52 protein-coding genes and 4 pseudogenes (2 of these 56 only partly in view) are annotated in these 57671 nt (G+C 51.2%); 22 read left to right on the top strand and 34 right to left on the bottom strand.

Annotation, left to right across the window (positions count from 1 at the left end; genetic code table 11):
• Nucleotides 1-17: pseudogene (locus tag C2U53_RS15170) on the bottom strand (IS3 family transposase); its annotated part reaches 323 nt to the left of the window's first position; the annotation flags it as partial.
• 427 nt (nucleotides 18-444) lie between these two features.
• On the opposite strand from C2U53_RS15170, the pseudogene C2U53_RS15160 reads away from it, so the two are divergent.
• The 5 genes and pseudogenes from C2U53_RS15160 to C2U53_RS15140 all read left to right on the top strand — a co-directional run bounded on the left by C2U53_RS15160 (nucleotide 445) and on the right by C2U53_RS15140 (nucleotide 4538).
• Nucleotides 445-1784, top strand: a pseudogene (locus tag C2U53_RS15160) (tyrosine-type recombinase/integrase).
• Nucleotides 1785-1889: 105 nt separating this feature from the next.
• The gene (locus C2U53_RS29930) at nucleotides 1890-2339 is read left to right on the top strand and encodes a hypothetical protein (RefSeq protein ID WP_032296090.1); all 450 of its coding nucleotides are present in this window, start codon (nucleotides 1890-1892) and stop codon (nucleotides 2337-2339) included.
• On the top strand, nucleotides 2336-2557 hold the full coding sequence (locus C2U53_RS15155) for a helix-turn-helix domain-containing protein (protein WP_003847740.1): 222 nt from the start codon (nucleotides 2336-2338) through the stop codon (nucleotides 2555-2557). Before C2U53_RS29930 ends, C2U53_RS15155 begins: the two co-directional genes overlap by 4 nt.
• Nucleotides 2558-2691: 134 nt before the next feature.
• Nucleotides 2692-3456: a hypothetical protein gene (locus C2U53_RS15150; RefSeq protein ID WP_003029576.1), complete on the top strand. Its 765-nt coding sequence runs from the start codon at nucleotides 2692-2694 to the stop codon at nucleotides 3454-3456.
• Between the two features lie 461 nt (nucleotides 3457-3917).
• A complete protein-coding gene (locus tag C2U53_RS15140) occupies nucleotides 3918-4538 on the top strand; it encodes an inovirus Gp2 family protein (RefSeq protein WP_003029579.1) in 621 nt (206 codons plus the stop codon).
• A gap of 55 nt (nucleotides 4539-4593) precedes the next feature.
• Here the strand turns inward: C2U53_RS15140 and C2U53_RS15135 are convergent, their stop codons facing one another.
• A complete protein-coding gene (locus C2U53_RS15135) occupies nucleotides 4594-5250 on the bottom strand; it encodes an ATP-binding protein (RefSeq protein WP_003029581.1) in 657 nt (218 codons plus the stop codon).
• Nucleotides 5251-5278: 28 nt separating this feature from the next.
• Entirely contained in the window at nucleotides 5279-5710 is a 432-nt protein-coding gene (locus tag C2U53_RS15130; RefSeq protein WP_174329993.1) for a maltose acetyltransferase domain-containing protein, read from the bottom strand.
• Nucleotides 5711-6096: 386 nt separating this feature from the next.
• Between C2U53_RS15130 and C2U53_RS30750 the strand changes: the two genes are divergently transcribed.
• From C2U53_RS30750 to C2U53_RS15100, 6 genes and pseudogenes are all read left to right on the top strand, one after another.
• Nucleotides 6097-6267, top strand: a complete 171-nt coding sequence (locus C2U53_RS30750; RefSeq protein WP_077258089.1) for a helix-turn-helix domain-containing protein — start codon at nucleotides 6097-6099, stop codon at nucleotides 6265-6267.
• A gap of 228 nt (nucleotides 6268-6495) precedes the next feature.
• Nucleotides 6496-7419: an aminoimidazole riboside kinase gene (locus tag C2U53_RS15120; RefSeq protein WP_003029584.1), complete on the top strand. Its 924-nt coding sequence runs from the start codon at nucleotides 6496-6498 to the stop codon at nucleotides 7417-7419.
• Between the two features lie 165 nt (nucleotides 7420-7584).
• A complete protein-coding gene (locus C2U53_RS15115; RefSeq protein WP_003029587.1) occupies nucleotides 7585-9102 on the top strand; it encodes a carbohydrate porin in 1518 nt (505 codons plus the stop codon).
• A 137-nt stretch (nucleotides 9103-9239) separates the two neighbouring features.
• Entirely contained in the window at nucleotides 9240-10610 is a 1371-nt protein-coding gene (locus tag C2U53_RS15110) for a sucrose-specific PTS transporter subunit IIBC (protein ID WP_000345204.1), read from the top strand.
• On the top strand, nucleotides 10610-12010 hold the full coding sequence (locus C2U53_RS15105) for a sucrose-6-phosphate hydrolase (protein ID WP_003029589.1): 1401 nt from the start codon (nucleotides 10610-10612) through the stop codon (nucleotides 12008-12010). The genes C2U53_RS15110 and C2U53_RS15105 overlap by 1 nt, the downstream gene beginning before the upstream one ends.
• A gap of 29 nt (nucleotides 12011-12039) precedes the next feature.
• A pseudogene (locus tag C2U53_RS15100) lies at nucleotides 12040-12966 on the top strand (LacI family DNA-binding transcriptional regulator); the annotation flags it as partial.
• A 123-nt stretch (nucleotides 12967-13089) separates the two neighbouring features.
• On the opposite strand, the gene C2U53_RS15095 reads toward C2U53_RS15100, so the two are convergent.
• The gene (locus C2U53_RS15095) at nucleotides 13090-13857 is read right to left on the bottom strand and encodes a DUF1883 domain-containing protein (RefSeq protein WP_001159650.1); all 768 of its coding nucleotides are present in this window, start codon (nucleotides 13855-13857) and stop codon (nucleotides 13090-13092) included.
• 168 nt (nucleotides 13858-14025) lie between these two features.
• On the opposite strand from C2U53_RS15095, the gene C2U53_RS15090 reads away from it, so the two are divergent.
• Nucleotides 14026-14640 (top strand): TIR domain-containing protein, encoded by a 615-nt coding sequence (locus tag C2U53_RS15090; protein ID WP_000160641.1) that lies wholly within the window; start codon nucleotides 14026-14028, stop codon nucleotides 14638-14640.
• A 40-nt stretch (nucleotides 14641-14680) separates the two neighbouring features.
• Here the strand turns inward: C2U53_RS15090 and C2U53_RS15085 are convergent, their stop codons facing one another.
• Together C2U53_RS15085 and C2U53_RS15080 are read right to left on the bottom strand one after the other, a co-directional pair.
• The gene (locus C2U53_RS15085; protein ID WP_001258875.1) at nucleotides 14681-15388 is read right to left on the bottom strand and encodes a hypothetical protein; all 708 of its coding nucleotides are present in this window, start codon (nucleotides 15386-15388) and stop codon (nucleotides 14681-14683) included.
• Between the two features lie 27 nt (nucleotides 15389-15415).
• The gene (locus tag C2U53_RS15080) at nucleotides 15416-15982 is read right to left on the bottom strand and encodes a recombinase family protein (RefSeq protein WP_004098835.1); all 567 of its coding nucleotides are present in this window, start codon (nucleotides 15980-15982) and stop codon (nucleotides 15416-15418) included.
• Nucleotides 15983-16145: 163 nt separating this feature from the next.
• On the opposite strand from C2U53_RS15080, the gene C2U53_RS15075 reads away from it, so the two are divergent.
• Nucleotides 16146-19154 (top strand): Tn3 family transposase, encoded by a 3009-nt coding sequence (locus tag C2U53_RS15075; RefSeq protein ID WP_004098837.1) that lies wholly within the window; start codon nucleotides 16146-16148, stop codon nucleotides 19152-19154.
• A 33-nt stretch (nucleotides 19155-19187) separates the two neighbouring features.
• Here the strand turns inward: C2U53_RS15075 and rpoS are convergent.
• The 12 genes and pseudogenes from rpoS to cysD all read right to left on the bottom strand — a co-directional run.
• Nucleotides 19188-19970: pseudogene (gene rpoS, locus C2U53_RS15070) on the bottom strand (RNA polymerase sigma factor RpoS); the annotation flags it as partial.
• A 62-nt stretch (nucleotides 19971-20032) separates the two neighbouring features.
• Nucleotides 20033-21109: a murein hydrolase activator NlpD gene (nlpD, locus tag C2U53_RS15065; RefSeq protein ID WP_309295136.1), complete on the bottom strand. Its 1077-nt coding sequence runs from the start codon at nucleotides 21107-21109 to the stop codon at nucleotides 20033-20035.
• A 189-nt stretch (nucleotides 21110-21298) separates the two neighbouring features.
• A complete protein-coding gene (pcm, locus tag C2U53_RS15060; RefSeq protein ID WP_042999543.1) occupies nucleotides 21299-21925 on the bottom strand; it encodes a protein-L-isoaspartate O-methyltransferase in 627 nt (208 codons plus the stop codon).
• Nucleotides 21919-22680: a 5'/3'-nucleotidase SurE gene (gene surE, locus C2U53_RS15055; RefSeq protein WP_042999542.1), complete on the bottom strand. Its 762-nt coding sequence runs from the start codon at nucleotides 22678-22680 to the stop codon at nucleotides 21919-21921. The genes pcm and surE overlap by 7 nt, the downstream gene beginning before the upstream one ends.
• Nucleotides 22661-23710 carry a tRNA pseudouridine(13) synthase TruD gene (gene truD / locus C2U53_RS15050; RefSeq protein WP_104446066.1) on the bottom strand — a complete coding sequence of 350 codons (1050 nt, stop codon included), beginning with the start codon at nucleotides 23708-23710 and terminating at the stop codon, nucleotides 22661-22663. The genes surE and truD overlap by 20 nt, the downstream gene beginning before the upstream one ends.
• On the bottom strand, nucleotides 23707-24186 hold the full coding sequence (ispF, locus tag C2U53_RS15045) for a 2-C-methyl-D-erythritol 2,4-cyclodiphosphate synthase (RefSeq protein WP_042999540.1): 480 nt from the start codon (nucleotides 24184-24186) through the stop codon (nucleotides 23707-23709). Before ispF ends, truD begins: the two co-directional genes overlap by 4 nt.
• Entirely contained in the window at nucleotides 24186-24896 is a 711-nt protein-coding gene (ispD, locus tag C2U53_RS15040; RefSeq protein WP_044329180.1) for a 2-C-methyl-D-erythritol 4-phosphate cytidylyltransferase, read from the bottom strand. Before ispD ends, ispF begins: the two co-directional genes overlap by 1 nt.
• An 18-nt stretch (nucleotides 24897-24914) precedes the next feature.
• Nucleotides 24915-25226, bottom strand: a complete 312-nt coding sequence (gene ftsB, locus C2U53_RS15035) for a cell division protein FtsB (RefSeq protein WP_042288707.1) — start codon at nucleotides 25224-25226, stop codon at nucleotides 24915-24917.
• A gap of 183 nt (nucleotides 25227-25409) precedes the next feature.
• Nucleotides 25410-25733, bottom strand: coding sequence for a DUF3561 family protein (locus C2U53_RS15030; protein ID WP_042999538.1), 324 nt, complete (start codon nucleotides 25731-25733; stop codon nucleotides 25410-25412).
• A 46-nt stretch (nucleotides 25734-25779) separates the two neighbouring features.
• Entirely contained in the window at nucleotides 25780-26385 is a 606-nt protein-coding gene (gene cysC, locus C2U53_RS15025; RefSeq protein ID WP_042999537.1) for an adenylyl-sulfate kinase, read from the bottom strand.
• Nucleotides 26385-27812: a sulfate adenylyltransferase subunit CysN gene (gene cysN / locus C2U53_RS15020; RefSeq protein ID WP_104446065.1), complete on the bottom strand. Its 1428-nt coding sequence runs from the start codon at nucleotides 27810-27812 to the stop codon at nucleotides 26385-26387. Before cysN ends, cysC begins: the two co-directional genes overlap by 1 nt.
• A 9-nt stretch (nucleotides 27813-27821) precedes the next feature.
• Nucleotides 27822-28730 (bottom strand): sulfate adenylyltransferase subunit CysD, encoded by a 909-nt coding sequence (cysD, locus tag C2U53_RS15015; protein WP_042322572.1) that lies wholly within the window; start codon nucleotides 28728-28730, stop codon nucleotides 27822-27824.
• 273 nt (nucleotides 28731-29003) lie between these two features.
• Between cysD and C2U53_RS15010 the strand changes: the two genes are divergently transcribed.
• Nucleotides 29004-30041 carry an aminopeptidase gene (locus C2U53_RS15010; RefSeq protein WP_042999535.1) on the top strand — a complete coding sequence of 346 codons (1038 nt, stop codon included), beginning with the start codon at nucleotides 29004-29006 and terminating at the stop codon, nucleotides 30039-30041.
• 66 nt (nucleotides 30042-30107) lie between these two features.
• Here the strand turns inward: C2U53_RS15010 and cysH are convergent, their stop codons facing one another.
• Genes cysH through cysJ form a run of 3 tightly spaced genes read right to left on the bottom strand, consistent with a single transcriptional unit; the run spans nucleotide 30108 to nucleotide 34412 of the window.
• Nucleotides 30108-30842: a phosphoadenosine phosphosulfate reductase gene (gene cysH, locus C2U53_RS15005; RefSeq protein ID WP_042999534.1), complete on the bottom strand. Its 735-nt coding sequence runs from the start codon at nucleotides 30840-30842 to the stop codon at nucleotides 30108-30110.
• Between the two features lie 58 nt (nucleotides 30843-30900).
• Nucleotides 30901-32613 carry an assimilatory sulfite reductase (NADPH) hemoprotein subunit gene (gene cysI / locus C2U53_RS15000; RefSeq protein ID WP_042999533.1) on the bottom strand — a complete coding sequence of 571 codons (1713 nt, stop codon included), beginning with the start codon at nucleotides 32611-32613 and terminating at the stop codon, nucleotides 30901-30903.
• Entirely contained in the window at nucleotides 32613-34412 is a 1800-nt protein-coding gene (cysJ, locus tag C2U53_RS14995; RefSeq protein ID WP_042999532.1) for an NADPH-dependent assimilatory sulfite reductase flavoprotein subunit, read from the bottom strand. Before cysJ ends, cysI begins: the two co-directional genes overlap by 1 nt.
• Before the next feature lie 304 nt (nucleotides 34413-34716).
• Here cysJ and queD point away from each other — a divergent pair, with 304 nt between their 5' ends.
• The 4 genes from queD to C2U53_RS14975 all read left to right on the top strand — a co-directional run bounded on the left by queD (nucleotide 34717) and on the right by C2U53_RS14975 (nucleotide 37275).
• Complete coding sequence (gene queD, locus C2U53_RS14990) at nucleotides 34717-35079, top strand: 6-carboxytetrahydropterin synthase QueD (protein ID WP_042999531.1); 363 nt, start codon at nucleotides 34717-34719, stop codon at nucleotides 35077-35079.
• Between the two features lie 81 nt (nucleotides 35080-35160).
• The gene (locus C2U53_RS14985) at nucleotides 35161-36432 is read left to right on the top strand and encodes an FAD-dependent oxidoreductase (protein WP_042999530.1); all 1272 of its coding nucleotides are present in this window, start codon (nucleotides 35161-35163) and stop codon (nucleotides 36430-36432) included.
• Entirely contained in the window at nucleotides 36423-36683 is a 261-nt protein-coding gene (locus tag C2U53_RS14980) for a ferredoxin family protein (RefSeq protein WP_071888367.1), read from the top strand. Before C2U53_RS14985 ends, C2U53_RS14980 begins: the two co-directional genes overlap by 10 nt.
• 16 nt (nucleotides 36684-36699) lie before the next feature.
• Nucleotides 36700-37275, top strand: coding sequence for a glycerol-3-phosphate responsive antiterminator (locus tag C2U53_RS14975; protein ID WP_042999529.1), 576 nt, complete (start codon nucleotides 36700-36702; stop codon nucleotides 37273-37275).
• Here the strand turns inward: C2U53_RS14975 and C2U53_RS14970 are convergent.
• The 5 genes from C2U53_RS14970 to C2U53_RS14950 form a co-directional block, all read right to left on the bottom strand.
• A complete protein-coding gene (locus tag C2U53_RS14970; RefSeq protein WP_042999528.1) occupies nucleotides 37272-38126 on the bottom strand; it encodes an electron transfer flavoprotein subunit alpha/FixB family protein in 855 nt (284 codons plus the stop codon). The two genes, C2U53_RS14975 and C2U53_RS14970, sit on opposite strands and share 4 nt — an antisense overlap.
• Nucleotides 38123-38905, bottom strand: coding sequence for an electron transfer flavoprotein subunit beta/FixA family protein (locus C2U53_RS14965; protein WP_042999527.1), 783 nt, complete (start codon nucleotides 38903-38905; stop codon nucleotides 38123-38125). Before C2U53_RS14965 ends, C2U53_RS14970 begins: the two co-directional genes overlap by 4 nt.
• On the bottom strand, nucleotides 38883-40295 hold the full coding sequence (locus C2U53_RS14960) for an MFS transporter (protein ID WP_246876164.1): 1413 nt from the start codon (nucleotides 40293-40295) through the stop codon (nucleotides 38883-38885). Before C2U53_RS14960 ends, C2U53_RS14965 begins: the two co-directional genes overlap by 23 nt.
• A complete protein-coding gene (locus tag C2U53_RS14955; RefSeq protein ID WP_042999525.1) occupies nucleotides 40292-41746 on the bottom strand; it encodes an FAD-binding oxidoreductase in 1455 nt (484 codons plus the stop codon). The genes C2U53_RS14960 and C2U53_RS14955 overlap by 4 nt, the downstream gene beginning before the upstream one ends.
• A gap of 62 nt (nucleotides 41747-41808) precedes the next feature.
• Nucleotides 41809-42594, bottom strand: coding sequence for an SDR family oxidoreductase (locus C2U53_RS14950; RefSeq protein ID WP_042999524.1), 786 nt, complete (start codon nucleotides 42592-42594; stop codon nucleotides 41809-41811).
• A gap of 319 nt (nucleotides 42595-42913) precedes the next feature.
• On the opposite strand from C2U53_RS14950, the gene C2U53_RS14945 reads away from it, so the two are divergent.
• Nucleotides 42914-44212, top strand: coding sequence for a nitrate/nitrite transporter (locus C2U53_RS14945; protein ID WP_042999523.1), 1299 nt, complete (start codon nucleotides 42914-42916; stop codon nucleotides 44210-44212).
• 26 nt (nucleotides 44213-44238) lie between these two features.
• Nucleotides 44239-45717: an FGGY-family carbohydrate kinase gene (locus C2U53_RS14940; protein ID WP_042999522.1), complete on the top strand. Its 1479-nt coding sequence runs from the start codon at nucleotides 44239-44241 to the stop codon at nucleotides 45715-45717.
• A gap of 35 nt (nucleotides 45718-45752) precedes the next feature.
• Here the strand turns inward: C2U53_RS14940 and queE are convergent, their stop codons facing one another.
• The 3 genes from queE to C2U53_RS14925 all read right to left on the bottom strand — a co-directional run bounded on the left by queE (nucleotide 45753) and on the right by C2U53_RS14925 (nucleotide 48741).
• Nucleotides 45753-46424, bottom strand: a complete 672-nt coding sequence (gene queE / locus C2U53_RS14935; RefSeq protein WP_042999521.1) for a 7-carboxy-7-deazaguanine synthase QueE — start codon at nucleotides 46422-46424, stop codon at nucleotides 45753-45755.
• 71 nt (nucleotides 46425-46495) lie between these two features.
• Complete coding sequence (locus C2U53_RS14930; RefSeq protein WP_042999520.1) at nucleotides 46496-47185, bottom strand: N-acetylmannosamine-6-phosphate 2-epimerase; 690 nt, start codon at nucleotides 47183-47185, stop codon at nucleotides 46496-46498.
• On the bottom strand, nucleotides 47182-48741 hold the full coding sequence (locus C2U53_RS14925; protein ID WP_043001832.1) for a maltose/glucose-specific PTS transporter subunit IIC: 1560 nt from the start codon (nucleotides 48739-48741) through the stop codon (nucleotides 47182-47184). Before C2U53_RS14925 ends, C2U53_RS14930 begins: the two co-directional genes overlap by 4 nt.
• Nucleotides 48742-48906: 165 nt before the next feature.
• Between C2U53_RS14925 and C2U53_RS14920 the strand changes: the two genes are divergently transcribed.
• Nucleotides 48907-49731 (top strand): MurR/RpiR family transcriptional regulator, encoded by an 825-nt coding sequence (locus C2U53_RS14920; protein WP_042999519.1) that lies wholly within the window; start codon nucleotides 48907-48909, stop codon nucleotides 49729-49731.
• A 57-nt stretch (nucleotides 49732-49788) separates the two neighbouring features.
• Here the strand turns inward: C2U53_RS14920 and eno are convergent, their stop codons facing one another.
• The 5 genes from eno to rlmD form a co-directional block, all read right to left on the bottom strand.
• Entirely contained in the window at nucleotides 49789-51084 is a 1296-nt protein-coding gene (gene eno / locus C2U53_RS14915; protein ID WP_042999518.1) for a phosphopyruvate hydratase, read from the bottom strand.
• An 89-nt stretch (nucleotides 51085-51173) separates the two neighbouring features.
• Complete coding sequence (gene pyrG / locus C2U53_RS14910; protein WP_042999517.1) at nucleotides 51174-52811, bottom strand: glutamine hydrolyzing CTP synthase; 1638 nt, start codon at nucleotides 52809-52811, stop codon at nucleotides 51174-51176.
• Nucleotides 52812-53161: 350 nt separating this feature from the next.
• A complete protein-coding gene (mazG, locus tag C2U53_RS14900; protein WP_090048500.1) occupies nucleotides 53162-53953 on the bottom strand; it encodes a nucleoside triphosphate pyrophosphohydrolase in 792 nt (263 codons plus the stop codon).
• A 60-nt stretch (nucleotides 53954-54013) separates the two neighbouring features.
• Entirely contained in the window at nucleotides 54014-56248 is a 2235-nt protein-coding gene (gene relA / locus C2U53_RS14895) for a GTP diphosphokinase (protein ID WP_104446064.1), read from the bottom strand.
• Between the two features lie 51 nt (nucleotides 56249-56299).
• Nucleotides 56300-57598, bottom strand: a complete 1299-nt coding sequence (rlmD, locus tag C2U53_RS14890; RefSeq protein ID WP_042999514.1) for a 23S rRNA (uracil(1939)-C(5))-methyltransferase RlmD — start codon at nucleotides 57596-57598, stop codon at nucleotides 56300-56302.
• A 57-nt stretch (nucleotides 57599-57655) separates the two neighbouring features.
• Here rlmD and barA point away from each other — a divergent pair, with 57 nt between their 5' ends.
• Nucleotides 57656-57671, top strand: the 5' end (the start) of a protein-coding gene (gene barA / locus C2U53_RS14885) for a two-component sensor histidine kinase BarA (RefSeq protein WP_042999513.1). It continues 2741 nt past the right edge of the window; 16 of the gene's 2757 nt are visible here — the first part of the coding sequence; the start codon lies at nucleotides 57656-57658; its stop codon lies beyond the right edge, outside the window.

Genomic DNA, 57671 nt, shown 5'->3' with positions numbered 1-57671 from the left:
CGCCATACGGCCATCAGAGGCGTATTTATCTCGGGATATAGCAGCCCTGTCGCGTATGAAGCTTGATCGGGGGCATCTTCCTGGACCGAACACAGAATGCCCCCACTGATGCCCCCGGCTGTGACTAGATTCCGGTTGAGTCCCGTTGATAACAAGAGATAAGATCGGGCTATAAACCGCAGTATATGGGCTTTAGTTGATTTCTGTAGGCCTGGGAAGCGTTTGAAATGGTGCCGATAATAGGAGTCGAACCTACGACCTTCGCATTACGAATGCGATGTTATTATATTTTCACCCCTTTAAAAACCTACTATTAAAACAAGCAATTCATTATAAAACATTGTGTTATGAAAAACACCTGTTGATAAAAATTGACACGCGTTGATGTTTATTCCCCCATTTTACTTACACTAGCCGTTACATTATGGTGATGTAACATTTCTCATCTGGAGCCCCAAAATGGCACTTCCAAGACAAAAACTCACCTTCGAGCGCATTCGAAAATTTGCTTTATCTGAAGGAAAAACCCAGGCATTTCTTTGGGATGCGGACGTAACTTCCCTGGCATGTAGGGCAACTCGCGGAACAAAAGCTTTTGTGTTCCAAAGCGTATATGCGGGAAAAACCCTTCGCATGACCATTGGCAACATTAACGATTGGAGAATTGATGATGCCAGGGCCGAAGCCAGGCGGCTGCAAACATTAATCGATACAGGGATAGATCCGCGTATAGCTAAGGCAGAAAAAATTGCTGAAGCGGAATCACAGCAGGCTGAATCTCGTAAAACGAAGGTAACCTTCACAAGCGCTTGGGAAGATTACCTTGAAGAATTGAGAGCCGGAATCAGCGCAAAAACTAAACGCCCATATTCTACTCGATACATTGCCGATCACATTAACTTGTCCAGCCGTGGAGGCGAAAGTAAAAAAAGAGGCCGGGGCCCAACCTCGGCTGGACCATTGGCTAGCTTACTCGACCTACCGTTATCGGAACTAACACCAGAGAACATTGCCGCATGGCTAAGTACAGAGAGACAAAATCGGCCTACCGTCACTGCTCATGCCTACCGTCTGTTGCGTGCATTTATCAAATGGGCTAATTACCAGAAAAAATATCAGGGAATAATCCATGGCGATATTGCACAAGATCATAACGTGAGAAAAGTGGTTCCAGTATCAGCGAGTAAAGCGGGAGATTGCTTACAAAAAGAACAGTTAAAAATCTGGTTCAGTGCCGTACGTAGCCTCAATAATCCCATTGCATCGGCCTATCTCCAGGTACTTTTGCTCACCGGTGCACGGCGTGAAGAAATTGCGTCACTTCGGTGGTCTGACGTAGATTTCAAATGGTCAAGCATGAGGATTAAAGACAAGATCGAAGGCGAACGTATCATCCCTCTCACTCCTTATGTTTCTGAGCTGTTAAGTGCGCTAGCGCAATTCCCAAATTCTGACGTAAATAAGGAGGGTTGGGTTTTCAGAAGTAACAGTAAAAGTGGCAAAATTATTGAACCGCGTTCAGCACACAACAGAGCGTTAGCTCGAGCTGAGTTACCACATATCAGCCTTCACGGCTTACGCCGTAGTTTTGGCACTCTTGCTGAATGGGTTGAAGTGCCAACAGGTATTGTTGCTCAAATTATGGGACACAAACCAAGTGCACTGGCGGAAAAACACTACCGCCGTCGTCCGTTAGATCTGTTGCGCAAATGGCATGAAAAAATTGAGAGGTGGATCTTACAGCAAGCAAATATTGTAAAAAAATAACCGTTGATATGCGTTGATTTCATTTAATATCAATAGATTACAGAACAACATCCATCGTTGACATAAGTGTATTTTAAGGTTTAAATTCCATCGTCCACTTTTAAATCAGGAGATAAAGCATTATGTCTAATTCTTTGATGAGTTCTGCGCAAACCAGCTCAAAGGCTCGAATAGTACGGGTCGTGGGTAAGATCAAAGTTGTTCGTTCTAGTAAGCAGCGACAAACCTGTGCTGAGTCCATATTTCAGGAAAGACAGGTGAACATCAGGATTCGAGCTGCTCTTGGACACCTCAGTGAAAAAAACTCTTTATACAATAAAAACAATCGACATAAAACTTTGGGCGTTTTTTTTGCACGTATCATCTCGCACAAAAATCAGGCCGAAAACTCGCAAGGTAATGCGTCTAAATCAACTAAAAGTACCTCATCCGGCTCAAGCGAAGGTAGTGATCCTGACCCTGAAGCTTATTCAAGCTTGGCTTTTTTGTTTTCTTTTTGGTCCTTTCTTTCCCTTCTAATTTCATTACTTTTTGTATATGCCTGCATCTCAATCATTGAGGTGGTAGCATGAGCATATATGAGCAATCCAGAACATCTCTATCTGAACTTGTTTCCACAAGTGAGTTAGCACATCTATTAAACCTTAAAGCCCAAACAATTCGAAAATGGCTTTGCCAAGACAAGCTGCCTAATGGTTTACCACGCCCAAAGAAAATTAACAGCCGACATTATTGGTTACGCAAAGACATTGATAGGTTCCTATTAACCTTCTCAGTATATTGTAATTAACAGCAGCATCAAAATCATAACTCCCCAGCTATTCTAAAGAATAGCTGGGTTAATTAACAGAAACAATCCGTCGATAAAAGATACTAAATCACACCGTTTATCACATTTTACATTAACGAAAGTCAAGGATACATATGAAAAAACGCATCACTTTCAGCGCAAACAAAAAATCAACTATTGATGCAATTGACGACTATAGCAATGCAAAAGGATATTCTAGGTCAGAGGTGATATCATTTTTGTTAAACGCCACAGCCCCAGCATTGAATAAAATAACATCGCAATATCATATAGCTCAAACTTTGGAGTCAACATTAGGCTGTATTTTTGAAGAGAAGGCCCCCTCAATCGCACGGGGTGAGCCAAAATTAACTTACGAAGAGTTTTTTTATTCCGTCTGGAACACTCACATTCGACACCGGAACGAGGTTGTCGATCAAGATTTTTATGCGCACAAAATACCTCATGATAAGATGGGTAAGAGCGAAAAAAAATTAATTCATGAAAAGCTCTCATACATTATAAAAAGTTTCAATGTAAAAAAAGCAATTTTTATTTACACAGATCGGCGCGTGAACCACAAACATCTCATTGCAGGAGGGTTATCTAATATCATACTGATAAAGGAAACAGTCTACGATGGTTGTTTTTTTGATTTGAGCAGCATTGTGATTATGCCAATCTTTGAACTTATTACATTTGGAGTTGAAGCAGTATTGAAAAGAAATAAAACTCCCCCTAAACAATCATGCTATTGCTGGATACCAATTTATTACACAAATGATCTAGCGGTAATGGTCCCTGTGATTGCCGAAGGCGATACACCTCAAAAGGCGATGAAAGGAGGAGATGCCATCATTATTAACCCCTTTAACGGTGAAGTAAGCCATACTTTCTGATACCAATGTTAAGCATAACCACTTAGTTGCATACATCTCGACAGTATGGAGTTAGTACCTAATAGCTTGATGAGGGTAAAAGATGCCTACTAACAAAGCAAAATCAAAGAAAATTCTAGGAAGGCCTGAAGGAAGTAAATATTCCCATTTAATTCAGAGTGAGAAGGCTAAGCATTACTCTCAATCCAAGGTGGCAAAGATCTTAGGAATAAGTATTTCCACGGTAAAAAGACACTGGGATAACGGCATCTTTGGGTGATTATAATTGCAGAGTTGCTTTTTAATTATTTTACTGCATGGGTAATGGGTTGATAACAAGTTTTATTGTTGGAAAGGTATTATATAACAGTCATTACTATTAACAGTTAATTAATATAACTAACCACAGACATTCAGCTATGTCTGATCATATTACTATATACGGCTATCCAAAGCCGTAGGGCTAACGACAGGATCGAAACATGGAATTATATCATGGTTCCCATGGTGAGCATGTGCTCGCCTATAAAAAACATATTGAACGAGTCGTCAATGATGCTATCAGTGAATTCCCCAGAACAATGGCGTTACGTGTTGATGTTCATTATCCACCCATTTTAGACAGAGGTGACACTGTTTGCTGTTTTCCTAATCTAGAGCCTGGTGCCATATCCCGTTTCCGTAATGCATTAAATGCCATGTTGGAGGCCAATGAGAGAACCAGAGCAGCTAACGGCAAAAGAATATATCCAAACCGTGTTCGTCATGTTTGGGCACGGGAGTTTTCCGAAGAAGGAAAATGTCACTTTCACCTTGGTCTTTTTTTTAATAAAGATGCTTATTACCATTTAGGTGATTATGAGGCTGAAAGAAATTTAAGGATGATGATTGTAAGAGCATGGTATAGCGCACTGGGATTGGAACTGGATGATTATCCGGGATTGGTTCACTACCCTGAAAATTGTCGTTATATTTTAGACGTCAATGATTTTAACTTTGAAGGAGAATACAATAAATTACTGAATCGCTTCGACTACCTAGCTAAACTCGATACAAAAGCATATGGAGATGGCGACCGTAGCTTCGGCTGCAGTCGCGGGTAATTTATTTTTTACAGCAATGGCCTTTCTTATGGATGGAAAGGCCAGACCTTATATATCAAGAAGATGGTGAGCGATAAAGTATTGTTTTCAAGTAATCATCTGTTGCAGTAAACTCAGGGAGTTGGCCACTCATGGCCTGTGTTAGTGGAATAATCTTTGTCCTGACTCCCATCCCCCTGAAATCAACGTAACCATAATCACGTAAGACTTCCATGATAATCGTATTACGTGGTGATCGCTGACCTGTAACCATCTTTTCAATCGACATCGAATTATTCAGCGCCCCTGGGCTAATAACTTCAAATCGATTGCTATACAAGCCAATCTCTATCTCAACAAAGCGTGTCCAGTCACGATGAGCCAGTGCATTTACAACAGTTTCGCGAATAGCTTCCAGTGGATAATACCAGGTTGTTTCCCGACGTAGATGCGTATCGGGTAGAGGGGCCTCTGAAGTGATAAAGGGCATGATAGTTGACATCAAACGCTCAATCAATCCACCATCGATCAAAGCCTTTCCGGCTTCCTCAGTATCAAAACGCCCAACCATTGGACCATCCAGAATATCATCGAGTAACGGTTGGTACTCCTTATCCTCGCTGGCAAACGCAAAGACTCGGATATCTGGTCGATGCGAGAGTTCAACCATTTTGATTTTGAACTCAACGGGATAATTAGGGCTTTTTTTACGCACTGTGGTTAATGATTTCATGGATAGTGTCCACCATATTTGGTGTCCACTATCCTCTCAGGAATTTCAGGATCTGCCAGACGGTGCTGAGACGACGCTTACGAATGTTATACCCCCTGCTGCAGTGGAAAGACGTGGTGACAGATACCCCTTCCCCACATTCAGGCAGCAACTCTTTCATCAGTAGCAGGCGGGAATCAATATGAGCAGGATCGGTGTGGTTAAAACGATGAAGGAGCGATTTTGTCCGCAAAGAATCCGCTTTTATGGCGGGTTCAGCAGGGAAAAAGTAATCCCCATCTTTAAGACGGACACGTTCCACCCTGGTATCAGCGCAGGGCGGCAATTTATCATTCATTAATTCTGTTTCCTCCGTATGCAGCGTGGAGCCTTTCCTGTTACCGGTTTTATCCGGATGTATGCTGTCCCGTGAAGTGGCGGGCAAACTCACTTCTAAAAAATTACGGCCAGATCTTGTCATGCCTATCACAAAGTATCATAACCGAGCATTGTGTAAAGATGAAAACCGTCAAATTGAGCGCAATCGAGCTGCATGATATGATCAGAACCCTACTAAATCAGAAGTATTGGGTATGAGATTACTTTTGAGGAAGCACGTAAATGAAACGAGTGGTTCTGTTTTCATGTGGGAGCGCTTGTCGCTCCCTGAATAGTCCATGTGACAATGAAGATTAAACAGCATCATAACCAGCATGATGCCGTTGCATTTCTTGCATATCGGCAGACTACATCAGAACCCGGTAACCTTGGATGCTGGGATAATGGCAGAGAAGAGGCACTTACTGTATCTACGGTAAAAAGCGGTTTTGTCGATGAAGTTTTAAAGGAAACCCTCCAGAAACGCTGATGAAATTGCGCAGTTTCGCTGGCCTGATGCGACAACAACTCGCCAGTAGAATGGGTATTTCTTACAAATACCTGCGCAGCATAGAAGCAAACCCATCCAGAGCGAGCATTACTACACTTAACCATTATGCCAAGAAGTGTGGTGTTAAAAGCCCTTTGATTTATCTGTAAATAAGATAAAACATGATAATTTCATCAAGTTGCATGGTAATTTATCCAGGATCCATTTGTGTCCAGGACGTAAGTCTTCACAGCTGTCGAATCAATTCTATTTCGTAAGGCGGCTCACGTTTTTATGCCCTGAGCAGTGCTTTTCCGGCTGGAACTTTCCCCCACTCATTCACTGTGATTTAATATGCTAAACCGGTTTAATTAAGTTTAGCCTTGGAGGGTTTTAGCATGAAAGCAAAAGTTTGGGTTCTGGGCGACGCAGTGGTGGACCTGCTACCGGAGAGTGAAGGGCGCTTGCTACAGTGCCCTGGAGGCGCGCCGGCTAACGTGGCGGTAGGGGTTGCCCGCCTTGGCGGCAACAGCGGATTTATCGGCCGCGTCGGCGGTGACCCGTTTGGCCGCTACATGCGTCATACCCTGCAACAGGAGCAGGTCGACGTCAGCCATATGTATCTTGACGATCATCACCGCACGTCCACTGTGGTGGTCGACCTTGATGACCAAGGTGAACGCACCTTTACCTTTATGGTACGCCCCAGCGCTGACCTGTTCCTGGCTGAAGAAGACCTGCCACAGTTTGCCGCCGGACAGTGGTTGCACATCTGCTCCATCGCGCTCAGCGCCGAGCCCAGCCGCAGTGCTACCTTCGCGGCTATGGAGAACATCAAACGTGCCGGTGGCCGGGTGAGCTTTGACCCTAATATCCGCCTGGATCTCTGGCAAGATCAGAACCTGTTGCACGCCTGTCTCGACCGCGCCCTGCGTCTGGCGAACGTGGTGAAACTGTCCGAAGAAGAGCTGATACTCATCAGCGGGAGTAATGATATCGCGCAGGGGATCGCCAGCATCACTGAGCGTTATCAGCCTGAATTACTGCTGGTGACTCAGGGTAAAGCGGGCGTCATCGCCGCATTCCAGCAGCAGTTTATCCATTTCAGCGCTAAACCGGTTGTCAGCGTGGATACCACCGGTGCGGGCGATGCGTTTGTCGCCGGACTGCTTGCCAGCCTTGCTGCCAACGGGATGCCGGCGGATATCAATGCCCTGGAGCCAACGCTCGCTCTGGCGCAAACCTGCGGTGCCCTGGCAACCCTGGCGAAAGGCGCGATGACTGCCCTGCCATACCAGCGCGATCTACACCGCCAGATTTGATCCTAAATACCGTCGTACGCGGTCCACTTTGTTGCATCCATCACACTTATTAAACCGGTTTAGCAAAATCAATTTCAAAATGTTAAATGTCGTGCTTAACATTGCAACTAAACCGGTTTAGCAAAAACACACAATTTTTTATTTTCCTTTTGGGATGCAATCAATATGTTCAGAAAAAGCACACTCGCGGTTCTTATCGCTTTGCTAACCGGCGCCGCCTCAGCCCATGCACAAACGGATCTCAGCAGTATCGAAGCCCGTTTAATTGCGCTGGAAAAACGCTTACAGGATGCCGAAAACAGAGCGCAAACGGCAGAAACCCGCGCAGAGTCGGCAGAGAAGAAAGTACAGCAGCTCACGACACAGCAACAAAAAACCCAGGACAGCACTCAGGAAGTGGCTCAGCGTACCGCCAAACTGGAGAAAAAAGCCGATGAGAAAAGCGGGTTTGAGTTCCACGGCTACGCCCGCTCCGGCGTGATAATGAATGACTCCGGCGCCAGCACCAAATCCGGAGCCTACATGACGCCAGCAGGGGAAACCGGTGGGGCTATTGGCCGCCTGGGAAACCAGGCCGATACCTATGTTGAAATGAATCTTGAACATAAGCAGACCCTGGATAACGGGGCAACGACCCGCTTCAAAGTCATGGTCGCCGACGGTCAAACCACTTATAACGACTGGACGGCGAGCACCAGTGATTTGAACGTGCGTCAGGCCTTTGTTGAACTGGGCAACTTGCCCACCTTCGACGGGCCGTTTAAAGGCTCCACCCTGTGGGCCGGGAAACGCTTTGACCGGGATAACTTTGACATTCACTGGATCGACTCGGATGTCGTGTTCCTCGCCGGTACCGGCGGCGGTATTTACGATGTCAGGTGGAACGACAGCGTTCGCAGCAACTTCTCTCTTTACGGGCGTAACTTCGGCGATATTGCTGATACCAGCAACAGTGTGCAGAACTACATCGTCAGCATGAACAATTTCATCGGGCCGGTGCAGATGATGGTCAGCGGGATGCGGGCAAAAGACAACGACGAACGCCAGGATACCAACGGTAATCCGGTCAAAGGCGATGCGGCAAATACCGGTGTACATGCGCTGCTCGGGTTGCACAACGACAGTTTTTACGGCCTGCGTGAAGGTGCCAGCAAAACCGCCCTGCTCTACGGTCACGGACTGGGTGCCGAAGTTAAAGGTGTCGGCTCTGACGGCGCGTTACGCTCGGGGGCTAACACCTGGCGCTTCGCCAGCTACGGCACCACGCCACTGAGCAAGAACTGGTTTATCGCCCCGGCGATACTGGCGCAAACCAGTAAAGACCGTTATGTCGATGGCGACAGCTACCAGTGGGCAACCCTCAACATGCGTCTGATCCAGGAGATCAATCAAAACTTCGCCCTCGCTTATGAAGGCAGTTACCAGTATATGGATCTCAAACCTGAAGGTTATAACGATCGCCATGCGGTAAACGGCAGCTTCTACAAGCTCACCTTCGCCCCGACCTTTAAGGTTGGCGACATCGGCGATTTCTTCAGCCGTCCTGAAATCCGTCTTTACACCTCGTGGATGGACTGGAGCAAAAAACTCAATAATTACGCCAGCGATGACGCGCTGGGCAGCAGTGGTTTTAAATCGGGCGGCGAATGGTCGTTCGGGATGCAGATGGAAACCTGGTTTTGATGGTTAACACCTGGCGACAGTAACCGCCGGGGCGACAAAATACGTTTCGTCGCCCCGGACACAATAACAACGAAGAGAATGCGCTCCGGCTACCACGGGACGACAACTCGAAAATCAATACGCATTCAGAGGGTACTATGGATTTTGAACAGATTTCCCGCTCGCTACTTCCGCTTCTGGGAGGCAAGGAAAATATCGCCAGCGCCGCGCACTGTGCCACACGCCTGCGCCTGGTGCTGGTCGATGACTCACTGGCCGATCAGCAGGCCATCGGCAAAATTGATGGGGTGAAGGGCTGTTTCCGTAACGCCGGACAGATGCAGATTATCTTCGGCACCGGGGTGGTGAACAAAGTCTACGCCGCCTTTATTCAGGCGGCAGGGATTGGCGAATCCAGCAAATCGGAAGCTGCCGACATTGCGGCGAAAAAACTGAATCCTTTCCAGCGCATTGCCCGCCTGTTGTCGAACATCTTTGTGCCGATCATCCCGGCTATCGTCGCCTCCGGCCTGTTGATGGGCCTTCTGGGGATGGTTAAAACGTACGGCTGGGTCGACCCGGGTAACGCCATCTACATCATGCTGGATATGTGCAGCTCAGCGGCGTTTATTATTCTGCCGATCCTGATTGGCTTCACCGCCGCCCGCGAGTTCGGTGGTAATCCTTATCTTGGCGCGACGCTTGGCGGCATCCTGACTCACCCGGCGCTCACCAACGCCTGGGGTGTGGCCGCCGGTTTCCACACCATGAACTTCTTCGGCCTTGAGATTGCCATGATCGGCTATCAGGGCACGGTGTTCCCGGTGCTGCTGGCGGTGTGGTTTATGAGCATCGTTGAGAAACAGCTGCGTCGCGTGATCCCCGATGCACTGGATCTGATCCTGACGCCGTTCCTGACGGTGATCATTTCCGGTTTTATCGCCCTGCTGATTATCGGCCCGGCTGGTCGCGCGCTTGGCGACGGTATTTCGTTTGTCCTTAGCACCCTGATTACCCACGCCGGTTGGCTGGCCGGACTGCTGTTTGGCGGTCTCTATTCGGTTATCGTCATTACCGGTATTCACCACAGCTTCCACGCCATCGAAGCGGGACTGCTGGGCAACCCATCCATCGGCGTCAACTTCCTGCTGCCGATTTGGGCGATGGCCAACGTCGCTCAGGGCGGTGCTTGTCTGGCGGTGTGGTTCAAAACGAAAGATGCCAAAATCAAAGCCATTACCCTGCCCTCGGCGTTTTCTGCCATGCTCGGCATCACCGAAGCGGCGATTTTTGGTATTAACTTACGCTTTGTAAAACCGTTTATCGCAGCCCTGATTGGCGGCGCGGTGGGCGGCGCGTGGGTGGTATCCATGCATGTTTACATGACCGCCGTGGGCCTGACGGCTATCCCTGGCATGGCTATCGTGCAGGCCAGCTCGCTGCTGAACTACATTATCGGGATGGTTATCGCCTTTGGCGTCGCCTTTGTCGTCTCCCTGGTACTGAAATACAAAACGGACGCTGAATAATGTCACATCCATCACGCCTGCCTGCGATTTTGCAGGCTGTTATGCAGGGCCAGCCGCGCGCGCTGGCCGACAGCCACTATCCCCGCTGGCACCATGCGCCGGTGACCGGGCTGATGAACGATCCCAACGGCTTTATTGAATTTGCCGGACGTTATCACCTGTTTTATCAGTGGAACCCGCTCGCCTGCGATCATAAGTTCAAGTGCTGGGGGCACTGGAGCTCTGCCGACCTGCTGCACTGGCAACATGAGCCGATCGCGCTCATGCCGGATGAAGAGTATGACCGCAACGGCTGCTACTCCGGAAGCGCCGTGGATAGTCAGGGCACGCTCACCCTGTGCTATACCGGCAACGTAAAATTTGACGACGGCAGCCGAACCGCGTGGCAGTGCCTGGCGACGGAAAATGCCGACGGCACGTTTACCAAACTCGGCCCGGTATTACCGCTGCCGGAGGGCTATACCGGCCACGTGCGTGACCCGAAAGTCTGGCAGCACGAAGGTCGCTGGTACATGGTGCTGGGCGCACAGGATTTGCAAAAGCGTGGCAAGGTGTTGTTATTCAGCTCAGCGGACCTTCATGAGTGGACGAGTCAGGGCGAAATCGCCGGTTATGGCATCAATGGCCTGGACGACGCGGGCTATATGTGGGAATGCCCGGACCTGTTTGCCCTCGGCGACCAGCATGTCCTGATTTGCTGCCCGCAGGGCGTGCCTCGTGAGAAAGAGCGCTATCTCAACACCTACCCGGCAGTGTGGATGAGCGGCGATTTCGACTACCACCGCGCGGCCTTCGAGCATGGCGAACTGCACGAATTGGACGCAGGGTTTGAGTTCTACGCCCCGCAAACCATGCTTACCAGTGATGGCCGCCGTCTGCTGGTCGGCTGGATGGGCGTGCCGGAGGGCGAAGAGATGCTTCAACCGACCCTCACCAACGGCTGGATCCATCAGATGACCTGCCTGCGTGAGCTGGAGTTTATCGATGGTCAGCTATACCAACGTCCTCTACGAGAGCTGAGCGCCCTGCGCGGCGAAGCGCACGGCTGGGCAGGGAACTCCCTGCCGCTGGCACCGATGGAAATCGTTCTACAAACCACTGGGGACGATATTTTGAGCCTCGATTTTGACGGCGCATTAATCCTTGAACGCGATGCCAGCGGGATCCGCCTGGCCCGACCCAGTCTGGCCAGCGACGAGAAGCATTATCGTTACTGGCGCGGAGACGTCCGCTCGCTGCATATTTTCATCGACCAGTCTAGCGTGGAGATTTTCATCAACGGCGGCGAAGGAGTGATGAGCTGCCGCTACTTCCCGGCCTGTTCAGGGCAGCTAATGTTCTCTGGCATCACACCGGACGCATTCTGCTACTGGCCGCTGCGAACTTGCATGGTAGAATAAGCGTTTTGCCTCAAGCTCATGGCGTCGTAATGAAAACTAAACGCGTAACCATTAAAGATATCGCCGAACAGGCTGGCGTCTCAAAAGCGACCGCCAGCCTAGTACTGAACGGTCGTGGTAAGGAGCTGCGTGTGGCGCAGGAAACGCGTGAGCGAGTACTGGCGATTGCCCGTGAGCAGCACTATCAGCCAAGCATTCACGCCCGCTCGCTGCGCGACAACCGCAGCCACACCATCGGACTGGTGGTGCCGGAGATCACCAACCACGGCTTTGCGGTCTTTTCACATGAGCTGGAAATGCTGTGCCGCGAAGCAGGCGTCCAGCTATTGATCTCTTGTACTGATGAAAACCCCGGTCAGGAGAGCGTGGTGGTCAATAACATGATTTCCCGCCAGGTTGACGGTCTGATCGTCGCTTCATGTATGCACAACGATGCCGACTATCTTAAGCTCAGCCAACAACTGCCAGTAGTGCTGTTTGACCGTTGTCCTAATGAAAGCCTGCTGCCGCTGGTGATGACTGATTCGATTACCCCAACGGCGGAACTGATTTCCCGCATTGCACCTAAGCATAGCGATGAGTTCTGGTTTTTAGGCGGTCAGTCGCGTCTGTCGCCTTCACGCGATCGTCTGACCGGCTTCACGCAGGGTTTGGCTCAGGCGGGTATTGCACTGCGCCCGGAATGGGTGATTAACGGTAACTACCACCCGAGCTCAGGCTATGAGATGTTCGCCGCACTCTGCGCGCGACTTGGGCGGCCGCCTAAGGCGCTGTTCACTGCCGCCTGTGGACTGCTCGAAGGGGTACTGCGCTATATGAGCCAGCACCATTTACTCGACTCAGATATCCATCTGACGAGCTTTGACGATCACTATCTTTATGATTCGCTGTCGCTGCGTATCGATACCGTACAGCAGGATAACCGCCAGTTGGCCTGGCACTGCTATGATCTGATAAGGGGGTTTGAAGGCCAATGGAACGAAAACGTACGTTAAGAATGTAATTTATTGATATTCATAAAAATAAAAAAAGGATCGCTGATTGATCCTTTTGTTTTGCTATTTGAATTTCGATAAACATTAACCACGAGAATGCAGTAGCTCGGCTATCTCATGAGCAATTTCATCGATTGTATGAGTTGCAGTACTACGAGCAACTTTGTCTGCTAATGATGGACTAAAATCGACAACTTCTTGTTTTGTAATATTATGCCATATGGGAAGCAATATTTGCTCACCAGAAATAGCACGAGTGACGATTCCATCAAGTTCATAATTTGTCCAACCTTTGCTTATAAACGCCGGAGACAAAACTACTAACCCAACACGACTGTTTGCTAAACCTTTGTCTATTTTTTGTCTCAGGCTGTCACCAATTCTTAACGTCATTTCGTCATACCATACATTAAGGCCGTGACTGATTAATGAGTTTGCCAGAGAGCGAACAAAATCATCTTTATCCTCTGAGGCATGCGAAATAAATACGTCATGTATCTCGTTGCTCTGTGCTGTTGACGGTGGTCTGTTATCTCTTACCAGACTAGGAACTTCGCTTAACGGCCTATCCTGAATTTCAGGAAGAACCCCTGGAAGAACGCGAACAGAAGCCCTGGTACTCCCCCTTAATCCCTGCATATCTACAGCAATATGCCAATGGCCTGATGAAGGGATCTGTAACCTTATGGGGGAGCGCTTTGCTAACCCACCAATGTAGGAATGTCGTCGGCCATTCTTATAACTACTGAAGTTAGAACTATCCATTAGTCTAACATTTGCACCACTGGTAAGGGTGATTTCAACAATCTCCCCTCTTTTTCTTTGACCAAGATCATTATGGATGAATTGCATGTAAGTCTGCTCTCTTCATTTGAATTGGAAGAATGTAGCCACTTCCTGATTATACTGTATCCAGTGGTTGAGAGTATCTCTTAGTGTGAAAAAATAAATTATAAGACTTTTACTCGGTATGGATGAAGATGTAAAATCCGTAAACCAGAGAATAAATGAGGAAAAAGCGTGACCAAGCACAAAGTTTTCATCAGTTACCACCATGCTAATGACCAATGGTACAAAAACGAACTTGAAAAAATGAATGATGTTTTTGATATTTTTGTGAATCGCTCGGTATCACTTGGTGACATTGATGAAGAAGAAGAACCTCAAAAGATCAGAGAAATAATAAGGGATGAATATTTACGTGATACATCCGCTCTTATTTTACTCGTTGGGACTGAGACTAAAAATAGAAAGCATGTTGATTGGGAATTATATTCATCCATGAGGGATAGTCCCAGAAACGGCAAATCAGGTATTTTTATTATAAATCTTCCTTCAACAGGGACAAACAACATTAGAGCCAGTCATGGTGAAAATGAAAAAAATGAATTTCATCCTAATATAACCGAGTGGATAACAATCAACGACAGAACAACATATAAAGAAATATATCCATATATGCCTGAAAGAGTTATCGATAACTTGATGAGTGAAAAGTCATATATATCAATAGTCAACTGGGATCAGATACACAATAACCCAGAAAACCTTAGAAAAATGATTGAGTTAACATATCAAGATAAAGATAAGTGCGAATACGTTTTTTCTACCCCAATGAGAATGCGTAATGGCTAGCAGAAACAGTAAAGGGGAGTATGATACTCCCCTTTACTTGTTACCAATCCCATTTGGTGGTGTTCACGTTAAATGTTTGTTGAACCCGTGATGTGAAAAAATCATTTACTACTTTAAAATCGTTACATATTTTACTGTAGTTATAGTATTGCTTTTGTATTTTATTTATAGGCGTCAGGTGAACTTTTAATGGTGTATTAGTTATAACATCAATAACTTCATCCTTATCTGATATATATTTATACCATCTTTTATAATTATTTTGATTTTTAGTTAAAAATTTATTTAACACCATTAACATATCATTGCTAATATTATATAACTCATTGTCTTTTTTTGGATTCAATAGTTTCATTTCATCTCTAATAAATTGATATGTCTGATAATATGATGAGATAACTTCATCGAATGCGTCCACATTTTTCTTCAACTTAAAGATAGCTCTTTTTGAATCCAGATGATTTTTTATACTTTTGCGATATAACGTACCACTTTCATTGAACAGAACATTAACGCCGCCTAAACTTAATTTCTCTACTTTAAATGAGTATTTTTTTAAAAGATATAACGCTACAATTAGCCATATAAAAATAGATATTAGTAGTATATATATAATACCAGTTACTAAAGGTTTGTTTTTATTAAATACGGTGTAAATTGAAGGTACATATAATGAAAGATCCACTGTACACATTACAGCAATTACCGCAATGAAAGCTATCGTCCAAATTATAACAAATGTTCTCACAATTCCACCTTGTCAGTTGTAAGATAATCAATCATTGATTGGTGAACGTTCTGAATTGATAATTTTATATACGGTTGAACGCGCAATACCCATATGCTTAGCTATTTCAGTTGCTCCAGTTCCTTTATCATGCATAAATTTTATTTTATTCCTGTCTATTTTCCGTTTTCTGCCAAATTTAATTCCTTTAGACTTGGCCTCAATTCTTCCTTCATTTGTTCGTTCAAAGATGCGAGTACGTTCTGCTTGTGCCACTGCTGATAGAATTGTGACGATCATCTTCCCCATTTCTCCATCGGTACTGATCCCATCATCAATGAATCGGACTGCCACACCCAAGGCATCGAATTCTTTTATTAGTTGAATCATATCGGCAGTGTCACGACCAAGACGGTCTAGCTTCTTCACCAGAATGACATCTCCATCTTCCACCTTCATGCGCAACAGCTCAAGTCCTTCCCTGGCAGCTGAACTTCCCGATGCCTTGTCCGTAAAAATACGGTTGGCTTTTACCCCCGCGTTCTTAAGTGCTCTAATTTGAATATCTAGGGACTGCTGACTGGTTGAGACCCGTGCGTAACCAAAAAGTCGCATAAAAATGTACCTTAAATCGAATATCAGACACCTTGTGTCTATTATGGCAAAAATACGATTTAATAGACAGTCCATGCCTGCCGTTTTATGCTGTCTTATAAATTATAACATTTCGGACGGTTGCGAAATTGTTAATATATAACCGTCAGGCAGGAAGGCCTATATGCCCGTCGATTTTCTGACCACTGAGCAGGAACTGAATTATGGTCGCTATGTTGCAGAACCCAATGACGTGCAGCTGGCGCGCTATTTTCATCTTGATGAGCGAGATCTTGCCTTCATTAACCAGCGACGGGGAAGGCATAACCGGCTGGGAATTGCGCTTCAGCTCACCACCGCCCGTTTTCTGGGCACCTTTCTGACAGATTTAACCCGGGTTCTGCCGGGTGTTCAGCAATTTGTCGCGGTGCAGCTTAATATCCGCCGTCCGGAAGTCCTTTCCCGCTACGCAGAACGGGATACCACCCTCAGAGAGCATACTGCGCTGATTAAGGAATATTACGGTTACCATGAATTTGGCGATTTCCCCTGGTCTTTCCGCCTGAAGCGCCTGCTATACACCCGTGCATGGCTCAGTAATGAGCGACCCGGCCTGATGTTTGATTTTGCCACCGCCTGGTTGCTTCAGAATAAGGTCCTGCTGCCCGGAGCAACCACACTTGTACGTCTCGTCAGTGAAATACGTGAACGGGCAAATCAGCAACTTTGGAAGAAACTGGCCGCGTTGCCGGACAGCTGGCAGACCGCCCGCGTGACTGAGCTGCTGGACATTCCTGAGGGGCAGCGAATTTCACCGCTGGAGCAACTGAAAAAGGGACCTGTCACCGTCAGCGGTCCGGCATTTACCGAAGCGCTGGAGCGGTATATCCGGCTGCGAAACCTGGAGTTTTCCCGACTGAGTTTTACCGGTCTGCCCGCTATACAACTACGTAATCTGGCCCGTTACGCAGGCATGGCGTCGGTAAAATATATCGCGCGAATGCCACAGCAGAGAAAGCTGGCCGTACTCACCGCATTCGTTAAAGCACAGGAGACTGCGGCGCTGGATGAAGCCGTTGATGTGCTCGATATGCTTATACTGGATATCACTCGTGCGGCGAAGAAAACGGGGCAGAAAAAACGGCTCAGGACGCTGAAAGATCTTGACCGTGCTGCGCTACTGCTGGCGCAGGCATGTTCATTGTTGCTAGCTGAGCAGGCTGACGATGCTGAACTGAGGGAGACCATATTCAGCAGCATACCGAAAAGTAGGCTGGCAGAATCCGTCAGCAAGGTAAATGAGCTGGCCCGGCCTCAGAACAACAATTTCCATGACGAAATGGTGGAACAGTACGGGCGGGTAAAGCGTTTTCTTCCGGCGGTATTGCGCGACCTGCATTTCCAGGCAGCGCCAGCCGGAGAACATACGCTGTCCGCCATTCATTATCTGACCGAACTGAACGGCTCGAAAAAGCGCATCCTGGACGATGCGCCTGAACATATTATTACCGGCCCCTGGAAACGCCTGGTATACGATGCGGAGGGCCGGATACAGCGTGCCGGTTACTCGCTTTGTCTGCTGGAGCGCCTTCAGGATGCACTACGCCGACGGGACATCTGGCTCGAAAACAGCGATCGCTGGGGAAATCCCCGCGAGAAGCTGTTGCAGGGGGAAGAATGGCAGGTTCAGCGGGTCCCCATCTGTCGGGCGCTGGGACATCCCACTGATGGACATAAAGGCGTGCAACAGCTGGCGGTCCAACTGGATAAAACCTGGAAAGCCGTCGCATCTCGCTTTGAAGGAAATGCGGAGGTTAATATCTGCCATGACGGTAAATATCCTTCCCTGACTATCAGCAGCCTGGAGAAACTGGAGGAGCCACCATCGTTGCATCGTCTCAACAGTCGGGTAAGGCAGCTACTCCCGCCGGTAGATTTGACGGAACTGTTGCTTGAGATAGATGCCAGAACGGGCTTTACACGTGAGTTTACGCATGTCAGTGAATCCGGGGCCCGGGCGCAGGATCTGCACATCAGCCTGTGCGCGGTCCTGATGGCTGAGGCTTGCAATATCGGGCTGGAACCGCTGATAAAGCACAATATACCGGCGCTGACGCGCCACCGGCTCAGTTGGGTGAAACAGAATTACCTCCGGGCAGAAACGCTGGTCAGCGCCAATGTCCGCCTGGTTGATTTTCAGTCCACACTGGAGCTTGCTGGCCGCTGGGGTGGCGGCGAAGTGGCTTCAGCTGACGGCATGCGCTTTGTCACGCCGGTGAAAACCGTCAATTCAGGACCTAACAGAAAATATTTTGGTTCCGGACGTGGCATCACCTGGTACAACTTCGTCTCTGATCAGTATTCTGGATTCCACGGCATCGTTGTTCCCGGCACATTACGTGATTCCATTTTTGTGCTGGAAGGCCTTCTGGAGCAGCAGACAGGGCTGAATCCGGTTGAGATCATGACAGACACAGCCGGTACCAGCGACATTATTTTTGGCCTCTTCTGGCTGCTGGGATACCAGTTTTCTCCTCGGCTTGCCGATGCCGGTGAAGCAGTATTCTGGCGGGTGGATAAATCGGCAAATTACGGTGCACTAGACGAACTGGCTCGTGGTTGTGCCGATCTGTCGAAAGCCGAGTATCAGTGGGATGAGATGATGCGAGCCGCCGGTTCGCTGAAACTGGGTACCATTCATGCTTCAGAACTCATTCGCTCTTTGCTGAAAAGCTCGCGCCCATCAGGGTTGGCACAGGCGATCATGGAAGTGGGGCGCGTCAACAAGACGCTGTACCTTCTAAATTATATTGATGATGAAGATTATCGTCGGCGGATCCTGACGCAGCTAAACCGGGGAGAAGGCCGCCATGCTGTGGCGAGGGCGATCTGCTACGGGCAGCGCGGTGAGATCAGAAAGCGCTATCGTGAAGGTCAGGAAGATCAACTGGGTGCACTGGGCCTCGTCACTAACGCAGTGGTACTGTGGAACACACTTTATATGCAGGAAGCCCTGAGCTGGATGCGCAGGAATGGAGAAGAAACCGGGGGTGAAGATATCGTCCGGTTATCCCCACTGATGCACGGGCATATCAATATGCTGGGGCATTATACGTTCACGCTACCGGAGGATATTTTGAAGGGGGAACTGAGAGAATTAAATTTTAATTTAAACAATGAATTACCTTCTTAGCGTACGTTTTCGTTCCATTGGCCCTCAAACCCCTTTGACGATGCTCTGTTTCATATCATCATCTTGCGTGGTGTCTTCCGGACCGTTCTCTTTCTCATCGGCCAGGATATCCAGCAACGCTTTTTCGGAATCGCCACCCAACGGGGTGTCTACCGAGGTAATGCGCTCGTTTAGACGAAGCATACGGCTAACGTCATCAACCGGTTTATCCAGCTGTTCTGCAATTTCTTCCGCGCTCGGTTCGTGGTCCAGTTTATGGGACAACTCACGCGCGGTACGCAGATAAACGTTCAGCTCTTTAACGATGTGGATCGGCAGTCGAATGGTACGGGTTTGGTTCATGATAGCCCGTTCAATCGTCTGGCGAATCCACCAGGTTGCGTATGTGGAGAAGCGGAACCCACGTTCCGGGTCAAACTTCTCGACGGCACGGATAAGCCCCAGATTGCCCTCTTCAATCAGATCCAGCAACGCCAGACCACGATTGCCATAACGGCGGGCAATTTTCACCACCAGACGCAGGTTACTTTCAATCATCCGACGGCGTGAGGCGACATCTCCACGCAGTGCGCGACGCGCAAAATACACTTCTTCTTCGGCCGTTAACAGTGGCGAATAACCAATCTCACCAAGGTAAAGCTGAGTCGCGTCCAACACACGCTGTGTGGCCCCCTGCGATAACAGCTCTTCTTCAGCCAAATCGTTATCACTGGGTTCCTCTTCAACTAAGGCTTTTTCGTCAAAAACCTCAACTCCGTTCTCATCAAACTCCGCGTCTTCATTTAAATCATGAACTTTCAGCGTATTCTGACTCATAAGGTGGCTCCTACCCGTGATCCCTTGACGGAACTAGCAAGTGTCAGCCTGGTTCCGTCGCTTTATCGCTGCGGTAAATAACGCAGCGGGTTTACGGATTTCCCCTTGTAACGAATTTCAAAATGCAAACGTGTAGAACTGGTTCCGGTGCTACCCATCGTCGCTATTTTTTGTCCTGCCTTCACTTCTTGTTGTTCCCGGACCAGCATTGTATCGTTATGAGCGTAGGCACTCAGGTAATCATCGTTGTGTTTGATGATAATAAGATTACCGTAACCGCGCAGTGCGTTACCGGCATAGACCACGCGCCCATCGGCGGTCGCGATAATAGCCTGTCCCTTACTGCCTGCAATGTCGATCCCTTTATTGCCCCCCTCGGAAGCCCCAAAGTTCTCGATCACTTTGCCGTCAGTCGGCCAGCGCCATGTGGAGATTGGCGAACTGGTAGACGAACTGCTTGCTGTCGATTCGGTTGCGCTAACTGCTGGAGCCGTTACAGGTGCTGTGACCACAGTCCCAGCAGGCTTGTTGTTCGGCAACATTTTGTTAGCACTTTGTTCACCTGAATCCTCAGAATACGTAATTGTCGGTTTCGACGCAACAGCGATGGCGGAATTTTGTGCAGGTCTGGTCACAACTCCTTGCTCTGCCGCGTCGGCCTGAGTTATCGCATTACCGCCGGTAATTGGCGCACCCGATGCGTTACCCACCTGCAGCGTTTGTCCGACATTCAGAGCATACGGGGCCTGAACGTTGTTGCGTTGCGCCAGGTCACGAAAATCGTTCCCGGTGATCCAGGCGATATAAAAAAGCGTATCGCCTTTTTTAACGGTGTACGTACTGCCACCGCTGTAGCTACCTTTCGGAATATTCCCATACTGGCGATTGTAGACAATACGTCCGTTTTCCATCTGCACGGGTTGCTCGGCGACGGGCTGAACATGCGTCGGTTGTGTCGTCGGACGTTGCACCGGTTGAATTTGCGGTGTCTGCGGAGCGGACGTCGTCGTCCCCATCTTCGGCGGCGGCGTAATCAGCATGCCAGAACTGGTATTCGTCGGAGCATTACCATTGACTGAGCTTACCGGCGCAGGTGGATTCGATGAATTTGAACAACCCGCCAGCCATAGCGAAACCAGTGACAGTGCCGCAATGCGGCTAACGGTGAATTTTGGGCTTCCCGCGCTCATTTATCCCCCAGGAAAAATTGGTTAACAACCAGTGACGTATAATCGTGCAGACAGCAAATGGGCACTGGAAAATGTGACCACGATACGCTGACCAGTTCCAAAAACTCCAGGAAAATTCCAGGTATTCGGAACCGCTTTTTACGCGAGTTCCCCTTTAACTAAGGGAACAAAACGTACCGCCTCCACGGTGTCGATAATAAATTCGCCGCCCCGACGACGCACCCGTTTCAGAAACTGATGCTCGTCACCCACGGGCAAGACGAGAATGCCACCTTCATCCAGTTGCGTCATCAACGCGGTCGGGATTTCCGGCGGTGCTGCCGTCACAATAATAGCGTCAAATGGCGCGCGTGCCTGCCAGCCTTGCCAGCCATCACCGTGACGAGTTGAAACATTGTGTAAATCGAGTTGTTTCAGACGGCGACGCGCCTGCCATTGCAAACTTTTAATACGTTCGACGGAACAAACCTGCTGTACCAGGTGCGCCAGTATCGCCGTCTGATACCCGGAACCCGTGCCAATTTCCAGCACACGCGACTGCGGCGTCAGTTCGAGGAGTTCGGTCATTCGCGCCACCATGTACGGCTGCGAAATCGTCTGCCCCTGACCTATCGGCAACGCGATATTGTCCCAGGCTTTATGTTCAAACGCTTCATCAATAAATTTCTCACGCGGCACCGCGGCCAGGGCATTAAGCACCTGCTCATCGCGAATCCCCTGTGCGCGCAGTTGATCAAGAAGCGTTTGTACGCGTCTGCTTACCATTGCGTGCCAACTCCCACGCTCTCTAACCAGTCGGAAACCACATCATGCGCGCTGTGCGCGGTTAAATCTACATGCAACGGCGTAATGGACACGTAACCGTCGTCCACTGCCGCAAAATCGGTATCAGGCCCGGCGTCGCATTTGTCGCCCGGTGGGCCAATCCAGTACAGCGTGTTGCCGCGCGGATCTTCCTGTGGGATCACTTTGTCTGCGGGATGACGACTGCCGCAACGCGTCACGCGAATGCCTTTGATCTGCTCCAACGGTAAATCGGGCACGTTGATATTGAGGATCCGCCCGGTACGCAGCGGTTCACGCCGCAGGGCGCGTAAGATCCGACAGGTGATGGCCGCTGCGGTCTCATAATGCTGGTGCCCGTCTAACGACACGGCAAGCGCCGGAAAGCCAAGATGTCGCCCTTCCATTGCCGCCGCGACGGTGCCGGAATAGATAACGTCATCCCCCAGGTTGGGGCCGGCATTAATTCCCGAGACCACGATGTCCGGACGCGGGCGCATGAGTGCATTGACGCCCAAGTATACGCAGTCAGTGGGTGTGCCCATCTGCACGGCGATATCGCCGTTCTCGAAAGTAAACGTCCGGAGAGAGGATTCAAGCGTCAGCGAATTTGACGCACCACTGCGGTTCCGATCCGGGGCGACGACCTGTACATCAGCAAACTCCCGCAGGGCTTTCGCCAGCGTTTGTATACCGGGCGCGTGGACCCCATCATCGTTACTCAGCAATATGCGCATAATCACCCATTGTGTTGATCAGTTCCCTCACAACGCTGGTGGCGAAGCTCCCCGCCGGCAGCCAAAAACGTAACTCGACGGTGACATCATCCCACCAGTTCCAGCTTAATTGCTGCGGATAGAGCAGCATCGCTCTTCGCGACGCCTCAACTTTTTCACGCAGCAGCAGCGACTGCAACGCGGTCTCCTCGGCAATCGCGGACTGTTCGAACGCCAGCGCATCCCGCTGGGTTCCCCACTCGCCGCTGCCGGGAAGCGAAGCCGTCACCATCAGTTCTTTTTCATCGACACGATGCTGTAATTCCGCTCGTTCTTCTTGCGTGGCGACAAACCAGCTTCCGCGTCCCGCTAATTGTAGCGCATCGCCGTCAACAACTTGATTAAAGTCTGTTTTTTTCAGACACTCGCTGACAATTTGATTAAACAACGCACTGCGGGCCGCCGACAACCAAAAACTGCGTTTATTGCGATCCCTGACCGGTGCATCGCTTTGCGCCCAGCGCAGCGCACCTTGCAGATTGCTGCCGCCGATACCAAAACGCTGAGCGCCGAAATAGTTCGGTACGCCGCCAGCGTTTATCGCTTGCAGACGGGATTCCACTTCATCACGATGACTGATTTCCCGTAGCACCAGCGTGAACGCATTGCCTTTCAGCGCGCCTAAACGTAGCTTGCGTTTGTGACGCGCATATTCCAGCACCTTGCAACCTTCAAGCTGGAAAGCGCTCAGGTCGGGCATCTCTTTGCCTGGTACGCGCGCGCACAGCCACTGTTCGGTGACCGCATGCTTATCCTTTTGCCCGGCAAAACTCACTTCACGGGCATGAATTTTCAGAAACTTCGCCAGCGCGTCAGCCACAAAACGGGTGTTGCAGCCGTTTTTAAGAATACGCACCAGAATGTGTTCACCTTCGCCATCGGGTTCGAAACCTAAATCTTCGACCACCACAAAATCTTCCGGACTGGCTTTCAGCAGACCGAAGCCTTGCGGCTTACCGTGGAGATACGTGAGATTTTCAAACTCTGTCATTTCGCGGCCTTAATGAGTAACGCCACCGCTTCGCAGGCAATCCCTTCCCCACGCCCGGTAAAACCGAGTTTTTCCGTGGTGGTGGCCTTCACGTTCACATCATCCATGTGACAACCGAGGTCTTCAGCAATAAACACACGCATTTGCGGGATGTGCGGCAGCATCTTCGGCGCCTGAGCAATAATGGTCACATCGACGTTGCCCAGGGTGTAACCTTTTGCCTGGATCCGACGCCAGGCTTCACGCAATAGCTCACGGCTGTCTGCGCCTTTAAACGCCGGATCGGTATCCGGAAACAGCTTGCCAATGTCACCCAGTGCCGCCGCGCCAAGCAGCGCGTCGGTGAGCGCATGCAGCGCAACATCGCCATCAGAATGCGCCAGCAGCCCCTTTTCATAGGGAATACGCACACCACCAACGATAATGGGGCCTTCCCCGCCAAAGGCGTGTACGTCAAAACCGTGTCCGATTCGCATTATGCTTTCTCCTGGTGAATTATTTGGGTCAGGTAAAATTCAGCCAGCGCTAAATCTTCCGGACGGGTTACTTTGATATTATCAGCCCGTCCTTCAACAAGCTGTGGATGGAAGCCACAATATTCCAGCGCCGAGGCTTCATCGGTGATCGTCGCCCCTTCATTCAGTGCGCGTGTCAGGCAGTCATGCAGCAGCTCGCGAGGGAAAAATTGCGGCGTCAGCGCGTGCCATAAATCGTTACGTTCGACCGTATGGGCGATGGCGGTTTTGCCCGGCTCTGCGCGTTTCATCGTGTCGCGCACCGGTGCGGCAAGGATCCCGCCAGTGCGACTGGTTTCGCTAAGCGCCAGCAGACGTGCTAAATCATCCTGATGTAAGCAGGGACGCGCCGCATCATGCACCAGCACCCATTCGGCGTCTCCGGCGGCCTGCAATCCGGCCAGCACAGAGTCTGCACGTTCATTTCCCCCGTCCACGACGGTAATTTGCGGATGCTGCGCCAGAGGGAGCTGGGCAAAGCGGCTGTCGCCAGGGCTTATCGCGATGATCACGCGGGTCACCCGGGGATGCGCCAGCAGCGCAAAGACCGAGTGTTCGAGAATGGTTTTATTGCCGATCGAGAGATATTGCTTCGGACATTCCGTTTGCATACGGCGGCCAAATCCGGCCGCCGGCACCACGGCGCAAACATCCAATAAAGTGGCTGCCATGTGATTTCCTGGGCTGGTTTAACGAGTATTTTGCCCCGCAGTTTGCGCGCGTTTAGACGCGTCGGGCACCAGGCGATAAAACGTTTCGCCCGGCTTAGTCATGCTGAGTTCGTTGCGTGCACGCTCCTCGATAGCCTCCTGACCGCCATTGAGATCGTCAATTTCGGCAAACAGCTGATCGTTACGTGCTTTAAGTTTGGCGTTCGTCGCCTGCTGCGCCGCCACGTCATCATTGACGCGACTGTAATCATGTATGCCGTTCTTACCGAACCACAGTGAATACTGTAGCCAGACCAGTAAAGCCAGCAACAGCAGCGTTAGTTTACCCATCCTGCCCCCTGAAAAACGGCATCATCCTCCCATACTTCCGCAAACGACACGACGTTTGCAGACGGGAAAGCCGCAACAACGCGGGCAAATGTACCACAATTGCCCTTTATAACGTATACCCAGAACCCTGAGAACATCATCTCATTGTTAGTTACGGTTTGAATTATGGACAGCCGTCGCGCTTTAGCCCAGCAACCACATAAACAGTGCGCCGAACATTGCGCAAACGGTCAGCAGCGTTGCAACAATGCTGTAGCGCAATTTGCCGTTGAGCAGGGAATGCAGCGCGATACCCACAACCACCGCAACGGGCATCAACGCCAGGAAGAAAGGCCAGGTGTAGATAAAGAAAAACAACGTGTTAGGGCCATACACCAGAAAGGGGATCCCCAACGCCAACAGCCATGACGCGAAGCCCACCACCGCGCCCGGCAGCGACCAGGTGGTTTCGTCATCAGTAGCAAACGCGTCTGTCGTTGTGAGTGTGATGTTCTGGCTATTGCGCATAGTGAATCCTGTAACCTTGACTGACCGTACACAGCGGTCAGGTGTCTCAGGATCTGATAATATCGCTCTGTCTGAGCAGGTCTAATAATTGGGCGACCAAATTTGTTACTAATTGTTCGCCATTGAGATGAACCTCTGGCGATTCAGGCGCTTCGTAAACGGAATCAATTCCGGTGAAGTTGCGCAATTCGCCAGCCCGCGCTTTTTTGTATAATCCTTTTGGATCGCGGGCTTCACAGATTTCCAGTGGCGTATCCACGAACACTTCAATAAAGCGCCCCTCACCGACGCGTTCGCGCACCATTTGCCGCTCTGCACGGTGCGGAGAAATAAACGCCGTCAGTACCACCAATCCCGCATCCACCATCAGGTTTGCGACTTCGCCCACGCGACGGATGTTCTCTTTTCGGTCGGCATCACTGAACCCCAGATCGCTGCACAGGCCGTGGCGAACGTTATCGCCATCCAGCAAATAGGTACTGACGCCCAGTTGATGCAGCGCCTCTTCCAGCGCCCCGGCGACGGTCGACTTACCGGACCCGGACAGCCCGGTAAACCACAGCACAACACCACGATGACCGTGGTGTTGCTCACGCTGTTGCGGCGTGACGGGATGAGCATGCCAGACGACGTTTTCGTCATGCAGCGCCATTATTTTCCTCCCAGCAGATCGCGAGCACCCCAGTGCGGGAAGTGACGACGTACCAGAGTATTCAGTTCCAGCTCAAAGGCGCTGAATTCTGATGGCGTAGCGGTCTCCTGCACAATCGGTTCGCGGACCATACCGGCCCCCACGGTGACATTGCTCAGACGATCGATAAAGATCAGCCCGCCGGTCACCGGGTTTTGCTGATAGGTATCCAGCACCAGCGGCTCATCAAAGGTCAGATTCACCAGGCCAATACCGTTCAGCGGCAGAGTGTCTACCTCACGCTGCGTCAGATTGTTGATATCTACCTGATACTGAACATGATCAACGCGCGCACGGGTCTTTTTACCAGCGATTTTGATTTCGTAACTCTGCCCCGGTGCCAGTGGCTGTTCCGCCATCCAGACCACGTCAACGGCGGCGCTCTGTACGGCAGGTAAACTCTCCTCCGCCGCCAGCAGCAGATCGCCGCGGCTGATATCAATCTCGTCTTTCAGGACGAGGGTAATGGCTTCTCCGGCAAAGGCTTCGTCCAGATCGCCATCAAAGGTGACGATCCGCGCCACGCTGGATTCCACACCGGACGGCAGCACCTTCACGCGCTGCCCTACCTTGACGCGCCCGGAAGCCAGCGTGCCGGAATAACCGCGGAAATCGAGATTTGGACGGTTTACGTACTGCACCGGGAAGCGCATTGGCTGACTGTCGACCACGCGCTGGATCTCAACTGTCTCCAGCACTTCAAGTAAGGTCGGGCCGCTGTACCACGGCATGCTGACGCTCTGGGAGGCGACGTTGTCACCCTCCAGCGCGGAGAGCGGGACAAAGCGGATATCCAGATTCCCCGGCAACTGTTCGGCAAAGGTCAGATAATCTTCACGAATACGCGCAAAGGTTTCTTCGCTGTAATCGACCAGATCCATTTTGTTGATCGCCACCACCAGGTGTTTGATCCCCAGCAGTGTTGAAATAAAGCTGTGACGACGGGTCTGATCCAGCACGCCTTTACGGGCGTCGATCAGCAGGATCGCCAGATCGCAGGTAGACGCGCCGGTCGCCATATTGCGGGTATATTGCTCATGCCCAGGGGTATCGGCAATGATAAATTTGCGCTTCTCAGTGGAGAAATAACGATACGCCACGTCGATGGTAATCCCCTGCTCACGCTCGGCCTGCAGCCCATCCACCAGCAACGCCAGATCCAGTTTTTCACCCTGCGTACCGTGACGTTTGCTGTCGTTATGCAACGATGAAAGCTGATCCTCATAAATCTGCCGCGTGTCGTGCAACAGGCGACCGATCAGGGTGCTTTTGCCGTCATCCACGCTACCGCAGGTTAAAAAGCGCAGCAGACTTTTATGTTGTTGGGCAACCATCCAGGCTTCGACGCCGCCTTCATTAGCGATTTGTTGGGCAAGTGTGGTGTTCATGGCGGCTCCTTAGAAATACCCCTGACGTTTCTTCAGCTCCATAGAGCCCGCCTGGTCGCGGTCAATCACGCGGCCCTGACGTTCACTGGTGGTCGAGACCAGCATCTCTTCAATAATTTCCGGCAGCGTTTGTGCGTTTGACTCGACGGCGCCGGTCAGCGGCCAGCAGCCGAGAGTACGGAAACGCACCATCCGTTTTTTGATCATTTCGCCAGGCTGGAGGTCGATGCGATCGTCATCAATCATCATCAACATGCCGTCGCGCTCCAGCACCGGGCGCTCCGCCGCCAGATACAGCGGGACGATCTCGATGTTTTCCAGCCAGATGTACTGCCAGATATCCTGTTCCGTCCAGTTGGACAGCGGGAAGACGCGAATACTTTCGCCTTTGTTAATCTGCCCGTTGTAGTTGTGCCACAGTTCAGGACGCTGGTTTTTCGGGTCCCAGCGATGAAAGCGGTCGCGGAAGGAGTAAATGCGCTCTTTCGCCCGCGATTTTTCTTCATCGCGGCGCGCACCGCCAAAGGCGGCATCAAAACCGTATTTGTTCAGCGCCTGCTTCAACCCTTCGGTTTTCATAATGTCAGTGTGTTTGGCGCTGCCGTGGACAAAGGGATTGATACCCATCGCCACACCTTCCGGATTTTTATGTACCAGCAGCTCGCAGCCGTACGCTTTGGCAGTACGATCGCGGAATTCATACATCTCGCGGAACTTCCAGCCGGTATCGACATGCAGCAGCGGGAACGGCAGCGATCCCGGGTAGAACGCCTTACGGGCAAGATGCAGCATGACGCTGGAATCTTTACCGATGGAGTACAGCATAACCGGGTTCGAAAATTCTGCTGCCACCTCGCGAATGATGTGGATGCTTTCGGCCTCCAGCTGTCGCAGGTGGGTGAGTCGTTTTTGGTCCATAACCGTTCCTTTACAATACCGCGAATGTCGAGCGCGTCAGATAACCCGACTATAGGGAGCGCAAGAGAACGAATGAAATTACGAATTGGAATGAGTAGTTCCTCAAAGGAATAACGATCTGGCAAAGCAAATATCAAAAAGTGCTTAACCCACCGGAATTCGGGCATTTAAGAGCAAATGAAATTGTTTTAGCGAAGTCACCGTTTCATACTAGATGGGTTAAAATTTTTGCTTTGTATTCAGGGCTCCCCCGCTGGCTATTAAGGATTCACTATGTTTTCCGCAACGCGCCGTCTTTCCGCCCTCCTGGCGCTCGGCGTATGCTTTATTGTCCCCGCTCAGGCGTCATCGCCAAAACCGGGCGAATTTGCAACAATGCAGACCCGTCATATTGCGACCGTTTTCCCGGGAAGGATGACCGGCTCGCCGGCAGAAATGTTATCTGCCGACTATTTACGCCAGCAGTTTGAGCAGATGGGCTATCGCAGTGATATCCGCACGTTCAACAGTCGCTATATTTATACCGCCAAAAATAACCGCAAAAACTGGCATAACGTCACCGGCAGTACCGTTATTGCCGCCCACGAAGGCAAAGCCCCGCAGCAGATTATTATCATGGCGCACCTGGATACCTACGCGCCGCAAAGTGATGCCGACACTGACGCGAATCTTGGCGGGCTCACTCTGCAAGGGGTGGATGACAATGCCGCTGGTCTGGGCGTTATGCTCGAACTGGCAGAACGCCTGAAAGATGTGCCGACGGAATACGGTATTCGCTTTATTGCCACCAGCGGCGAGGAAGAGGGAAAACTGGGGGCTGAAAACCTGCTGAAGCGAATGAGCGCGGCGGAGAAGAAAAACACGCTGCTGGTGATTAATCTCGATAACCTGATCGTCGGCGACAAACTGTATTTTAATAGCGGGCAGAGCACGCCGGAAGCGGTGCGTAAATTAACCCGCGACCGGGCATTAGCGATTGCGCGTCATCATGGCATTACCGCCACCACTAATCCAGGCCTGAATAAGGACTATCCCAAAGGCACCGGTTGCTGCAATGACGCAGAGGTTTTCGATAAAGCGGGAATTTCGGTGCTATCCGTTGAGGCAACGAACTGGAATCTTGGCAAGAAAGATGGTTACCAACAGCGCGCCAAAACCGCCTCTTTCCCGACAGGAAATAGCTGGCACGATGTACGTCTGGATAATCAACAACACATTGATAAAGCCCTGCCCGGACGCATTGAACATCGCAACCGCGACGTAATGCGCATTATGCTGCCGCTCGTAAAAGAATTAGCGAAAGCGAGCTAATCATAAGGCCGGATAAGGCAATGCCCTTATCCGGCCATACTGTCGGACCGCTGAAGGGGGGTTGTTTCACCCTTCATGCAGCCCGCACTCGCGCTTCAGGCCAAAGAAGCGGGTCTCTTCTTCTGCCATGCCGGGTTCCCATTTCCGCGTGGTGTGCGTATCGCCGACGGAAAGATAGCCCTGATCCCACAGCGGATGGTATTTCAGCCCATGCTTTTGCAGGTATTGATAAACCGTTCGGTTATCCCAGTCGATAATCGGCAGCACTTTAAAGACCCCACGCTGGATAGCCAGCACGGGCAGATGCGCACGGCTGCCGGACTGTTCGCGCCGCAGTCCCGCAAACCAGGTTTGCGCGTTCAGTTCCTGCAACGCCCGGTTCATCGGTTCGACTTTGTTGATCTCATTGTATTTCTCAATGCCTTCAATGCCCTGCTCCCACAGCTTACCGTAGCGCGCTTCCTGCCAGGCGGGGCTTTCATTCGCCCGGTAGACCTTCAGGTTCAACCTGAGTTTGTCCGTTAACTCATCAATAAACTGGTAAGTTTCCGGGAACAGATAGCCGGTATCGGTCAGGATCACCGGGATATCCGGGCGGATCTGATTGACCAGATGCAGGCTGACTGCCGCCTGAATCCCAAAGCTTGATGAGAGGACGTATTCGCCAGGCAAATTCTCCAGCGCCCACGCCACACGCCCCTCAGCATCACGTTTTTCCAGTTGGCTGTTGGTTTCAGCCAGCGCCATCACACGCTCTACCTTCGGCAATGCATTAAGCGCGTTTAGATCGAGTACGGACATAAGAACCTCGTTTGCCTGTTTTGCCGGGTGGCACTGCGTTTGCCCGGCAAAGGATGGGTTATTCCCAGAAATCCCGTGCGGGATCGAGCACCGGGCGAATAATGCTCGCACGCACCGTAAAGTCGCCGAAGCCTTCACCCGCTTCGCGCTCTTTCGCCCAGCGCCCAATCAGTTCGTCCAGCGAGTCGAGAATTTCTGGTTCGGTGATATTCTCTTTAAACATCCGCGGGATACGCGTGCCGATTCGGTTACCGCCGAGATGCAGGTTATAGCGGCCAGGCGCTTTCCCGACCAGACCGACTTCCGCCAGCATCGCGCGACCGCAGCCGTTCGGGCAGCCTGTTACACGCATAACGATGTGTTCATCGCTCACGTTATGCTTCGCCATCAGGCCATCAATCTTGTCGATAAACGTCGGCAGGAAACGTTCGGCCTCCGCCATCGCCAGCGGACAGGTCGGGAACGACACGCAGGCCATGGAGTTTTCACGCTGTGGCGTCACGGTGTTCATAAGACCGCTCTCTTGCGCGATCTTCTCTATCTTCGCCTTCTGGCTTTCCGGTACGCCAGCGATGATCAGATTCTGGTTCGCAGTAATACGGAACTCGCCTTTATGGATTTTCGAAATCTCCAGCAGGCCCGTTTTCAGCGGACGTCCCGGATAATCGAGAATACGGCCATTTTCGATAAACAGCGTCAGATGCCATTTATTGTCGATGCCTTTCACCCAGCCAATCCGATCGCCGCGCCCGGTGAATTCATACGGACGAATCGGCTCAAATTTAATGCCTGCACGACGTTCCACTTCCGCTTTGAACGTCTCAACCCCTACGCGTTCCAGCGTGTATTTGGTTTTCGCATTTTTACGATCGGTACGGTTTCCCCAGTCGCGCTGGGTGGTGACCACCGCCTCCGCCACGGCCAGCGTGTGCTCGAGCGGCAGATAGCCAAATTCGCTGGCCGTACGGGCATAGGTTTTCTTGTTACCGTGCTCGATAGAAAGACCGCCGCCCACCAGCAGGTTAAAGCCAATCAGCTTGCCGTTTTCAGCAATCGCCACGAAGTTCATGTCGTTGGCGTGCAGGTCGATATCGTTCTGCGGCGGGATCACGACCGTGGTTTTAAACTTACGCGGCAGATAAGTCTGACCGAGGATCGGCTCCTCGTCCGTGGTCGCGACTTTTTCCTGATCGAGCCAAATCTCCGCATAAGCGCGCGTGCGCGGCAGCAGGTGCTCGGAGATCTTCTTTGCCCACTCGTAGGCTTCGGCATGCAGCTCGGACTCATACGGGTTCGAGGTGCACAGCACGTTACGGTTCATATCATTGGCTGTCGCCAGCGCGTCCAGCCCCACGGAGTGCAGCATCTGGTGCACCGGCTTCACGTTCTTCTTCAGAATCCCGTGAAACTGAAACGTCTGACGGTTGGTCAGGCGAATGCTGCCGTAAATCGTGTTCTCGGCGGCAAATTTATCAATCGCCTGCCACTGTTTGGTGGTGATAACGCCCCCCGGCAGACGGCAGCGAAGTAACATCGCGTGACGCGGCTCCAGCTTCTGCTCGGCACGCTCGGCGCGGATATCGCGGTCATCCTGCTGGTACATCCCGTGAAAACGGATCAGCAGGAAGTTGTCACCTTTGAAACCGCCGGTGAGACCGTCATTTAAATCTTCAGCAATAGTGCCGCGCAGATAGTTGCTTTCCAGCTTCATACGCTCGGCGTCGGTCAGTTTACCTTCGACCACCAGGGGCCCTGGATGTTTTTCGCTCATTAGTAGACATCTCGCTGATAACGGCGCTCAACGCGCAGCTCACTTAAAAATTCATCCGCTGATTCCGCGTCCATCGCGCCGAATTCAGCAATCACGTCCAGCAATGCCTGCTCAACGTCCTTCGCCATGCGATTGGCGTCGCCGCAGACATAAACGTGGGCACCGTCATTGATCCAGCGCCACAGTTCTGCGCCCTGTTCGCGCAGTTTGTCTTGTACGTAGACTTTTTCTTTTTGGTCTCGTGACCAGGCCAGATCGATGCGGCTCAGTACGCCTTCTTTGACGTAACGCTGCCATTCCACCTGGTAGAGGAAATCTTCGGTAAAGTGCGGGTTGCCAAAGAACAGCCAGTTCTTGCCTGATGCTCCCTCGGCAGCGCGCTGCTGCATGAAAGCGCGGAACGGCGCGATGCCTGTCCCCGGACCAATCATGATCACCGGGGTTTCAGGATTCGTCGGCAGACGGAAGTTATCGTTATGTTCGATGAACACACGCACTTCGCCCTCTTCTTCGACGCGATCGGCGAGGAAGCTGGATGCGCCACCGGCACGCGCGCGGCCTTCCACTTCATAACGCACCGCCCCCACGGTGATGTGCACTTCGCTCTCCACTTCGGCCTGTGAAGACGCAATGGAGTACAGACGCGGTGTTAACGGACGCAACAGATCGACTAACGCTTGTGCATCCAGTTGTGCGGGCGAGAAGCGCAGCATATCGACAACAGGCGTCGTGGTGGCGTAATGCTGCAACTGTGCCTTATCGCCGACCAGCGGCAACAACGATTCACTGCGCGTTAAGGTGGCATAGTTTTCAACGATATTGGCGGTATTTACGGTCAGTTCAACATGCCACTGTAGCGCTTCGGACAGCGGGAGAGATTTGCCATTGACCGTAACGGGCTCATCGCCTTTCAGCCAGACCAGTTCTACGATTTCTTTCACCAACGCCGGATCGTTTTGATACCAGACACCCAGCGCATCGCCAGGCTGGTAGCGCAGACCCGAATCACCGAGATCGATTTCAATATGGCGAACATCTTTCTCTGAATCGCGTCCGGTGATTTTTTGATTTACGGACAACGTGGCGCTCAGCGGCGCTTCTTTGGTATACGGGCTGGTGTGGATCTCATTTACCGCTCCGCTGGCAACCGCCTGAGCCGGTGTCGCAAACGGCGCTCGTGATTTCAACACCTCAACCACACGAGCACGCCATTCGGCGGCGGCGGCCTGGTATTCCACATCGGCGTCAACGCGATCCAACAAACGCTCACCGCCGAGTTCCGCCAGCTTGCTGTCAAAATCTTTGCCCGACTGGCAGAAAAATTCATATGACGTGTCACCCAGACCAAAAATGGCAAAGGCGGTGTTTTCGAGCTTGGGCGCTTTTTTAGAGAACAGGAACTTATGCAGCGCGACCGCTTCTTCCGGGGGTTCGCCTTCTCCCTGCGTAGACGTGACGATAACCAGCAACTTTTCATTGGCGATTTGTTTGAATTTGTAGTCGCCTGCGTTAACCAGCGTGACGCTGAGTTTTGCTGCCAACAGATCATCACGCAACGCTTCCGCCACACGACGCGCATTGCCCGTTTGTGATGCAGAGATTAGCGTGATGCCCGGCATTTCCGCCACGGGAGCGGGTGTTGCAACGGCTGCGCCAGGTTGCTGATTCAGCGTACCCCAGAAATAGCCAGAAACCCATGCAAGCTGCGTGGGCGTAAGATCGGTGGTGGCCGCCTGGAGGCGTGCCAGCTGCTCCGGGTTCAGCGGAAGCAAAGCGGAAGGTGGGGCCTGTGTCGTCATGCGTCGTTATGTTCCAGTAAGCAAAGCGGATTTAAGCAATAAAACCCAAACTGAAGATAAGGGTAACGGCGGTGATAGTAACAATTAAAGAAGGGATGGAAATAACAAATAACCAAATGAACTAACCTGTTTTAGCTATAGTTATTAACGACAAAAACGATTAAATAACCACATGATATATAAATGATTATTTAATATTTGCCATCTATATGTGGCATTCTGCTGCTCAGCGCCCTTTTAACTAATGCTAAAAATTGTACTTTACGGTACCCTACGGCGTTTTTTGCATTCTTGAGAGTCAATAATGTCCACCACCTTGTTTAAAGATTTCACCTTCGAAGCCGCTCACCGCCTGCCACACGTACCGGAAGGGCATAAATGTGGCCGCCTGCATGGTCACTCATTTATGGTGCGTCTTGAAATTACCGGTGAAGTCTGCCCGCATACCGGTTGGATCATGGATTTTGCCGAGTTAAAAGCCGCATTTAAGCCGACGTATGACAGGCTTGATCATTACTACCTGAACGATATTCCCGGTCTGGAAAACCCGACCAGCGAAGTACTGGCGAAATGGATTTGGGATCAGGTCAAACCGGTAGTTCCTCTGCTGAGCGCGGTGATGGTGAAAGAGACCTGTACGGCGGGCTGTGTCTATCGCGGCGAGTGATTCCAGCGGATGTGCTGAGGGTCAATATTCTTTAACTAACATTCTGTTAGGGTTATGTGCTCTGGATATCTGGAGCACGATATGTCTGACGATTTTGATATTATTATCATCGGTGCAGGAATAGCAGGCACCGCGTGTGCTTTACGCTGTGCACGCGCCGGACTTTCGGTTCTGCTTCTTGAACGCGGCGAGTTACCTGGCAGTAAAAACCTTTCGGGTGGACGTCTGTACTGTCATGCTCTTACCGAACTCCTTCCCGATGCCCATCTGTCAGCCCCACTTGAACGCCGCATTACCCAGGAAAATCTCACGCTTTTAACTCGTCACGGTGCGACAACCTACACCAGTCTTCGTCCGGAGGGAGATTCGTGGAGTTTACTACGTGCCCGTTTCGATCCGTGGTTCGTCGCCCAGGCGGAAACGGAAGGTGTGCAATTTGTCAGCGGCATAACGGTTGATGCGTTACTTATTGAAGCGGGTAGAGTCTGCGGCGTCATTGCCGATGATGAAACGCTTCGCGGCCGTTATGTCGTTCTCGCGGAAGGGGCAAATAGTGTTCTGGCTGAACGCTATGGTTTTCAGCCACGACCATCAACAACCGCAATGGCGCTGGGAATGAAAGAGACCCTGGCGCTGGATCAACAGATTCTTGAAGAGCGTTTCCGGTTATCTGCACAAGAAGGCGCTGCAATGCTGTTCAGTGGAGAAGTGTGTGGCGCTCTGCCCGGCGGTGCGTTTCTTTACACCAATAAAGAAACGCTCTCTTTTGGTGTTGTATGTCCGCTCTCTACGCTTGCTCAAAGCGACATACCGGCAGTCGAACTGCTGGAAAGGCTCAAATTGCATCCGGCGCTACATCCGTTGCTCAAAGGGAGTGAAACGCTGGAGTATGGCGCTCATCTGGTGCCGGAAGGGGGATTACACAGCCTGCCCGTACAGTACGCGGGAGAAGGCTGGCTGTTAGTGGGAGATGCGCTGCGCAGTTGCGTCAATACGGGTTTCTCCGTACGCGGGATGGATATGGCACTCATCGGCGCGCAGGCCGCCTCCCAAACACTCATCAACGCTTGTCTGAAATGCGCGCCGCAAAACCTGTTTCCAGCCTATCATCACGCTATTCAGCGTAGTCTGTTGTGGGACGTTATGCACCGCTATCGCGAGATGCCCACGCTATTGCAGCGTCAGGGATGGTATAACCAGTGGCCCGCGCTGATGGACGATATTTCTCGTGAGATTTGGCACCAGGGCGAGCGCCCGGTCGCCCCTCTGCGCCAGATTGTCTGGCGTCATTTTCGTCGTCACGGCCTGCGTCACCTGGCAGGCGATATTATCAGGAGCTTACGATGCCTGTAGCCCACAACGTCTGGCACCCTCCCGGCATGTCTCCTATTGTTCCTGCTAACCGTGTCGATTGCGACGTTGCAGAACGGCTGATCACATCTTGCCCGGCAGGACTTTTTTCCCTTACGCCGGAAGGAGAACTGCGGGTCGATTTTCGTGGTTGTCTGGAATGCGGAACCTGTCGACTTCTGTGTGATGAAAAAACGCTACAACAGTGGCGCTACCCACCGTCGGGTTTTGGCATCATTTACCGCTTTGGTTAAATAATAAGGATAATCTATGCCTCTGTTACACCTGCTCCGACAGAATCCAGTAATTGCCGCCGTAAAAGACAACGCCAGTCTGCAACTCGCCATCGATTCTGAATGTCAGTTCATTTCTGTTCTGTACGGCAACATCTGTACTATCAGTAACATCGTGAAGAAAATTAAGAACGCCGGGAAATACGCATTTATCCACGTAGACCTGCTGGAAGGGGCATCAAATAAAGAGGTGGTCATTCAGTTTCTGAAACTGGTTACCGAAGCGGACGGAATCATCAGTACTAAAGCGGCAATGCTGAAAGCTGCACGGGCGGAGGGTTTTTTCTGCATCCATCGCCTGTTTATCGTTGACTCCATCTCTTTTCATAGCATCGATAAACAGGTGGCACAATCAAACCCGGACTGTATTGAAATTCTGCCGGGGTGCATGCCAAAAGTGCTGGGATGGGTAACGGAAAAAATACGCCAGCCGCTGATTGCCGGTGGCCTGGTATGTGATGAAGAAGATGCCCGCAATGCGATGAAAGCAGGAGTTGCGGCGCTTTCCACCACTAACACCGATGTCTGGACGTTAGCCAAAAAGCTGAATTAGGTTTCGACGAAGGCTGCCAACGCCTCCAGCACCGGTAGCCAGTCATCGACAACGCCGACATCAGCCTGGAAGAAAACCGGGGCATTGGGATCACTATTTATCGCCACGACAAACTGGCTGTGGCGAACTCCGGCCATCAACGCCGCCGCACCAGAGGCCCCCGAGATAATACAGACATCCGGTGAGAGTAAATGCCCGGAGATCCCAATCACACGTTCAGCGTCATACCCGCCATTCATCACCCGTGCGCGGCTGTACCCTACTTCGGCTTTCATCGACTGTGCCAGAGCGAAAATGGCCTTTTCGTTCACCTCACGGTTTCCCTGACCGACAACCAGCACGTATTGAGCCTGTAACAGAGGATGAGTGCTGACCTTTTCTATGGTTTCCACCGTTTCCAACCAGCCCGGACGCGCCATAAGCTCAAGCTGGCGTTCAATCATTGTGGGCAGAGGATCATGCGAAACGCGCTCTTCAGCCTGTCGCGCCAGTGATAGACATAACGGGGATGCGGCAATTTTCAACGTAGCGTTTAACGCATTGCCCCAGTGGGATTTAGTGACCAGACCTTGTTGCGCATCCAGCGTTCTCACCTGACAAATACTGCCGCCACCCAGTCGCCAGGCCAGTCGTGTTGCCAACTCATCGCCAAGTGGACTGGCCGCAAAGACCAGGACATCGGCAGGTGTCAGTAACCACTGGGCTTCCAGTGTATCCAGTACCTGATCTGCGACATCCGGCACCGGATCGATAATCCAACGCTCTAGTTCTGCCGAACCTGGTCCATTTTCAATGATCCAGTCAGTCAATGCGCCGCATTCGCCAGACGCCGACACCATCACTATCTTCATGGTTTCATCCTTTGGCGTAAGTAGTCTTGCCACAAAATCCCTGCTTTTTCCTGTGCCGTTGCACCGTCAATAAGGGTAGCGCGACGGCATTGTTCCGGTCGCGTCAACAACTGACACTCCCTGACAGGTACTTCATCGCAAGAGATTGTCTGACGAATTATTTCGGCTTTTGCTGCCGCCAGACGCTGACGCATACCCGGTACGGGGAGCGCAACCTCACCACATTGTCTGACCGCAATCACCGCAGGAAGCCGTACCCGACATCGGCGAACGCGAGTCGCGGTTCTCTGCTCAAGGACGATAAAAGGTGGTTCAAACGTAAAACGCTCAACCATGGTAAAGCAAGGCCACGCCAGCATTTCAGCCACCAGAAACGGTGTCTGCCCGTTCTGCCCTTCACTACTCTGGCAGCCTGTCACGATCACGTCAGCATTGTGCTTACGCTGCCAGTCTGCAATCTGCCTGGCGATAAACTCCGGCGCAAAGCGCAAATCGCCTTTTGTCTCTAACAACACGGGCCGGTCAAAACCCAGCGCGATAAAATAGCGCAACCAGTGTAGCGAACGTTCATCACCAATACTGAGTGCTGTCAACTTCATCTCACACCTTTTATGGCGTTGGGCTAACAACAACGCGGCAGCCGCCTGCTCATCTGCCCCCGGAGAACAACGCAACAACGACGTATCCGGCCCGCAGGTCTCTTTTGTCGCAGCCTGCCAGTCCTTTTCCGCCAGCATGCTGGGATCCGGTTCTGACTTAAACGCTAACAGAATGTTCATTCACACCTCCCTGTTTTTTGTCCCCGTTCCCCGCTGCCACCAACGGTAATGCTTTCGTTTCAGGCGCCCATAGCCAGGTCACGACAAACCCTGTCAGTAATACGCCAGCCAGCAGCAGCAACGTGACTTGCATTCCCCATTGAGCCAGCGTCCAGGGTAACAGCCCGGTACTGATTGCCGCACCAAGGCGGCTCATAGCCGTCGCAAATCCCACACCCAGAGATCGAATATCCGTCGGGAAACTCTCTGCCGGCAGGATCCCCACCAGATTACTGACGGCCGATATGGCTGTACTGAACAGCACAAACAGCAACAGCGTCAGCGGGCTAGCAGACGGTAAAAAAGCCATCACAATAAGCGTTACGGCAAGCAGGAGAAAACTCCCGAGAAGGAACCGTCGGTGCGCCAGTAAATGCGTCAATACAAGCCCCAGCAATGCGCCGAAAATTAATAGCATGTTCAGTAACAAACTGGCTGTCAGTGCATTTTCAAGACCGAGGGTCTCAGCAATGGTCGGCAGCCAGGTATAAATAACAAACCACGGGATCACCAGACAGACAAAAAATACGCTGTTAAAAACGGTTCGCCGCCAATAGCGGGCACAAAAAAGGGTCTTAATATGCTTGCTGGATGCGGCGGCTATCTCATCACCGAGCAGCACATGTGGGCCAAAATAGCGATGTACCACAGCATAAGCTTCAGTAAAGCGCCCCTGGCGTAGCAGCCAACGCGGTGATTCCGGCGTTCCCCAACGTAACAGTGTAATCAAGAGCGCCGGCAGCGCCGCCGAGGCGAGCAGCCAACGCCAGGCTTCCGGACTGTCAGAAATAAAATGATGCCCCATCACACTTGCCAGCACGTAACCAATAGTCCATACCACGCTGAACGCGCCCAGCAAAACCCCCCGATGGCGACGTGGAGAAAACTCTGCCAGCAGGGTATGCCCCACGGAATAATCCCCCCCGAGTCCAATGCCTACCAGGATGCGTAATACGATGAGCTGCTCCGGCATCGTCGCAAAAAACTGTAAAAAAGAGGCAATGGTGATAAGGACAAAACTAAAGGTAAATATCTTTTGCCGCCCGATGTAATCAGACACCCAGCCCAACACCAGACTGCCAAGAAAAAGCCCAAGTAATGCCGAGCCACCGATCATCCCGGCCATAAGCGGCGTTAACTGCATGGCAGGAGTCAACTGGATAATGGCGTAACCCACGACGCCCAGTACATATCCGTCAGTCAGATGGGCGCCAAACGTGAGTGCAGCAATACGGCAGTGAAAACCATTAAGCGGTAAATCATCCATACGCACCGGTGAAGTGTTCATATCTACCCCTTCATTGTCCGGTAAAGTAACGGCTTCCCGAATGAGAAGCCGTTTATTCTTTATTTCTCAATCGGGTAGATCGTCCCCGCGTTCATAATGCCGTTTGGATCAAACTGGCGTTTGAGACCTTCCAGCAGCACCCATGCGCTCCCATGTTCCAGCTTGCTCCAGTGGACACGGTGCTTACCAATGCCGTGATGATGCACCATTGAGCCACCGAGACGGATCGTCTCCTCGCAGATGATCTTGTTAAGGGGGTTATGGTACTTATCAATCTCCTCTTCTGGCTTGCAGTCCACTACGTTGTAGTCATAAACGAAGTACATATTGGTACCGTTGATATAACTGTGGGAAGAGTGACCACCCAGCATGGTGATGTCATCCGAATGCGGGAACTCATCGCGGATACGATTAATCACATTTTCATAGATTTGATGGATACAGCTCCAACTGCCGGAAACCTCAGTCGTAAAGCCCATATTGCCCGTTTTTAAGATCTGTACACGTTCAGCCGCCACTTTTTCCGGGCCCCAGTTGAGATGATTAAACCAGTGCTCAATCAGCTTACTGTCCACGCGAGTACACTGCGGATAACGCGCTACAATCTCCGCTATACCTTCACCCGTTGCCTTTGCCATTCGAGGATTCCCCTCAGCCATAAAGATCAGCACGCATTTGCCGTCGGCAAAATGGGTAAAATGTTGAGTGCCATCCTCTGCGTCGTACAGACGCGCAATGGAGGGACGATAACCTTCGACCATCACTTCACGCAGGATGTTAAAACCGGTTTTCATGTCATCCAGAATGTAACCGTAGTAAAGGTTGTTCTCCGGCGTGAACTTAAATATTTTCACGGTAACTTCAGTGATATAGCACAACGCACCTTCATTACCGATGATAATGTGGCGGATATCCGGCCCAGCCGCCCGCCGCGGCACGTTCTTAATACGGGTTACCGTGCCATCCGCCAGCACAGCTTCCAGACCAACCACCATGTCCTCAATGGCACCATACAGTGTAGAGAACTGCCCGATACTACGGGTCGCCACCAGTCCCCCCATCTGTGCCAGCGGTTTAGACTGTGGAGAATGCCCGGTGGTATAACCCTTTTCACGCAGCGCGTTTTCCAGAATCTCAAGCGGAACGCCGCACTGTGCCGTCGCCTGCATGTTCTCAATGTCGATACTCAAGATTCGGTTCATGCCAGCACCGTCCAGCACCACGGAATTTTTAACTACGGTTTCCAACCCTCCTTCCGTTGCCGAAGCACCAGTGCGAGGTACTCCGTTGATTTTATGTTGATTCATAAACGCCAGAACGCGGGAAACGTGTCCTGTGGACTCCAACTTCACCACGGCAGCAGGAATGGGTAGCGTATAAACACCGTGAATATCCGCATATTTACGAAAACGGTCAATACTGTTTTTCTTTAACACGGTTTCATCGGTGATTACGCGTTCGGACCCGACAATTTCTTTTAACTGGTCAACAATCGCTTCTCGAGATAAAGACATAGTCATACCTTCCTGATAATTAACTTGGAATAATTAATAAAAACAGAAGCCACCTGACAAAATTAGCGAACTAAATAACCGCCATCGACAACAAGTAAATGACCGTTAACGTAATTTGAAGCCTGACTGGCAAGAAAAATCGCCGCCCCCATTAGGTCCTGGGTATCACCCCAACGATTGGCAGGGATATGATCCAGTACGCGCTGATTTGTTTCAGGATTACTCCGGGTCGCTAACGTAATATCTGTTGCATAATATCCAGGTGCGATACCGTTAACCTGAATATTATATTGACCCAGTTCATCGCAATACGCTTTAGTAAATCCAGCAAGGGCATGCTTGGTTGCCGCATAAGCCGGAGACCACTGACCACCAAGCCAGGAGAACAAAGAACAAATGTTAATAATTTTACCGCTATTTTGTGGAATCATAATTTTCGCGGCTTCATAACTCAGCTCAAACGCCGCCGTCAGGTTAACATCAATCATGGGATCCCAATCGGCACGACCAAAATCCAGGACCTTATTCAGCTTACAAATTCCCGCATTGTTTACCAAAATATCAACGGTACCAAAACGCTCGCAGCAGGCGGCGATAATCTTCTGAGGTGCTCCTTTTTCGGTAATATCCACCTGCATAAACTCCACTTCAACACCTTGTTTTTCAATTATTTCCTTCGTTTCACCGCTATCTTTTACAAAGCTTGGTATGAACAGGTTCGCGCCAGCTTTCGCCAGTGCCATTGCGAAAGCCTGACCCAAACCGCTGTTCCCGCCCGTTACAATCGCCGTTTTTCCTTTCAGAGAGAAAAAATCCATTGAAAATGCGTTGAGTGATTCGATCGACATAGGTAAGCTCCAAATTTCTTAAGGCAAAAAAAAAGAAAGGTAACTTCCCCCGCGTGAGGGAAGTTACCTTTCTCATTATCTCTGGTAACTGGAATGAATTTTTAGCACAGTGACAAAATACCTAATGTGATCATTCTCACAGAAGCCTCTTTCATTTTGTTATTATGGTTAAAAACAAGAACCGTGATTATTCTCACACTATATTACTCCCTTCCGTGCTATTCCTAATTGTAATTACTAGAGACCTGAGAAAAGTAATCCTCCTGCAAAGGCGGTTTACTTTTCTCTTTTTTTTGTCTACGCAAAATGGGAATTCGATATGCAACATAACTCATATCGCCGTTGGATAACGCTCGCTATTATTAGTTTTAGCGGCGGCGTCAGTTTTGACCTGGCTTATTTACGCTATATATATCAAATCCCCATGGCAAAATTCATGGGATTTAGCAATACCGAGATTGGATTAATAATGAGTACATTTGGTATTGCCGCTATTATCCTATATGCCCCCAGCGGCGTCATTGCTGATAAATTCTCTCATCGTAAAATGATTACCTCCGCAATGATTATTACTGGATTGCTCGGTTTAGTGATGATGACGTACCCGCCATTGTGGGTCATGCTCTTTATCCAGGTCGCCTTTGCCGTCACCACAATTTTGATGCTGTGGTCAGTCTCGATCAAAGCCGCGTCATTGCTGGGAGATCACAGTGAACAAGGGAAAATTATGGGCTGGATGGAAGGGCTGCGAGGGGTTGGCGTCATGTCTCTTGCAGTCTTTACCATGTGGGTCTTCTCCCGTTTTGCGCCAGATGACAGCAACAGCCTGAAAGCCGTGATCCTGATTTACAGCGTGGTTTATATCCTGTTAGGGATTCTGTGCTGGTTCTTTGTCAGCGACGGTCCCCAGCACATTGACAGCGTAAAAGAAGAAAAAAAGGCGTTCGAGTTCAGCGATATTCTGACGGTTCTGCGAATCAGTACAACCTGGTACTGCAGTATGGTCATTTTTGGCGTTTTTACTATCTATGCCATCCTCAGTTATTCCACAAATTATCTGACTGAAATGTATGGCATGTCACTGGTCGCTGCGAGCTATATGGGGATCGTCATCAACAAAATTTTCCGTGCTTTCTGCGGGCCTTTGGGTGGCATTATCACCACCTACAGCAAAATAAAGTCACCTACGCGCGTGATCCAATTGCTCTCAATAGTGGGCGCTCTCGCCCTGATAGCGTTGCTGATAACCAATTCAAACCCGCAATCTGTCGTTATGGGGATCGGTCTTATTCTATTACTGGGATTCACCTGCTATGCCTCACGTGGACTTTACTGGGCCTGTCCAGGGGAAGCCAGAACGCCGCCTTACATCATGGGAACCACTGTGGGCATCTGCTCGGTTATTGGTTTTCTTCCTGATGTCTTTGTCTATCCAATTGTGGGTCACTGGCAGGATACGCTTCCTGCAGCAGAGGCCTATCGCAATATGTGGTTGATGGGGCTGGCCGCCTTGTGCACGGTAATCCTCTTTACTTTCTTACTGTTTCGTAAAATTCGAACCACCCATACCAGACCGGAAAAAATGACATCACTGACCGCAGATATCTCCGGCGAGTGAAAACGGAAAACGAAAGGAGCATGATAATGTCGAAAAAATACATCATTGGAATTGATGGGGGAAGCCAGAGTACCAAGGTGGTGATGTACGATCTGGAGGGAAACGTCGTTTGTGAAGGGAAAGGCGTTTTGCAACCGATGTATACCCCCGATGCTGATACCGCGGAACATCCGGATGATGATTTATGGACCTCTTTATGTCTTGCCGGCAAAGACTTAATGAATCAATTCTCGGGTGACAAAAAAGACATTGTCGGAATTGGTCTGGGGTCCATACGCTGCTGTCGCGCCCTACTCAAAGCCGATGGAACGCCAGCAGCCCCGCTGATTAGTTGGCAGGATGCACGCGTAACGCGCCCCTATGAGCATACCAACCCGGATGTCGCTTACGTCACCTCATTTTCAGGTTATCTGGCGCATCGCTTAACTGGCGAGTTTAAAGACAATATTGCCAACTACTTTGGGCAATGGCCGGTGGATTACACCACCTGGTCATGGAGTGATGATGATGAAGTGATTAAGAAATTCAATATTCCGCGCAAAATGCTATTTGATGTCCAGATGCCAGGCACTCTGCTTGGTCATCTGAAAACCGATGCCGCACAGGTGACAGGATTTCCGGCTGGATTGCCCGTCATCTGTACGACCAGCGATAAACCAGTCGAAGCCCTTGGCGCAGGTTTACTGGACGATGAAACGGCAGTGATTTCGTTGGGTACCTATATTGCCCTCATGATGAATGGCAAGGCGCTTCCCAACGATCCGTCCGCCTATTGGCCGATTATGTCTTCCATTCCGGAAACCCTGCTCTATGAAGGTTATGGCATCCGCAAGGGGATGTGGACGGTCAGTTGGTTGCGCGACATGTTAGGTGAATCATTAATCCAGGATGCTAAAAATCAGGGGCTCTCACCTGAGGACCTTTTGAATAAGAAAGCCGCATGCGTGCCGCCAGGCTGTAATGGCCTGATGACCGTGCTGGACTGGCTGACTAATCCCTGGGAACCGTACAAACGCGGGATCATGATTGGCTTTGATTCCAGTATGGATTACGCGTGGATTTACCGATCTATTCTGGAGAGCATTGCGCTGACGCTTAAAAACAACTACGACAATATGTGCAATGAAATGAACCAGTTTGCTAAACATGTGATCATCACCGGTGGCGGTTCAAACAGCGATCTGTTTATGCAGATCTTTGCTGATGTGTTCAACCTTCCTGCCCGCCGAAACGTCATTAACGGCTGTGCCAGCCTGGGAGCAGCCATTAACACGGCGGTGGGGCTTGGTCTTTATCCGTCCTATCAGAAAGCGGTTGAGAATATGGTACGGGTGAAAGATGTGTTTATCCCGATTCCTGAACATGCAGCACGCTATGAAGCCATGAACAAAGGGATCTTCCGGGAATTAACAAAACATACCGATCCGATTCTGAAAAAATCGTATGAAGTGTTCCACGGCGATTTAAGTAAGGTGGACGCAATACAAAGCTGGTCAAACGCTTAAGGTCAAAAAAGCCGGATTATGTATCCGGCTTTTTATCAGGCAATATTCAGATACTTGTGCGTCTGCATCGACAGGCGCCAGTTGCGCGCGATACAGGTATCAATGCACAGGCGTGTGGCATCCTCTTTCTGGCTGATAGGTTGCAGCGCAATCACCCGCGGTTTGTCGTCGCTCAGCGTGGCGAGCAGTTCGTCCAGCGCTTCAATGTCACGCACGCGCCCGACCGGATGTTTAATCTCATTCGCGCGTTCCAGCGCCTGAGACAGAACGTCATAACCACCGCGCATGTTCACCTTCGGAGACACGGTCACCCAGGTATTTGGCGTGCAGCGCACTTCGTGTGTACCGCTGGTTTCTATCTGGCAGCTAAAACCGTTCTTTTCCAGCAAATCTGTGAGGGGCATCAGGTCATGAATACACGGTTCACCGCCGGTGATCACCACATGACGCGCGGTGTAGCCTTGTCGGCCAATCACCGCCAGCAGATCTTCACTGCTTGCCGCGCCCCATTTATCACTCTCTTTGGTTTTCGCCAGGATGCTGTACAGGGAGACTTCCCGATCCTCAAGCTTATCCCAGGTGTGTTTGGTATCGCACCAGGCACAGCCAACCGGGCATCCCTGTAAACGAATAAAAATGGCGGGGACGCCGGTAAAGTAACCCTCACCTTGCAGGGTCTGGAACATCTCGTTAATCGGGTACTGCATAGCGCTCTCAATATGGGGATAAACGATAATTATCGCAGATCCCCACCAAAGTATCATGCCCCATCGGTGCTTTACGAGGCGATCGCCGCGATAAAGCGTGCCGTTATCTGTTGCGGACGAGTGATTGCCCCGCCAACCACCACGGTGTGAGCGCCTAATGCCAGGCAGCGTGCGGCGCGTTCAGGGGTATCGACGTTCCCTTCCGCCACGACCGGAACGCTGACCGCAGCCAACACTTCACGTAAGAATCCGCAGTCATTTTCCACCAGCACATGCCCGGCGGTTTCTGCGGTATAGCCGTAAAGCGTAGTGCCCACACAGTCAAAACCCAGACGCTCGGCTGTCACTGCCTCGTCTACGGTGGCTATATCCGCCATCAGTAGTACGGACGGGTAGCGAGCACGGATCTGCGTGACCAACTCTTCCAGCGTCTGCCCACCGGGGCGCGGCCGCGCAGTGGCATCCAGAGCAATAATTTCCGGCTCAACGGTCATCAGCTCATCCACTTCCTGGAGAGTGGCCGTGATAAACACCTCACTGCCAGGGTAATCGCGTTTGATAATCCCAATCACCGGCAGGGAGACGCACTCTTTGATAGCACGAATGTCCACCACGCTGTTCGCACGGATACCTGCCGCACCGCCTTGTGCTGCCGCCAGCGCCATACGAGACATAATAAACGGACTGTGCAGAGGCTCATTTTCCAGCGCCTGACAGGAGACGATTAATTTACCTTTCAGGGGATCCAGTACAGTTTTCATGACGATAACATCTCTTCGACTTCGTTTTTAATGATGGTGACATGCGGGCCATAAATCACCTGAACACCGTTGCCGCGAATAATCACGCCACGGGCTCCGGTCGCTTTCAGCGCCGCTTCATCTACTTTGCTGCTCTCTTTCACCGTCACGCGTAAGCGCGTGGCGCAACAGTCCACCTCTTCCAAATTCTCTTTGCCTCCCAGCCCAGCGATGACTGCCACTGCGCGTTCACTTTGAGACAAGCCGGATTCAACCGGGGTTGCGTTCTCACGGCCTGGCGTTAGCCAGCCAAAGCGGGTGATCAAATAGCGGAAAGTGAAGTAGTAGAGGAAGAACCACGGTATTCCCACCATGGGGACATACATCCAGTTGGTTTTAGCTTCTCCCTGTAACACGCCGAAGAGGAGGAAATCGATAAGTCCACCTGAAAAGGTTTGCCCAATCGTGATATGTAAAATATGGGCGATCATAAACGCCAGACCATCGAAGAAGGCGTGAATGACATATAGAATGGGCGCGACAAACAGGAAGGAGAACTCAATAGGTTCAGTGATTCCCGTCAGGAAAGAGGTCAGGGCGGCCGACAGAAGCAGTCCGGCGACAACCTTTCTGTTCTCCGGCTTTGCGGTGTGGTACATCGCCAGACATGCGCCAAGCAGACCAAACATCATGGTGATAAAGCGACCGGACATAAAGCGCGCGGTACCCGCATAGAACTGCTGCGTATTCGGATCGGCAAGTTGGGCAAAGAAAATCCGCTGCGTACCTTCCACCAACTGGCCGTTGACGATTTCGCTGCCGCCCAGCGCCGTCGTCCAGAACGGCAAATAAAAGATATGGTGTAAACCCAGTGGGCCAAGCATACGCAGGATGAAGCCGTACAATAGCGTCCCCAGATAGCCCGTCGCATCCACCAGACCGCCCAGTCCAAAAATGAGTTTCTGGAAATGCGGCCACACCACCGTCATAACCGCACCCACTACAATCGCGGCAAGGGAGCTGATAATCGGTACAAAACGCGAACCGCTAAAAAAACCGAGGAACTGAGGTAGTGAGACTTTATTGAAACGGCTATGCAACGCGCAGGTGACAAGACCCATCACCACACCACCAAACACGCCTGTTTCCAGCGTCTGAATACCAAGCGTCATCCCCTGGCCAACAGCACCGGGGTTCTCTTGCGCCAGCGTTCCGTTGAGCGTTAATAAGGCGTTGATGGTGGCGTTCATCACCAGAAATGCCAGCAATGCCGCAAGCCCGGCAGTGCCTTTATCTGTTTTCGCCAGCCCCACGGCGACACCGACCGCAAAGAGTACCGACAGATTGGCAAACACAATGGAACCTGCGCTGGTCATGATCGTGAAGATGGCCTGCAGCCAGTCGACATCTAAAAACGGATAAGCCGTCAATGTGTTTGGATTGGACAACGCGCCACCAATCCCTAACAACAGCCCTGCTGCGGGCAATACCGCAATCGGCAGCATGAAGGATTTGCCAAACCGCTGCGCTTTTTCAAACCATCCCCCGGATGAGGCGCCGCTAAACATTTGCATCATTTTTTCATCTCCTCGATTATTGATGAAAATTTTTACCATATTAATTTTTATAAATGAAAATTATCATCAAAATCCAGGAAGCCGATCATACTTTTTTAAAATGTCTGGCATCTCTCCCCTGCTTTCCGCCACACTATCAACAGATAAACGCATTAAGGATTTTGCATGTCTGAAAATGAAAACCTGCTGCTGAGATTGCGGCAGAGCGTTGATGGATACAGCCGAACACAACAGAAGCTAGGCGAGTTTGTACTCAGCGATCCGGCAAAAGTGGTCTACCTGACGATTACCGAACTGGCGCGTGAAAGCGGCACCAGCGAGGCTAGCGTCACACGTCTGTGTCGAACGCTAGGGTGTAAGGGCTATAACGAATTCAAAATGGCGCTGGCACTCGATCTCCGACAAGGACAGTCTGTCGAGCACAGCGGCGATGAGATTGACAATGTGGTCAATGAATCCGTCCAGGCGCTGCAGGACACAGCAAAATTACTCGACAGGACCTTACTGGAAGCCGCCGCGCTTGCACTGCATCAGGCTCAGTCAGTGCAGATTTATGGCGTAGCAGCCAGTGCCATTCTGGGGGAGTATTTACATTACAAACTCCTGCGTCTGGGTAAACCCGCACAATTGTTCAGCGATATGCACCGTGCTGCCATGAACGCCACAACGCTTAGTAAAAACACGCTCGTAGTGGCAATTTCCAGTTCAGGCTCCACGCGCGATCTGCTGCATGTTGTAAAGCTAGCGTGTAAACAAGGTGTGCGCGTAGTGGCGCTGAGTAATACGCCGCGCAGCCCGTTAGCATCGCTTAGTGATATTCAACTGGTCGCAGCCAAACCAGAAGGTCCGTTGAGTGCCGGCGCGCTAAACGCCAAGGTGGGTGTGATGCTGTTGATAGAACTGCTCACCACATCGCTAATCGCACTGGATGAAAAGTACAGCGATGTAAGCCAGAAAACAGCCAGCGCGACCCTACCGCTACTGCTTTAAAGACATAAAAAAACCCGCCGAAGCGGGTTTCTTAGAGTGTAAAGCGACAGTAATAAATTACTGACCTTTGATCTCTTTACGACCGTTGTACGGTGCTTTTTCACCCAGCGCTTCTTCGATACGAATCAGCTGGTTGTATTTAGCAACGCGGTCAGAACGGCTCATAGAACCCGTTTTGATCTGGCCTGCAGCAGTACCCACAGCCAGGTCAGCGATGGTAGCATCTTCAGTTTCACCGGAACGGTGAGAGATCACAGCTGTGTAGCCAGCGTCTTTCGCCATCTTGATTGCAGCCAGCGTTTCGGTCAGAGAACCGATCTGGTTGAATTTGATCAGGATGGAGTTAACGATGCCTTTTTCGATACCTTCTTTCAGGATCTTGGTGTTGGTTACGAACAGGTCGTCACCAACCAGCTGGATTTTGTCGCCCAGTACTTTGGTCTGGTATGCAAAACCATCCCAGTCAGACTCGTCCAGACCGTCTTCGATAGAAACGATCGGATACTGTTTGGTCAGGTCTTCCAGGAAGTGAGTGAATTCTTCAGAGGTGAACGCTTTGTTGCCTTCGCCAGCCAGAACGTATTTACCGTCTTTGTAGAATTCAGATGCTGCGCAGTCCATCGCCAGAGTGATGTCTTTGCCCAGCTCGTAGCCAGCAGCTTTAACCGCTTCAGCAATGACAGCCAGCGCTTCAGCGTTGGAGCCCAGGTTCGGCGCATAGCCACCTTCGTCACCCACAGCAGTGTTCATGCCTTTCGCTTTCAGCACTTTAGCCAGGTTGTGGAACACTTCAGAACCCATACGTACGGCTTCTTTCAGGGTTTTCGCGCCAACTGGCTGAATCATGAATTCCTGGATGTCGACGTTGTTGTCAGCGTGCTCACCACCGTTGATGATGTTCATCATCGGAACCGGCATGGAGTATTTGCCCGGAGTACCATTCAGCTCAGCGATGTGCTCGTACAGCGGCATGCCTTTAGCAGCAGCAGCAGCTTTGGCGTTAGCCAGAGACACAGCCAGGATGGCGTTCGCGCCGAAGTTGGATTTGTTTTCAGTACCGTCCAGATCGATCATGATCTTGTCGATGCCAGCCTGATCTTTGGCATCTTTGCCAAGGATAGCCTGAGCGATCGGGCCGTTAACCGCGCCAACAGCTTTCAGTACGCCTTTACCCATGAAGCGGGCTTTGTCGCCATCGCGCAGTTCCAGCGCTTCGCGGGAGCCTGTAGAAGCACCTGACGGAGCTGCTGCCATACCGACGAAACCACCTTCCAGGTGTACTTCGGCTTCAACAGTCGGGTTACCACGGGAGTCGATGATTTCACGACCGATGACTTTAACGATTTTGGACATTAGGTTTTCCTCAGTACAAGTTAAACTAAAACTCCAGACAAACAACGCGTACCTTTGGTACGCGTTGCCGTTCTAACTTTTTTTACTTCTTACTTCGCCTGACGCTTCTGATGCTCGCTGGCGGCTTTCACAAAGCCAGCAAACAGCGGATGTCCATCACGTGGCGTGGAAGTAAATTCCGGATGGAACTGACAGGCCACGAACCACGGATGATTCGGTACCTCAATGATCTCGACCAACTGATCATCACCGGAACGGCCTGCAACACGCAGACCCGCAGCTTCAATCTGTTTCAACAGCATATTGTTGACTTCGTAACGATGGCGATGACGTTCAACAATAGTCGGCGTGCCGTACAACTGACGGACCAGACTATCGTCGCCAAGCTGACACTGCTGCGCGCCAAGACGCATGGTGCCACCCAGATCGCTCTTCTCGGTACGGACTTCAACGTTACCGTCTTCGTCACGCCATTCGGTAATCAGCGCCACAACCGGGTACTTACAGTCTGGCACAAATTCCGTCGAGTTGGCGTTGTCCATACCGGCGACATTACGCGCAAACTCAATCAACGCAACCTGCATACCCAGGCAAATGCCCAGATAAGGAATATTGTTCTCACGCGCATAGCGTGCAGTCGCGATCTTGCCTTCTACGCCACGGTAGCCGAAGCCGCCAGGGATCAGGATAGCGTCCAAATCTTTCAGGATTTCGACACCGCGCGTTTCAACATCCTGCGAATCAATCAGCTTGATGTTGACGGTCACGCGATTTTTCAGACCGCCGTGTTTCAGCGCTTCAATCACGGATTTATAGGCATCCGGCAGTTCAATGTACTTGCCAACCATCCCAATCGTGACTTCGCCTGCCGGGTTCGCTTCTTCGTAAATTACCTGTTCCCATTCGGCCAGGTTAGCTTCCGGACACTCTAAGCTGAATCGTTTACAAATATAATCGTCCAGGCCCTGTGATTTCAACATGCCTGGAATTTTATAGATGGAATCGACATCTTTCAGAGAAATCACCGCTTTTTCCGGAACGTTACAGAACAATGCAATTTTCGCACGTTCGTTAGCCGGGACAGCGCGGTCAGAGCGGCAAATCAGGATATCTGGCTGGATACCGATAGAGAGCAGCTCTTTTACAGAGTGCTGCGTCGGTTTTGTTTTCACTTCACCTGCCGCTGCCATGTACGGAACCAGCGTCAGATGCATAAACAGTGTGTGTTCACGGCCAATTTCAACGGCCATCTGGCGAATCGCTTCAAGGAACGGCAGAGATTCGATATCACCAACGGTACCGCCGATTTCGACCAGCACAACGTCATGGCCTTCGCCGCCTTCCAGCACGCGTTCTTTAATGGCATTGGTGATGTGCGGGATAACCTGTACGGTCGCGCCCAGATAGTCGCCACGGCGCTCTTTGCGCAGAACGTCAGAGTAAATACGACCCGTGGTGAAGTTGTTGCGGCGGCTCATTTTGGTGCGAATGAAACGCTCGTAGTGACCCAGGTCCAGGTCGGTTTCAGCGCCGTCTTCAGTAACGAACACTTCCCCGTGTTGGATTGGGCTCATGGTGCCTGGATCGACGTTGATATACGGATCCAGTTTCATGATGGTCACGTTGAGGCCACGGGCTTCAAGAATGGCTGCGAGGGAGGCTGCGGCAATGCCTTTACCCAGAGAGGATACGACCCCGCCGGTCACAAAAATATAGTTCGTTGTCATGCTGAACCTGAGAAGTTAGGGTGAAACGATGGAATAACCAGGACGGGAAAGTAGTATACCCGAACATGACGTACGCCACAAACTTTCATTATCCCCTCTCCTTCGTTCTTCAAGCCGCACCGGTGTTGGCTTCCTTCACTCACCCCAGTCACATAGCATTTCTATGTTTCTGGGGATTCTTTCAGTCGCCGCCGTATTGCGACTCGAATAACTCGAAGAAGCAGTATACACGGTGTCTCATCAACATAACGGGAAGAGAAAATAGCCTCTTTGAAGTAAATGTTTTTGACGCAAATCAAGCGCTTGTTATTTAAAAAATCACACAAAACGCCCTTGACCGCGCAATTCCCTTAGAGATCAATTTCCTGCCGTTTTACCTGTTGCCAGACTTCTTCCATCGTTTCCAGGTCAACACCGGTCATTTCCAGGCCGCGCGCCGCCACAATCCGTTCGACCTCACGAAAACGCCGCTCGAACTTTTCGTTGGCTTTTTGCAGAGCGGTCTCCGCTTTGGTGCCTAAATGACGGGCCATATTGACGGTGGCAAACAGCAAATCGCCCATTTCCTCTTCCAGTTTAGCCTGGTCGACAACGACCTGCCGGGCCTCGTGCATGACCTCGTCGATCTCTTCATACACCTTATCGACCACTGGTCCCAGCGTCGTCCAGTCAAAACCGACATTCGAACAGCGCTTCTGGATTTTCTGCGCCCGCATTAGCGCTGGTAAACTGCGCGGAATATCATCGAGGGCAGAATGCTGCGCTTTTTGCGCCCGTTCGCCGGTTTTGATTTGTTCCCAGCGGGCCAGCACTTCAGTGCTGTTGTTGGCCTGGGCATCCGCAAAAACGTGCGGGTGGCGACGCTCGAGTTTGTCACTGATGGCGGCACAAATATCATTGAAATCAAAGCGCCCTTCTTCCTGGGCTATTTGTGCGTAAAACACGACCTGAAACAGTAGATCGCCCAGCTCACCGCGCAGATCGTCAAAATCCTCACGGGAAATCGCGTCAAGCACTTCGTAGGTTTCTTCAAGGGTGTAAGGGGCGAGCGTGGCGAAAGTCTGTTCGTTATCCCACGGACAGCCGGTTTTCGGGTCGCGCAGGCGTTGCATGATGCCAAGCAGGCGGTCAATTTGGGTCATTGGAACATCCTGAAAACACAGGCCCGATAAGCGAGGCGCCACCGGGCCTGGAAAGAAAAATTAATTGCCGTGCAAACGACGCGCGACAATCACATCAGGTACCTGATTCAGCTTGCTGAGCACGCGTCCCAGCACCTGCAGGTTGTAGATTTCAATTGTCATATCGATAGTAGCAAGCTGTTGTTTGGTATCGCTACGACTGGCAACGCCGAGCACATTGACCTTCTCGTTCGCCAGAATCGTCGTGATATCACGCAGTAAACCGCTGCGATCGTTGGCCTGTACGCGCACTACCAGCGAGTATCCTGCCGAATAGCTTTCACCCCACACGGCGTCCACAAGGCGTTCCGGCGCATGCGCACGCAGTTCGACCAGTTGCTCACAGTCCGCCCGATGGACGGAAATCCCGCGGCCCTGGGTAATGAACCCAACAATCTCATCACCAGGAATCGGCTGGCAGCAACGGGCAATGTGATGCATCAAATTACCTACGCCTTCCACAACAACACGCCCATCGTCTTTACGCCGGTTCTGCGGCGCATGCGTTTTCTGCTGAAGCTGTTTCAGCGCGGCGGCGTCTTCTTCGGCGGCGCTCGGTTTGTTGAACTGCGATTGCAGGAAGTTCACCATCTGGTTCAGACGGATATCGCCCCCGCCAATCGCCGCCAGCAGTTCCTCCAGCTCGTTGAAGTTGTAACGCGGCAGCAGATGCTTTTCCGCTTCTTTCAGGCTGATCCCTAAATGCGACAGCTCGTCATCCAGAATCTGCCGTCCGGCAAGGATGTTCTTATCGCGGTCCTGTTTCCGGAACCAGGCGTGGATTTTCGAGCGCCCACGGCTGGTCGTCACATAGCCCAGATTCGGATTCAGCCAGTCACGGCTCGGATTCGGCTGTTTCTGGGTGATGATTTCGATCTGATCGCCCATCTGCAACTGATAGGTAAACGGCACGATGCGCCCACCGATTTTCGCCCCAATACAACGGTGCCCCACATCACTATGAATGTGATACGCAAAGTCGAGCGGCGTAGAGCCCGCGGGCAGATCCACAACATCGCCTTTCGGTGTAAAGACGTAGACCCGATCGTCAAACACCTGACTGCGCACTTCGTCGAGCATTTCGCCAGAGTCCGCCATCTCTTCCTGCCAGGCGATCAGCTTACGCAGCCAGGCAATGCGGTCCTCATGGCCGGAACGCGCCCCGCCTGCGGCTGCGCCTTCTTTATACTTCCAGTGCGCGGCGACGCCCAGCTCAGCGTCCTCGTGCATTTGTTTAGTACGAATCTGGATCTCTACCGTTTTGCCGCCGGGCCCCAACACCACGGTGTGAATCGACTGATAGCCATTCGGTTTCGGGTTGGCGACATAGTCGTCAAACTCATCCGGCAGATGGCGATAGTGCGTGTGGACAATGCCCAGCGCGGCGTAGCAGTCCTGCAAGCGCTCGGCGACGATACGCACGGCGCGCACGTCAAACAGCTCATCAAATGCCAGATGCTTTTTCTGCATTTTTCGCCAGATGCTGTAGATGTGTTTCGGGCGTCCATACACTTCCGCCTTTACGCCTTCCGTTTTCATCTCTGAGCGCAAATGACTCACGAACTCTTCAATGTAGTGCTCACGATCGATACGCCGTTCATGCAGCAGTTTGGCAATGCGTTTGTACTCGGCAGGATGCAGATAGCGGAAGCAATAATCTTCCAGCTCCCATTTCAGCTGACCGATACCTAATCGGTTCGCCAGCGGCGCATAGATGTTAGTGCACTCTTTTGCCGCCAACACGCGCTCATCTTCCGGCGCGTCTTTCACCTCGCGCAGATGGGCGATTCGTTCAGCAAGTTTGATGACCACGCAGCGGAAATCGTCGACCATCGCCAGCAGCATGCGCCGCACGTTGTCGACCTGCTCGGAGGAGACGGAATCGGTATGGGTCGCTTTCAACTGGCGAATGGCCGCCATGTCACGCACGCCATGAATCAGATTGACGATAGACTTACCTACGCTTTCCTGCAGGGTATCTTCGCTAACGACATTGGCATCTGCCAGAGGGAACAGCAGCGCTGCCCGCAGCGTGTCGATATCCATACTGAGTGTCGAGAGGATTTCCACCATCTCCACGCCACGCCACAGCAGCAGTTCCGCATCCGGATGCCCCTGTGTCTGTTGCAGGCAATACGCCCAGGTTTCGGCTAAGCGTTCACATGACTGCTGGCTGGTGATCCCAAGACTTTCGATCCACTTTTTCGGGTCAAATTCCCCAGCTTTGTTTAGATGCGCACTTCTTACCGCAACCATTGTCCTCTCCTTAAGGGACGTGACCTGTCGAAGTCGACAAGTCGTGATTCATTATGAATGCTCAAACAATACCATCGATTCCAGGTGTCCCGTGTGGGGGAACATGTCAAGCATCGCCAGCCGTTGTATTTGATATCCTGCGCGTAATAACGCCTCACTATCCCGCGCCAGCGTGGCAGGATTACAGGATACATAAACAATGCGGCCAGGCTGCAATTTTATAATATGTTGCATCACGCCCGCAGCCCCTGCGCGCGCAGGGTCGAGCAAGATTTTATCAAAACCGTTTTTGGCCCACGGCTGTCGGGTGACATCCTCTTCAAGATTTTCATGAAAGAATGTCACATTGTGTAATCCATTTTGTTGTGCATTTTCGCGCCCTTTTTCCACCAGCGCAGGCACGCCTTCCACCCCGACAACGCTTGCCGCCCGGGTTGCCAACGGGAGTGTGAAATTGCCCATCCCGCAGAAGAGATCCAGCACGCGATCGCCAGGCTGTACGTCCAGCCATTCCAGCGCGCTGGCCACCATTTTCTGGTTCACCCCTGCATTGACCTGAATAAAATCACGCGGACTGAAGTTTAAGCGTAGCCCGTTTGATTCATACCAGGGCGTCTGACCAGAAACCGTTTCCAGTATCTCGCTTTGCGGTGCCAGACACAGAGACAGTCCCTTTGAATGCGAAAAGCGTTCCAGTTTTTCGTTATCCGCGCGACTTAACGGCGCGGTATGGCGCAGAATCATCAGCGTACCGCTGTCTGCCTGCACCAGTTCAACATGTCCCAGATGGCGAATTCCCTGCAGGCTGCCAAGGCATGCCCTGAGATCGGGCAGTAATGCTTCAAGTTGGGGCACCAGAATGGGGCACTGTCTGACATCAACGATGTCACTGGACGCTGACTTGCGAAATCCCATCTGGAACTGCTGGGTCTTGGGTTGGAAGTTGAGACTTAAACGTGCGCGACGGCGATAGCCCCACGGCGCATCGGCGATCACCTTGGTGACATCGTTATTCATCAGGCGTGACAGCGCGGCGCTTTTACTGCGCTGCTGCAGTTCGATACTCGCGTGCTGTTGCTGACAGCCGCCGCAAATGCCAAAGTGCGGACAGCGCGGCGTGACGCGATCCGGGCTATCATTCAAACGGCGCTTAACCTGAGCTTTCGCGTACTGTTTTTTATCTTCGGTGATCGCCACGTCCGCACTTTCCTGCGGCAACAATCCGGGGATAAACAACGTCTTTCCGTTGTGTCGCGCAACGCCCTGACCAAAAGAATCGAGGTCATTGACGGTAACGGTTATGATCTGGCGCGTCGTCACGCGCCGTTTTGCAGAGTAGAATTGCGCCATCGACGAGAATATTCTCAATTTAACAGTGTGACCCTAATTGTCCCATAACGGAACTCCATGACCAACTACAGCC

Source organism: Citrobacter sp. CFNIH10 (genome assembly GCF_002934585.1).
GTDB lineage: Bacteria > Pseudomonadota > Gammaproteobacteria > Enterobacterales > Enterobacteriaceae > Citrobacter_A > Citrobacter_A amalonaticus.
The sequence above is the reverse complement of the archived record's forward strand: the minus strand, read 5'-3'. Positions and strand labels throughout refer to the sequence as shown.

Coding starts and splice junctions, on each gene's coding strand:
- C2U53_RS14965 (WP_042999527.1), bottom strand. CDS start 38,905: ATGAACATTCTGTTAGCGTTTAAGTCAGAACCGGATCCCAGCATGCTG.
- C2U53_RS30750 (WP_077258089.1), top strand. CDS start 6,097: ATGAAATTGCGCAGTTTCGCTGGCCTGATGCGACAACAACTCGCCAGT.
- relA (WP_104446064.1), bottom strand. CDS start 56,248: ATGGTTGCGGTAAGAAGTGCGCATCTAAACAAAGCTGGGGAATTTGAC.
- C2U53_RS14975 (WP_042999529.1), top strand. CDS start 36,700: ATGCCTCTGTTACACCTGCTCCGACAGAATCCAGTAATTGCCGCCGTA.
- cysH (WP_042999534.1), bottom strand. CDS start 30,842: ATGTCCGTACTCGATCTAAACGCGCTTAATGCATTGCCGAAGGTAGAG.
- C2U53_RS14950 (WP_042999524.1), bottom strand. CDS start 42,594: ATGTCGATCGAATCACTCAACGCATTTTCAATGGATTTTTTCTCTCTG.
- C2U53_RS14930 (WP_042999520.1), bottom strand. CDS start 47,185: ATGAAAACTGTACTGGATCCCCTGAAAGGTAAATTAATCGTCTCCTGT.
- C2U53_RS14940 (WP_042999522.1), top strand. CDS start 44,239: ATGTCGAAAAAATACATCATTGGAATTGATGGGGGAAGCCAGAGTACC.
- rlmD (WP_042999514.1), bottom strand. CDS start 57,598: ATGGCGCAATTCTACTCTGCAAAACGGCGCGTGACGACGCGCCAGATC.
- C2U53_RS15140 (WP_003029579.1), top strand. CDS start 3,918: ATGGAATTATATCATGGTTCCCATGGTGAGCATGTGCTCGCCTATAAA.
- C2U53_RS15130 (WP_174329993.1), bottom strand. CDS start 5,710: ATGACAAGATCTGGCCGTAATTTTTTAGAAGTGAGTTTGCCCGCCACT.
- mazG (WP_090048500.1), bottom strand. CDS start 53,953: ATGACCCAAATTGACCGCCTGCTTGGCATCATGCAACGCCTGCGCGAC.
- queE (WP_042999521.1), bottom strand. CDS start 46,424: ATGCAGTACCCGATTAACGAGATGTTCCAGACCCTGCAAGGTGAGGGT.
- C2U53_RS15110 (WP_000345204.1), top strand. CDS start 9,240: ATGGATTTTGAACAGATTTCCCGCTCGCTACTTCCGCTTCTGGGAGGC.
- C2U53_RS14925 (WP_043001832.1), bottom strand. CDS start 48,741: ATGATGCAAATGTTTAGCGGCGCCTCATCCGGGGGATGGTTTGAAAAA.
- surE (WP_042999542.1), bottom strand. CDS start 22,680: ATGCGCATATTGCTGAGTAACGATGATGGGGTCCACGCGCCCGGTATA.
- C2U53_RS14980 (WP_071888367.1), top strand. CDS start 36,423: ATGCCTGTAGCCCACAACGTCTGGCACCCTCCCGGCATGTCTCCTATT.
- C2U53_RS15030 (WP_042999538.1), bottom strand. CDS start 25,733: ATGCGCAATAGCCAGAACATCACACTCACAACGACAGACGCGTTTGCT.
- C2U53_RS15155 (WP_003847740.1), top strand. CDS start 2,336: ATGAGCATATATGAGCAATCCAGAACATCTCTATCTGAACTTGTTTCC.
- ftsB (WP_042288707.1), bottom strand. CDS start 25,226: ATGGGTAAACTAACGCTGCTGTTGCTGGCTTTACTGGTCTGGCTACAG.
- truD (WP_104446066.1), bottom strand. CDS start 23,710: ATGACAGAGTTTGAAAATCTCACGTATCTCCACGGTAAGCCGCAAGGC.
- queD (WP_042999531.1), top strand. CDS start 34,717: ATGTCCACCACCTTGTTTAAAGATTTCACCTTCGAAGCCGCTCACCGC.
- cysI (WP_042999533.1), bottom strand. CDS start 32,613: ATGAGCGAAAAACATCCAGGGCCCCTGGTGGTCGAAGGTAAACTGACC.
- pcm (WP_042999543.1), bottom strand. CDS start 21,925: ATGGTAAGCAGACGCGTACAAACGCTTCTTGATCAACTGCGCGCACAG.
- cysN (WP_104446065.1), bottom strand. CDS start 27,812: ATGAACACCACACTTGCCCAACAAATCGCTAATGAAGGCGGCGTCGAA.
- C2U53_RS15115 (WP_003029587.1), top strand. CDS start 7,585: ATGTTCAGAAAAAGCACACTCGCGGTTCTTATCGCTTTGCTAACCGGC.
- cysC (WP_042999537.1), bottom strand. CDS start 26,385: ATGGCGCTGCATGACGAAAACGTCGTCTGGCATGCTCATCCCGTCACG.
- C2U53_RS29930 (WP_032296090.1), top strand. CDS start 1,890: ATGTCTAATTCTTTGATGAGTTCTGCGCAAACCAGCTCAAAGGCTCGA.
- C2U53_RS15080 (WP_004098835.1), bottom strand. CDS start 15,982: ATGCGACTTTTTGGTTACGCACGGGTCTCAACCAGTCAGCAGTCCCTA.
- C2U53_RS14970 (WP_042999528.1), bottom strand. CDS start 38,126: ATGAAGATAGTGATGGTGTCGGCGTCTGGCGAATGCGGCGCATTGACT.
- C2U53_RS15105 (WP_003029589.1), top strand. CDS start 10,610: ATGTCACATCCATCACGCCTGCCTGCGATTTTGCAGGCTGTTATGCAG.
- C2U53_RS15120 (WP_003029584.1), top strand. CDS start 6,496: ATGAAAGCAAAAGTTTGGGTTCTGGGCGACGCAGTGGTGGACCTGCTA.
- C2U53_RS14945 (WP_042999523.1), top strand. CDS start 42,914: ATGCAACATAACTCATATCGCCGTTGGATAACGCTCGCTATTATTAGT.
- C2U53_RS14920 (WP_042999519.1), top strand. CDS start 48,907: ATGTCTGAAAATGAAAACCTGCTGCTGAGATTGCGGCAGAGCGTTGAT.
- pyrG (WP_042999517.1), bottom strand. CDS start 52,811: ATGACAACGAACTATATTTTTGTGACCGGCGGGGTCGTATCCTCTCTG.
- cysJ (WP_042999532.1), bottom strand. CDS start 34,412: ATGACGACACAGGCCCCACCTTCCGCTTTGCTTCCGCTGAACCCGGAG.
- C2U53_RS15095 (WP_001159650.1), bottom strand. CDS start 13,857: ATGCAATTCATCCATAATGATCTTGGTCAAAGAAAAAGAGGGGAGATT.
- C2U53_RS14955 (WP_042999525.1), bottom strand. CDS start 41,746: ATGTCTTTATCTCGAGAAGCGATTGTTGACCAGTTAAAAGAAATTGTC.
- C2U53_RS14985 (WP_042999530.1), top strand. CDS start 35,161: ATGTCTGACGATTTTGATATTATTATCATCGGTGCAGGAATAGCAGGC.
- ispF (WP_042999540.1), bottom strand. CDS start 24,186: ATGCGAATCGGACACGGTTTTGACGTACACGCCTTTGGCGGGGAAGGC.
- ispD (WP_044329180.1), bottom strand. CDS start 24,896: ATGGCAGCCACTTTATTGGATGTTTGCGCCGTGGTGCCGGCGGCCGGA.
- C2U53_RS15150 (WP_003029576.1), top strand. CDS start 2,692: ATGAAAAAACGCATCACTTTCAGCGCAAACAAAAAATCAACTATTGAT.
- C2U53_RS15135 (WP_003029581.1), bottom strand. CDS start 5,250: ATGAAATCATTAACCACAGTGCGTAAAAAAAGCCCTAATTATCCCGTT.
- cysD (WP_042322572.1), bottom strand. CDS start 28,730: ATGGACCAAAAACGACTCACCCACCTGCGACAGCTGGAGGCCGAAAGC.
- C2U53_RS15010 (WP_042999535.1), top strand. CDS start 29,004: ATGTTTTCCGCAACGCGCCGTCTTTCCGCCCTCCTGGCGCTCGGCGTA.
- C2U53_RS15075 (WP_004098837.1), top strand. CDS start 16,146: ATGCCCGTCGATTTTCTGACCACTGAGCAGGAACTGAATTATGGTCGC.
- eno (WP_042999518.1), bottom strand. CDS start 51,084: ATGTCCAAAATCGTTAAAGTCATCGGTCGTGAAATCATCGACTCCCGT.